The sequence below is a fragment of the Tautonia marina genome (assembly GCF_009177065.1).
GTDB classification, from domain to species: Bacteria; Planctomycetota; Planctomycetia; order Isosphaerales; family Isosphaeraceae; genus Tautonia; species Tautonia marina.
Genome location: NZ_WEZF01000002.1, coordinates 1 through 57,671, shown reverse-complemented (window position 1 = coordinate 57,671; position 57,671 = coordinate 1). Strand labels below are relative to the sequence as shown.

The 57,671-nt window shown below is 62.1% G+C and carries 34 protein-coding genes and 1 pseudogene (1 of these 35 running past the window's edge); 11 read left to right on the top strand and 24 right to left on the bottom strand.

Annotation, left to right across the window (positions count from 1 at the left end; genetic code table 11):
- The 4 genes from GA615_RS02765 to GA615_RS02750 all read right to left on the bottom strand — a co-directional run.
- Positions 1-2,033, bottom strand: the 5' portion of a protein-coding gene (locus tag GA615_RS02765; RefSeq protein ID WP_152049744.1) for a hypothetical protein. It extends 1,663 nt beyond the left edge of the window; the window shows 2,033 of its 3,696 coding nt (coding positions 1-2,033); the start codon lies at positions 2,031-2,033; its stop codon lies off the left edge, out of view.
- A gap of 336 nt (positions 2,034-2,369) precedes the next feature.
- Positions 2,370-5,297, bottom strand: coding sequence for an FAD-binding and (Fe-S)-binding domain-containing protein (locus tag GA615_RS02760; protein WP_152049743.1), 2,928 nt, complete (start codon positions 5,295-5,297; stop codon positions 2,370-2,372).
- 215 nt (positions 5,298-5,512) lie between these two features.
- Positions 5,513-6,145 (bottom strand): GTP cyclohydrolase I FolE, encoded by a 633-nt coding sequence (folE, locus tag GA615_RS02755; protein WP_152049742.1) that lies wholly within the window; start codon positions 6,143-6,145, stop codon positions 5,513-5,515.
- Between the two features lie 135 nt (positions 6,146-6,280).
- The gene (locus GA615_RS02750; RefSeq protein WP_152049741.1) at positions 6,281-6,970 is read right to left on the bottom strand and encodes an LON peptidase substrate-binding domain-containing protein; all 690 of its coding nucleotides are present in this window, start codon (positions 6,968-6,970) and stop codon (positions 6,281-6,283) included.
- Positions 6,971-7,863: 893 nt separating this feature from the next.
- Here GA615_RS02750 and GA615_RS02745 point away from each other — a divergent pair.
- Positions 7,864-8,970 (top strand): serine hydrolase domain-containing protein, encoded by a 1,107-nt coding sequence (locus GA615_RS02745; RefSeq protein ID WP_201750092.1) that lies wholly within the window; start codon positions 7,864-7,866, stop codon positions 8,968-8,970.
- Between the two features lie 74 nt (positions 8,971-9,044).
- Positions 9,045-10,091: a CobW family GTP-binding protein gene (locus tag GA615_RS02740; protein ID WP_152049740.1), complete on the top strand. Its 1,047-nt coding sequence runs from the start codon at positions 9,045-9,047 to the stop codon at positions 10,089-10,091.
- Positions 10,092-10,286: 195 nt separating this feature from the next.
- Here the strand turns inward: GA615_RS02740 and GA615_RS02735 are convergent, their stop codons facing one another.
- A complete protein-coding gene (locus GA615_RS02735) occupies positions 10,287-11,174 on the bottom strand; it encodes a sulfurtransferase (RefSeq protein WP_152049739.1) in 888 nt (295 codons plus the stop codon).
- A gap of 125 nt (positions 11,175-11,299) precedes the next feature.
- Between GA615_RS02735 and GA615_RS02730 the strand changes: the two genes are divergently transcribed.
- The 4 genes from GA615_RS02730 (at position 11,300) to GA615_RS02715 (ending at position 18,364) form a co-directional block, all read left to right on the top strand.
- Positions 11,300-11,662, top strand: a complete 363-nt coding sequence (locus GA615_RS02730) for a PadR family transcriptional regulator (RefSeq protein ID WP_201750091.1) — start codon at positions 11,300-11,302, stop codon at positions 11,660-11,662.
- A gap of 88 nt (positions 11,663-11,750) precedes the next feature.
- Positions 11,751-15,086 carry an efflux RND transporter permease subunit gene (locus GA615_RS02725; protein ID WP_201750090.1) on the top strand — a complete coding sequence of 1,112 codons (3,336 nt, stop codon included), beginning with the start codon at positions 11,751-11,753 and terminating at the stop codon, positions 15,084-15,086.
- Positions 15,083-16,426: an efflux RND transporter periplasmic adaptor subunit gene (locus tag GA615_RS02720; protein WP_152049737.1), complete on the top strand. Its 1,344-nt coding sequence runs from the start codon at positions 15,083-15,085 to the stop codon at positions 16,424-16,426. Before GA615_RS02725 ends, GA615_RS02720 begins: the two co-directional genes overlap by 4 nt.
- Positions 16,427-16,645: 219 nt before the next feature.
- On the top strand, positions 16,646-18,364 hold the full coding sequence (locus GA615_RS02715; RefSeq protein ID WP_161602129.1) for a TolC family protein: 1,719 nt from the start codon (positions 16,646-16,648) through the stop codon (positions 18,362-18,364).
- A 96-nt stretch (positions 18,365-18,460) separates the two neighbouring features.
- On the opposite strand, the gene GA615_RS02710 is transcribed toward GA615_RS02715, so the two are convergent.
- The 8 genes from GA615_RS02710 to GA615_RS02675 form a co-directional block, all read right to left on the bottom strand.
- A complete protein-coding gene (locus tag GA615_RS02710) occupies positions 18,461-19,693 on the bottom strand; it encodes a carbon-nitrogen hydrolase family protein (RefSeq protein ID WP_152049735.1) in 1,233 nt (410 codons plus the stop codon).
- A 125-nt stretch (positions 19,694-19,818) separates the two neighbouring features.
- On the bottom strand, positions 19,819-21,273 hold the full coding sequence (locus GA615_RS02705; RefSeq protein ID WP_152049734.1) for a Gfo/Idh/MocA family protein: 1,455 nt from the start codon (positions 21,271-21,273) through the stop codon (positions 19,819-19,821).
- Positions 21,274-21,346: 73 nt separating this feature from the next.
- The gene (locus tag GA615_RS02700; protein ID WP_152049733.1) at positions 21,347-22,234 is read right to left on the bottom strand and encodes a PIG-L deacetylase family protein; all 888 of its coding nucleotides are present in this window, start codon (positions 22,232-22,234) and stop codon (positions 21,347-21,349) included.
- Positions 22,235-22,336: 102 nt separating this feature from the next.
- A complete protein-coding gene (locus tag GA615_RS27995) occupies positions 22,337-23,197 on the bottom strand; it encodes a glycerophosphodiester phosphodiesterase (RefSeq protein WP_235905075.1) in 861 nt (286 codons plus the stop codon).
- A gap of 38 nt (positions 23,198-23,235) precedes the next feature.
- Complete coding sequence (locus GA615_RS02690; RefSeq protein WP_201750089.1) at positions 23,236-25,674, bottom strand: penicillin acylase family protein; 2,439 nt, start codon at positions 25,672-25,674, stop codon at positions 23,236-23,238.
- 131 nt (positions 25,675-25,805) lie between these two features.
- The gene (locus GA615_RS27745) at positions 25,806-28,013 is read right to left on the bottom strand and encodes an SGNH/GDSL hydrolase family protein (protein ID WP_201750088.1); all 2,208 of its coding nucleotides are present in this window, start codon (positions 28,011-28,013) and stop codon (positions 25,806-25,808) included.
- Between the two features lie 225 nt (positions 28,014-28,238).
- Positions 28,239-31,934, bottom strand: coding sequence for a serine/threonine-protein kinase (locus tag GA615_RS02680; RefSeq protein WP_152049730.1), 3,696 nt, complete (start codon positions 31,932-31,934; stop codon positions 28,239-28,241).
- Complete coding sequence (locus tag GA615_RS02675) at positions 31,931-32,521, bottom strand: ECF-type sigma factor (RefSeq protein ID WP_235905023.1); 591 nt, start codon at positions 32,519-32,521, stop codon at positions 31,931-31,933. Before GA615_RS02675 ends, GA615_RS02680 begins: the two co-directional genes overlap by 4 nt.
- 216 nt (positions 32,522-32,737) lie before the next feature.
- Between GA615_RS02675 and GA615_RS02670 the strand changes: the two genes are divergently transcribed.
- A complete protein-coding gene (locus GA615_RS02670; protein WP_152049729.1) occupies positions 32,738-34,993 on the top strand; it encodes a hypothetical protein in 2,256 nt (751 codons plus the stop codon).
- Positions 34,994-35,322: 329 nt separating this feature from the next.
- Positions 35,323-37,020, top strand: a complete 1,698-nt coding sequence (locus GA615_RS02665; protein ID WP_235905021.1) for a ThuA domain-containing protein — start codon at positions 35,323-35,325, stop codon at positions 37,018-37,020.
- Between the two features lie 112 nt (positions 37,021-37,132).
- On the opposite strand, the gene GA615_RS02660 is transcribed toward GA615_RS02665, so the two are convergent.
- From GA615_RS02660 to GA615_RS02650, 3 genes are all read right to left on the bottom strand, one after another.
- Positions 37,133-39,478, bottom strand: coding sequence for a PQQ-dependent sugar dehydrogenase (locus tag GA615_RS02660; RefSeq protein ID WP_152049728.1), 2,346 nt, complete (start codon positions 39,476-39,478; stop codon positions 37,133-37,135).
- Between the two features lie 185 nt (positions 39,479-39,663).
- Positions 39,664-40,035 carry a hypothetical protein gene (locus GA615_RS02655; protein WP_152049727.1) on the bottom strand — a complete coding sequence of 124 codons (372 nt, stop codon included), beginning with the start codon at positions 40,033-40,035 and terminating at the stop codon, positions 39,664-39,666.
- A gap of 410 nt (positions 40,036-40,445) precedes the next feature.
- A complete protein-coding gene (locus GA615_RS02650; RefSeq protein WP_235905020.1) occupies positions 40,446-42,311 on the bottom strand; it encodes an alkaline phosphatase family protein in 1,866 nt (621 codons plus the stop codon).
- A gap of 610 nt (positions 42,312-42,921) precedes the next feature.
- Here GA615_RS02650 and GA615_RS02645 point away from each other — a divergent pair.
- Positions 42,922-44,832, top strand: coding sequence for a sulfatase (locus GA615_RS02645; RefSeq protein WP_161602128.1), 1,911 nt, complete (start codon positions 42,922-42,924; stop codon positions 44,830-44,832).
- A gap of 242 nt (positions 44,833-45,074) precedes the next feature.
- Here the strand turns inward: GA615_RS02645 and GA615_RS02640 are convergent, their stop codons facing one another.
- From GA615_RS02640 to GA615_RS02615, 6 genes are all read right to left on the bottom strand, one after another.
- Positions 45,075-46,616, bottom strand: a complete 1,542-nt coding sequence (locus GA615_RS02640) for a permease (protein ID WP_152049725.1) — start codon at positions 46,614-46,616, stop codon at positions 45,075-45,077.
- Positions 46,617-46,655: 39 nt separating this feature from the next.
- Entirely contained in the window at positions 46,656-47,219 is a 564-nt protein-coding gene (locus GA615_RS02635; protein ID WP_152049724.1) for a hypothetical protein, read from the bottom strand.
- Between the two features lie 20 nt (positions 47,220-47,239).
- Entirely contained in the window at positions 47,240-48,211 is a 972-nt protein-coding gene (locus GA615_RS02630) for an AAA family ATPase (RefSeq protein ID WP_152049723.1), read from the bottom strand.
- Positions 48,208-50,529, bottom strand: coding sequence for a transglutaminase-like domain-containing protein (locus GA615_RS02625; RefSeq protein ID WP_152049722.1), 2,322 nt, complete (start codon positions 50,527-50,529; stop codon positions 48,208-48,210). Before GA615_RS02625 ends, GA615_RS02630 begins: the two co-directional genes overlap by 4 nt.
- Entirely contained in the window at positions 50,519-51,808 is a 1,290-nt protein-coding gene (locus GA615_RS02620) for a DUF58 domain-containing protein (protein WP_161602127.1), read from the bottom strand. The genes GA615_RS02625 and GA615_RS02620 overlap by 11 nt, the downstream gene beginning before the upstream one ends.
- Positions 51,809-52,019: 211 nt before the next feature.
- Positions 52,020-52,367, bottom strand: coding sequence for a DUF2946 family protein (locus tag GA615_RS02615; RefSeq protein ID WP_152049720.1), 348 nt, complete (start codon positions 52,365-52,367; stop codon positions 52,020-52,022).
- A gap of 244 nt (positions 52,368-52,611) precedes the next feature.
- Between GA615_RS02615 and GA615_RS02610 the strand changes: the two genes are divergently transcribed.
- On the top strand, positions 52,612-52,833 hold the full coding sequence (locus tag GA615_RS02610) for a hypothetical protein (RefSeq protein ID WP_152049719.1): 222 nt from the start codon (positions 52,612-52,614) through the stop codon (positions 52,831-52,833).
- 125 nt (positions 52,834-52,958) lie between these two features.
- Here the strand turns inward: GA615_RS02610 and GA615_RS02600 are convergent.
- Both GA615_RS02600 and GA615_RS02595 read right to left on the bottom strand, forming a co-directional pair.
- Positions 52,959-53,819, bottom strand: a pseudogene (locus GA615_RS02600) (IS3 family transposase); the annotation flags it as partial.
- A gap of 263 nt (positions 53,820-54,082) precedes the next feature.
- Positions 54,083-56,275, bottom strand: coding sequence for a sulfatase-like hydrolase/transferase (locus GA615_RS02595; protein WP_161602125.1), 2,193 nt, complete (start codon positions 56,273-56,275; stop codon positions 54,083-54,085).
- 536 nt (positions 56,276-56,811) lie between these two features.
- Here GA615_RS02595 and GA615_RS02590 point away from each other — a divergent pair.
- Complete coding sequence (locus GA615_RS02590; protein ID WP_152049716.1) at positions 56,812-57,342, top strand: hypothetical protein; 531 nt, start codon at positions 56,812-56,814, stop codon at positions 57,340-57,342.
- Positions 57,343-57,671: the final 329 nt, after the last annotated feature.

The following is a 57,671-nucleotide window of genomic DNA, read 5'->3' as shown; positions in this document are numbered from 1 at the left end:
ACAATCGCTGGACCACCGCCCAGGTTATCGATTCCCCGGTCGTAAATGCCCCAGAGGTCGAGGTAGCCGAAATAGTTGGTATCGATATTTGGGAACAGATCGGTCCCGAACAGTTCCGTGGAGAAATCATCGCCGAAATAGCCGAACTCACTCCCGAGCGCGGGTCCTCGGTCGCTCAAGTAGTCGATGTCGAGGTTCCAGTTATCCACCCACTTGGGTTGCCGGAGCCCGAGCAATCGAAAGCCGTCCCAATCGGTCAGGATCATCTGCCCGAACAGGTTGTTGGCCCGGAAGGAGATCTGTTGGAGAGGGGGGTTGATGTCCTCAGTCGTTGTGAGGAATCGTGGCCAGTAAAAAAACGGCACGGGGCCGAGGAAAAACGTGTTATTCCGTGCGTCAATCAAGAACAGGTCGGAATCCGTCGGTGGGTCAACCGGATTGAGTAATCGTCTGCGCAAGGGCCCCCGCCGATCGTTGGGGGCGAGCTTGAACATGTCGACGACACTGCTTGTGAATCGGTATCCGGGATTGGCAAACGGGCTGCCAGTGGTCACGGCGTTTCGAGCCTGAATCGTCGGAAGCCCGAGTACAGGTTGACCATCAGGTCCTGTCCCCACCTCACGATACTGGGCGATCGAGTCGGCCATTGTTCGTAAAGGGGTGAGAAAGCCTGGCGCATATTGTTCAAGCTCAGCATCGAGGGCAAGGAATCGCTCGGTCTTCAAGTCGGCATAAAATCGCTTGGCCTGGTATCGGACCTGATCATCCTCACCCGCGAATTCTTGCTCGTCTCGCCGAAGATCGACATCGCCTTCGAGGTACACTTCCAGAGGGTCGTCGATCGCCTGGGTTGAGGTTCCGAGTTCAAGCCCACCTCCCATGCTGCTGCGAGTCCAGATCACGGCTTCCCTGGCTGTGATGTCGACAAGTCCCATTTTCGGGTCATCGACGACAATCTGGATGCCGCCAGTCGCGATGTATGTCTCCGTTCCGTCGCTCGTACGAGCCAGCCGACGGAACTTCGTGAGGGTCGGATTTAACGGATAGATGTTCACAACTCGCTGCGATCCCGGGTCCAGTGGCATGACGGAGATTCCATCGCCATTGCGTCCACCGGCGGGAGCCTCATCCTCCCATTCTTCCTCGGGTAGTGGGAGAATTTCGGGAATTTCAGCCGAGCCCCCCATGTCGATCTCGATCTCGGGCAAGAGCGGAATTTCGGGAAGCGTTGCTTCAGGAAAATCCGATTCCGGACTCTCCCCCCGACGGAACTGCGTCGCCGAGGGATCACGGAATGGAGAATCGTCCGCGGGTCCTGGGGGCGGAGGAGGGATTTCGATGACCGAGGGAGTCCGACGGGGAGCCGGTGCCGGATCCTCCTGATCGAGCTCGGGACGAATCTGGAAGAGGGTGACGGCCTGGAGCTGTGCGTCCGGTTCAGAAGGGGAGGGCGGCACGGGCGGCGTATCGATCACCGGAACGTCCAGATCGTCAAATCGGGTCGCGAGGACGTTCGGCTGACCCTGACCCGGATTCGGGGTCAGTTCGGATTGGGCGCGAAGGAAGAAGGTGTCGCCGGGTGGGATCTGCGCGAGCGACAGGATCGGTTCCCCGGTGAACGGCTCTCGAATCTGGACCGTGTTCGTCTCCAGTACCGACCGACGTGGAGACGGGAGAGACGATGAAGCCGAGAAGTTCGGATCGGGGATTCCCTGCGCGTACACCTGGACACGATAGGATGCACCGTTCGGATCGGGTAGCGACTCGATTCGGACCACGGCGTCCTTCGACCGCTGTCCGCTGGCTCCCTGGAAGATCGCGGCTCGACCAATGAGGCGGACCCATCGCGTCGATCCCTCGTTCCAGGTCGCGATCCGATCCGCAGCCAGCATGACCGGTTCACGATTGGCAGGCGAAACAGCACTCGGGTCTTCCTGAGCCCCGACTCGATCGCAAGCCAGTACGGCGAGGGGCACAATCAGGGCCCAAACGCCGATCCGGCGCCGATCGCAGCTCTGGTGGCGACCCTGCACGGCTACACTCCTCTCTCGACCCGAGAACCGAGCCCAGTCAGGACTCTCCGAGTGGACCCTTCGCCAATCCCTCGGCGGAGAATCGAAACACTCGGACAGAACCTCTGGGCCGGCATTGGTCGCCTCGATCCTTCGAAGATCGCTCAACCCGGCATATCGAAGAGGAGTGGTATCGAAGGGGCTCAGAACCGGACGAGCAGACCGCGAGAGGATGCGAGACGTGAAGATCGGCCGGACAATATCGGCCCTTGCCTCTTGCGTCAAGGTGAAGGCCTGGGGAACTGAGACCATGCGGACGCGACACGACCGAAATGGCGGAGCGCTGTCCGATCCCAGTTATCCCAGAGCAAAGCGGCGATCGCGAGGCTCGCGGAGTGTCCGCATCTGACCGGGAAGTAAGCCGTAACTCATGGCCAGCAGGGTCATCGGGTGAAAGGATCGTTTCCGGTTGCCCTGTTCCATTTGCATCCGACAGGTGGAACATTCGGCGCTGGCGAGTTCCAGGTCAGGATCTCGAAGTCGGTGCCGAAGTCCTCGACCCGATCGCAGGGAGGCTCGAAAATGGGTGCGGGCCATCCCGTAAGTCCCGGCCATTCCCGAGCATCCCCGGTCGAGATGCTCGACCTCCAGTTCAGGAATCTGACGGATCAAGTCAAACGAGGGCATCCCGATGTTCAGGGCCCGAAGATGGCATGGCAGATGATAACCGACCTTGGCATGAATCGGCACATGGGGCCTTGGCAAGAGACCGCGTGACCGAAGGCCGATCAAGTAGTGACCCACGTCCATGGTGTTGGCCGCAACAAGCTTGGCGTCGAGGTCATCGGTGAGTTTGAGATATTCTCGGCGGAGCATCAGGGTTGCTGTCGGCTCGGAACACACGACGGTGTGTCCTTCCCGAACAGCGCTTCCCAGAACCCTCAGATTTGCCAGTGCCGCTTCGCGGGCAGCGTCGAGATCTCCGGCCACCATCGCTGGCATGCCACAGCCCCGTTGCCGCTTCGGGACGTAGACCTGAACGCCGCAATGGCGAAGGACTGCGATCACTCCTTCGGCAATGGTGTGATCGTAGTAATTCGCCACGATGTCGAGGAAGTAAACGACCCGAGGACCGGAACGATTCCCCGCCGGTTCGCCGAGCCCCACTTTCTCGGCTTTTCTGACGAATGAAATGCGGTTGGCTTTCGGAAGGCAACGATCCTTCGAGAGACCGACCATCCGATCGAGGACCCATCGGGCCGATCGTGTCCCGATCATCCGGTTATAGAGCTCCGGAACCTGGCTGGCGAGGCGAGACCAGAGCTCGATCCGAGAGAGGAACCATTCCGAGGGATTCAGGCCGTGAATCTCGGCATAGGCCGCCTTGACTTCGAGCATCATCGACGACACGTCGATCCCCGAGGGGCATTCTTGCTCACAGAGTCGGCAATGAACGCAATGCTCTGCGGCTTTTCGGGCGGCTTCGCTTCCCCAGATTGATCGATCAAGCTGACCGGACGCGACATCGCGGATGAGGCCGACCATGGCGCGAGGGCTTTCCGCCTCGCGTCGAGAGGCTCGGAAGCTGGGGCAAATGCGAAGCATAGGGTCGAACGAGCGGCACCCACCACATCCATTACAATCCATGGCATGTTCAAGGGGGCCGCGATCGTCCCACTGGAGCCGGGGTTCGATGATCGGCAGATTGGTGGATGGGGGCGTTGCGGACGATCGGATCGGACGTACCTCGTTTCGCCGGGTTTCATCCTCCAAGAGGCCGGGGTTGAAACAGTCGATCGGATCGAGCAACGATTTCAACGATCGGTATCCAGCTGCTCCCCGGTCAGCCCTGCTTGTTCTTCGGGGAGAGGCGATGCCCCAACCGCCGGGCCGGGCGACCCGACCACCAACGCTCTCGGCGACATCAATGATCGCGTCAGCCAATGGCCGCATCCGATCTCGGCAATACGGATCGCTGAGATCCAAAAACGGGCGGACTCGGAGTTCTCCGGAACCCACACAACCGTGAATCGTCCAGTTGAAATCGAGTGATCGAAAGACGATCTGAAGTTGCTGAACCAGGTCGCGCCAGGATTCGGGGGGGACGTTCAGGGCCGGAACGAGCGCCGTGGGACGTGCCCGGCCTTTCATTGTCATCAATCGGGGTTCGACGGTCTGTCGGAGGTTCAGGGCCCGCTCGCAATCGGACCCCCTGGCCATTTCGATGACCGGGTTCAGACGGGAAGGGTCGCGTGCCAGTCGGTGAACCAGAGCGCGAGCCTGGCTGGCGGGGACGGAGGGGTCGTCTGCGAGAAACTCGACAATCAAGGCGGCTTCAGCCGTTGCCGGGACCGCTCCTTCCCAGAACGGATCGTGCTCCCGAGCCAGTCGGAGCGTACGCCAGTCGAAAAGCTCGCACCGCGAGGGACCTTCCCGAAGGCAGTCAGGAATTGCTGCGGCGGCATCAGAGAGTCGTGAGAAGGGCAGGATCAGGACCCGTTGGCCGTTCGGGATCGAACTGGTTTGCAGCGTCAATTCTGTCATCAAGCCCAGCGCTCCGAAGGAGCCATCCAGGACTCGCTGGAGATGCAATCGTTCCTGACCTCGAAGTGCCTGGAACGGATCGTCTGCGGCATCAATGTTCCGCGACGCGGTTGACGCCTGCCAGTTGAGGAGGGTGGACATACGGCGGCGAAGCGTCCGATCAAACGGCTCGTCCAGCACGCCCGAATCCGTGTCAAGAATGGGTTCGGAGGCAAGCTCACCCGATTCGCCGTTGGAAAAGACGACTCGAGCCCGAACGAGTGCCCTCGAGAGTGATCCGAACCGAAGTGAACGGGGGCCTTTGCCGCCGAGGGCGATCAGTCCGCCAAGGGTTCGGCTCCAGGCCCCCGAAGGATCGGGCCACAGCCGTCGTCCGAGTGGAGTCAGCTGCGCATTGATCTCATCAAGGATGACGCCGGGCTGGACGGTGACACTCGATTCGCCGATCGCCACGATCCGGCGCAGCTCAGAGCTAAAATCCACTACCAGCCCCGGACCGATCGCGGCTCCGAATGGGTTCGTCCCGGCGCCTCGGGCATGAATTGGTATTCCCTCCGAGGCGGCATATCGGACCACCGCCACGACGTCATCGTGCGAACGGGGAGCAACCACGCCAAGGGGATCAACCTCGAACAGGCTCCCGTCTCTCCGGTAGGGGGATCGGGACACCGGATCGAAGGAGAGCGATCCCGAGACGAGCCCCCGAAGATCGTCGTAAACCCGAGCCCTGATTTCATCCACAAGCGTGTCGACTCTCCAGGCGAAGGAGAAAGGAAGGCACTCGATCGTGAGGGTTCAGGAGGGGCAAATCGCCTTCCCATTCCGCGAGGTCAGTTGGAACGCGAGCGATTACACGTGGAAGAGGCATTGATCACGAGATTGCCACGCGCACCATCACAATGCGATCCATGATACCGAACGACCTCTCAAAACGCAGTGCTTGTGTCGGCGCCGGCTTACACCCCTCGGCTCCCACCGTGGATTAAGGAGAGGACTTCCATGCGCGTTGCGACATTGTCTCGAAAAGCTCCGCGCATCGCACTGGTAATGTAGGTACTGCCGGGCTTCTGCACGCCTCGAACGGTCATGCAACTGTGAGTTCCTTCCATCACGACCGCCACGCCAAGAACGTCGAGTTCTTCCATAAGGATGTCAGCGATTTGTTCGGTCAGCTTTTCCTGAACCTGAGGACGTCTCGAAAGCACGTCGACGATTCTCGGGATCTTGGAGAGACCAACCACCTTTCCCGAGGGTAAATACGCGACGTGAGCCTTCCCCGAAAAGGGGAGCAAATGGTGCTCGCAGAAGCTGGAATAGGAAATGTCGCGTACGGTGACCATCTCGTCATACTTCTGAGTAAACCGTTTGGCGAGGTGGATGCGAGGGTCCTGATGAAGACCGCGGAAGACCTCAGCGTACATGCGAGCAACTCGATCGGGAGTTTCAAGCAGTCCTTCGCGATCCGGATCCTCGCCCACCGCGATCAGGATTTCACGGACGGCCTTGCGAATCCGCTCAAGGTCTACCTGGAAGGTCTCGGAGGGAATCGGCTCCCGATCGTCGGAGCGATCGGTAGGGAACTCGTTCATAACGTCGTCTCAAGAACTCGAACCGAGTGAGCCGGCTTTGCCCACGCTCAACCCGGAAGATGACCCTGGTAAGAAAGAAGACGGGCCGAGCCTCGTTCCCCGATGGATTGGGCTGACAGGAACGAGAATTCTCGATCAGTTGAGGCTAAACGGGGGAGGGAAACCTGAGTCGCTCCCATCTCGAGGATCGTCTGCGTTGCTCAGGTGAACTTGCAAGATGTCAATCAGCGACTTCACTCGCTCCTCCACGTGCGTTTCGTTCAGAAACGCTTGCTTCACCGCGCCGGGAAGCCCCAAATAATGCCCGAGGAGGTCGACAAGCACTCCCAGCGGGATGGGCTTGTCGAGAAGACGGGCGATCTCGGGTTCGACCCGCCCTTCCCGGGCACAGAGTTTCCGAAACTGATCAACCAGTTCGTCTCGGAGCGAATCGACCGGGTCGTCAGGATACTCGTCGTCGAGAAGCTCGGCTCGGGCGCGGCGAAACAGTTCGTCCTTCGGAAGTTCGTGAAGCAAACGCACACGTTTCATGCCGACGAGTAACAGATTGTAGCGTCCATCGGCAAGCCGTCGATGATCGAAAATCTTTCCGAGACAGGCGACGGATTCGATAGGAGGGTCTTCCTCGACATTCCAATCAGCCCCGTCTTTGAGCTTGACCATGGCAATCAACCGATCGCCGGCCAGAGCGTCCTCGGTCATCTGACGGTATCGTGGCTCAAAAATGTGCAAGGGAAGGACGCAATGCGGGAATAAGACGACTTCCGGCAACGGAAAGAGCCGGCAAACGCCCTCAAACCCCCTCAATTCCTGATCCGGGTCCATGGACTCCCTCCTCGCCGGACAACGAACCCTTGGTTCGCTGAAAACTCAATCATCATGCGTCCCGCTTGGGTCAGAGGGCCGGATGGGGTGAAATCCAGTCGCTCAAGATGCACCGGGCTCGAAACACTAATCTTGCTCAAAACCATGTTCTTGGAAGGAGTTCCGATCATGCTGGCGATTGTATTCTGACGGCGTGGTCCGACAAGGGAGCCTTACGGGTTTCTCTGCCGTTCACGGAATCGACCTCGCCAGAGACGTTGATAGAGGCGACCCATGTGAGAAGAGTGCCTCACGAAACCCCGGCCTCACGTGCTTGAAATCCAAGTGCCGAGAGAATGTTATGACCCTGGGACTCACCACGTTGCTCAAGAAATCCTCCCATCAGGGATCGCACTGGTCTTCGAATTTCCCGAATCCGGGAATCAGGGTTTCCCCTCCTGACAGGATATAGCGTGATGCGAGTCCCCCGCACGTTCGCTGACCCACGGTCGTCGAGCGTGAGTGATTCTCAGGATGCAGTTTGCAGCAGCGAATCAAGCGTGGGTGGAGCCATGGGTTTGATCACGTCCGGACTTGCGTTGACGCCATCCTTCCGAGGATAAGCACTCACGACAGATCACCCCGAGAGTGTGAAATTGCCACATTCTTCCCGCCATCGTACCACATCCAACATTGAGCCTTCTCAGATTGACAACGAGACAACTGCCCCGACGGCCGTGTCAGGGTTATGCTCAAAGCCGATCCTTGAACGGCATCCTGTTTCGAGAAATGGCTCCTGACGCGATCACCTGATGGAGGGGGCCAGCCCAGGCTCGACCCGAAGTGCCCTCGTTTTGCCACAGGCGACCCGGTCTCGAACTTGATCTCCGGTTGGTTCTTTGAAAGGTATTCTCATGATGACGCGTCGATCGTTTCTCAAGGCTGGAAGTCTGACTGCTTGCGCCCTTCCAGGCCTCGCCTATGGCCTCGACAACACCGACCCACGCGAAGCGGTTGCGGACGTGCTTACCCAGGCAACGACCACCGGCCAGGTGAGCGCGGCGAGCCTCTGCATCCGGCAGGGTAACGATGAGTACGTCCGTCACTTTGGGGCGGCTCGGTCGATCAACGATCTGTTCCTGCTGGGATCGATCTCGAAGCCCATGTCAGTTGCGGCAGTGATGACCTTGTTCGATCAGGACGCCTTCGCGCTCGACGACCCGGCGCATCGATTTCTTCCGGAATTCTTGGGCGAAGACCGCAAGAAGATCACGATCCGACATCTGATGACCCATGTTTCGGGCTTGCCCGATCAGCTTCCTGAGAATGATCTCCTCCGCGCCCGACACGCCCCGCTCTCGGAGTTTGTCGATCACGCCCTCCGGACTCCGCTCGTCTTCGAGCCGGGCACCCGCTACGGGTATTCAAGCATGGCGATCTTGTTGGCCTCGGAAATTGCGCGGCGAATCAGCGGAATCGAGATTCCGGAATTCGTGGATCAGACCATCTTCCGGCCCCTGGGCATGGAGCATTCCGCTCTGGGGCTCGGTCGTTTTCCAATGGAAGCCGTAACCCCTTGCCAGACCGAACGTGCCGCTCCAGAGTCTGGAGCAGGTGATCCCGACGCCCGGTCCTGGGACTGGAACAGCCCTTACTGGCGAGGGCTGGGGGCTCCCTGGGGAGGCGCTCACGCGTCGGCGCCAGACGTGGCCCGGTTCCTTGCCGAATTCCTCCATCAGGAGGGCAAGGTGGTTCGTCCCGAAACGGCTCGCGCGATGATCCGGAATCAACGCTCGGATGCCAATCCTCCTCGGGGCCTTGGCTTTGCGCTCGGGGCGAGTCTGGGCGGTCCTGGTTGCTCCGATCAAACCTTCGGACATACCGGATCGACGGGAACGCTTGCCTGGGCCGACCCAAGATCAAAAACGATCTGCGTCATTTTGACAACCTTACCCGGTCGAGCCGTCGAACCCCATCCTCGTGCGATCGCCTCGGAGAGGCTTGCTGGCTCTTTGCGCTGATCGTCGATAACGGCCGACCGGGTCATCGTGCCCGCGACTCTTGCACCCGCCAACGAACCGGAATTTGCCCCACGATGTCTGCTTTGAATCGGATTCGAACCAACCTGATCACGGGCTTTCTCGGGACCGGGAAGACCACCACGATCAACGCCTTGATTCGCCAGCGTCCCGAGGCGGAACGATGGGCCGTGTTTGTTAACGAATACGGCTTGGTGCCCGTCGATCAGGTACTTTACGAGGGGCAAGATTCCGAGGTGGAGGTTGCCGAACTGGGGGGCGGTTGCATGTGCTGCTCGACGGCATTCTTGATGCCACCGCTCCTGGCCCGGTTGATCCGAACGGTCAAACCCCATCGACTCCTGATCGAGCCGACCGGAGTCGGACATCCCGCGTCGCTGATCGATCAACTCCGTGGCGAGCACTTTGGTCATCTGCTGGATCTCGGCCCGACCCTCTGCGTGGTCGATCCGAAGGACTTTGCCAATCCTCGACTCCAATCGAGCCCCATGTTCTTTGACCAGATCCAGATGGCTGACATCGTCGTCATCAACTGGACCGACATGCGCGACCCTTCACTCGTTCGAGCGTGTCGTGACTGGATCGAGCAGTTTGACCCGCCGAAGCTGTGTGTTCAAGAAACGAATCAAGGGCAGGTTTCGCTCAACTGGCTTGACCTTGAGGGGGCAAGAATTCGTCTCCCCCAGTTCCCCAACGCCCACGACCAGACGCGAAACGCGTTCGAACCACCGGGAGACCAGTCGGAGCATGAGGTGGGCACCGTCGTGCTCGATGATCCCCCTGCGCCGGGGCATCCCAGACGCTTCGAAAACACCGATGGACTCCAGAGCGCCTGCGGATGGATTCTTCACCCGGACGAAATGTTCGATCGTGTCGCCCTCTTCGCGTTTCTCTCCCAGGTTGACCCAATTCTTCGACTCAAGGGGGTGTTCCGCTGCGAGGACGATTGGTGGTCGATCAATCGCGTGAAAGACGAGACAAGCACTCAACAAACCACCTATCGGCGCGATAGCCGCCTTGAGGTGATCTGCGATGGTGAGTCTCTGACCTGGCCCGAGTTCGAGGCAAGGCTGCTCTCCTATCGAATCGACGCAGCCCAGTGAGGTCGTCTCCGAGGGGCTGCGGCGAGAGCCGACTCCGTGCCTCATCTCAACTCGTCAGAGTTCGAATGTCTAATTGCTCCACGATCGGTCACGCATCCCATCCAACCGATCCTCGCACGCTGGGACAGGGGAGCCTTGCGCCGAACAAGGCGGGCTCAGGATCATCCGATCGAGAGCGAGCGGAGCAGGGGGGAGTCAAGGTTGAGGATTGGTGGCAACCGGGGTTTCTTCAGCATTTCCCCAGTCGGACCAACCGAGATAGTAGTTCCGGCTCGGAAAGCCGAGACGTTGAAGCACAAACGCATCAACCGAAGCGCGACCTCCCCCCTGGCAGTGGGTGATCACCGGCTTTCCTGGTTCCAGGCCGATGGCGTTCAATCGAGGTCGAACGGTCTCTTCGGGAAGGAAACGCCCCTCATCATCCACAAGCGTGCTCCACTCGATGTGACAGGCGGTTGGCACATGTCCCCCTCGATTCGAGCGGGCAACCTGGCCGAGAAATTCGGCATCGCTTCGGGCATCAATGACCTGCGCCGATCCGGTTCGGATCGCGTCGAGGACCGTGTCCCGATCCGCATGACGATCCACTCGGAGGGTGACCGGGAAGTCTCGAGGTTCGACACGTACGGATTCGGTCGAAACGGGACGCCCTTCCGACTCCCAGAGCGGAAAGCCTCCGTTGATCAGGCCCACCTCATCGACCCCCAGGTAGCCGACGAGCCACCAGAACCGGGCGGCATCTTTCTGACGGTTCGCATCGTAGATGTAAACAGCCGAATCGGGGGTCAGACCAAGCCGTTTGATCCAGGTCTTCCATCGATCAGGGTCCTGCAACCCTCCCGGCTCACCCGCCAGTCGCTCAACCTCCTTGGTATCAATCCAGACCGCCCCGGGAAGGTGACCCGCGTCGTAATCCTCGCGAGGTCGGACATCGAGCAGGACGAAATCCGGATCGTCGAGCCGAGCTTCAACCTCATCGAAGCTGAGCAGCCGAGCAACCTGTCCCTGATCTCCATCGTTCAGGGGGTTGATCGGCGTGAGCGGTCCAAGCAGGATCAGAACGAAGAGCGGGGCGTTCATCATCGGTTTGCCTCCCTGGATGGTATGGGCGGATTCTGCCGGGCTGATTCCGTTCCGACCGGGCAGTACCCTTGCGGCCCGCATTCTCGGAGCGATAGGATCGGGTGTCAATATCGAGGTTCGATGCCATGAGCGAATTGCTCACCAAACTCTTCTTTGGCGGTTTTGTGCGGATGCACGTGCTGTACCACGCCGTCAAGGAACCGATCTTCGGCGCCGAGATGATTGAGGAGTTGAACCGGCATGGTTATCAGGTCGGGCCTGGAACACTCTATCCGATGCTCCACCAAATGCTGGAATCGGGATTCCTGACTGTTTCCGTCGAAACGGTCAATGGGAAGCAACGCAAGTATTACAGAGCGACTTCCGAGGGAGCCCTGGCCCTTGAGGAAGCCAAATCCAAGCTCCGTGAATTGGTTTCCGAGGTGTTGCACGATCAGGTTCCTGAAGACTGGACGCGACGGGCCGATGCTCCCGATCGAGACGGTTAACGGGGGTGAACTCTCCAAGCCTCCGTCGTCGCATCTCGCCACCTTTGACCCCACGGGCCACCGATCCATGACTCCGATCGCCTTCTCGATGCAACGTCCGTTCACGGTGATGGTGGCGGTCGTTGCCGTGGCTCTGGGAAGTTTGCTCGCGGCATCCCGGATGCCAATCGACATCTTTCCGAATCTGAATCTGCCCGTCGTCTATGTTTGCCAGCCCTATGGCGGCATGGACCCAGCCCAGATGGAGGGATTGCTCACAAATTATTATGAGTATCACTTCCTGTACATCAACGGAATTCACCACGTGGAATCCAAGAATGTGCAGGGAATGGCGATCATGAAGCTCTTTTTCCACCCCGGAACGAACATGGCGCAGGCGATGGCGGAAACCATCGGCTACGTCACGCGATCGAGAGCCTTTATGCCCCCTGGCACCGTCTCCCCGTTCATCACCCGCTTTGACGCGGGAAGTGTTCCGGTGGGCTACCTCGTGCTATCGAGTGAGACTCGGACGGTTGGAGACATCCAGGATCAGGCGTTATTTCGGGTTCGGCCCATGTTCGCGGCGCTGCCGGGCGTGTCAGCTCCCCCGCCGTTCGGAGGAAGTCAGAGGAGCGTGGTCATTCGGCTCGACCCAGAACGGCTGCGGGCGTACTCGATGTCGCCGAATGAAGTGATCAGCGCGCTCACCTCCGGAAATGTAATCAGTCCTTCGGGAAACATCCGGATCGACGATGAGATGCCCATTGTTCCGGTGAACTCACTCGTCAAAAACATCGACGAATTACTTGCTATTCCCATCCGGCCCGGGGTCGATCCAACGGTCTACCTCCGTGATGTAGGGACGGTCGCCGATTCAAGTGACCTTACGGTGGGATATGCGCTTGTGGATGGAAGGCGAGCGGTATACATCCTTGTGACGAAGCGGGCCGAGGCATCCACGCTCTCCGTTGTTCGGAATGTGAAGAATGCTCTGCCGGAGATGCAGGCAGTCCTCCCGGACGACATCCGCGTGAGCTTCGAGTTCGATCAGTCACCGACCGTGACCAACGCGATCGAGTCGGTGGGGGTTGAGGGGTTGCTCGGGGCCGGGCTGATCGGGGTGATGGTCCTGGTCTTTCTGAGAGACTGGAGGAGCGCGGTCGTCATTGTTCTGAACATTCCCATCGCCATCGCGGCCGCGCTGTTCGCACTCTGGTTGACCGGCCAGACGATGAACTTGATGACACTCGGTGGCCTGGCCCTGGCCATTGGCGTTCTGGTCGATGAGTCGACAGTCGCAATCGAAAATATTCATGTGCGGATGAGAAAGGATTCCTCCCTTGCAACCGCCGTGAAACGAGGGACCTCGGAAACGGCAGCGCCACGGTTCCTGGCGATGCTCTGCATTTTGGCTGTCTTCATCCCGTCGTTTTTTATGGAAGGATCTGCCAGGGCACTTTTCGTGCCGATGTCGCTGGCTGTCGGCTTCGCAATGATTGCGTCCTACATTCTCTCCAGCACGTTTGTTCCCGTGATGACGACGTGGATCGTTCGACAGAAGCACACAGGAGCGAGTGATGCTCAGTCGAGGCGCCCTACCGCCTTCGACCACTTTGCCGGCGGCTACGCAGGCTTGGTTCGGGGGCTGACGCGCATCGCCCCAGTGGTCGTGATGGTTTATCTCGTCGGCGCCGGGGTGGTCGCCTATGGCGTTGGTCGTCACCTTGGCCTGGAGATCTTCCCAAGTGTCGATGCTGGCAGATTCCAACTGAGATTGAAAGCGCCGCCCGGAACTCGAGTGGAGAAGACCGAACAGATCATCCGAGACGTGCTCGCGACCATTGAAGACGAGGTGGGCCGAGACGCAATCGAAATCTCGGTCGGATATGCTGGTCTGATTCCCTCAAGCTATCCAATTAATGCAATCTATCAATGGACAGGAGGTCCAGAAGAGGCGATGCTCCGAGTTGCCCTGAACCAGGGAACCGGCATCCAAATTGAGGAGTTGAAACGCACGCTCCGCGAACGCCTGAAGACCGAGATGCCCTCGGTCGCCTTCTCGTTTGAACCGGCCGATATCGTCAGTGATGTCATGAGCTTCGGCTCTCCCACGCCGGTCGAGGTTGCCGTCAGCGGCCCTGACTTCGCCGACGTGCGACAGCATGCCGAACAGATCCGGGCCGAGCTGAGCACAACACCAGGCTTAAGCGACGTGCGTTACGGCCAAACACTCGATTATCCTTCTGTTCAGGTGACGATCGATCGTGAGAAAGCGGGTTTGAGTGGAATCACCCCCGAAGAAATCGCCCGGTCGTTGGTCACGGCGACCTGGTCCAGCCGCTTCGTCGTGCCGAACTACTGGCCCGACCCAAAGTCGGGGATCGGTTATCAGGTCCAGATCGAGATCCCGTATCAGGAAATGACTTCGCTTGAGGATATCAGGACCCTTCCAATCCGTCAGGCTCAGGGAGATGGAGTTCCACTCCTTCTCCGCGATGTGGCCAGCGTCGAGCGCTCCACCGTGCCCGGACAGTTCGATCGCTACAATATGAAACGGACCCTGACCCTGACGGCCAATCTAGCTGGAATGGATCTCGGCCGCGCATCCGGGGCAGTCGATCGCGCGATTGAACAAGCCGGTGAACCACCGAAAGGTGTGACGGTGGCGGTGCGGGGCCAACTTGTCCCACTTCGCGAGATTCTGAGCGGCCTTTCGATTGGCCTGGGCATGTCCATCGTGGTCATCGTCTTGGTGCTGACTGCGAATTTTCAGTCGGTTCGTCTGGCCCTGGTCGCGGTCGCTGCCGGGCCGGCGGTCATCGCTGGAGTGGTCGTGGGATTGTGGGTGACCGACACCACGGTGAACATTCAGTCATTCCTGGGAACGATCATGGTCTTCGGCGTGGCGGTCTCCAACGCGATCCTCCTGGTGACCTTCGCCGAGCAAAGCCGGGTCGTCGAGGGGCTCTCTGCCCGGGATGCCGCCGTGGCCGGTGCTCAGGCTCGACTTCGGGCAATCCTGATGACTAGTGGCACGATGATTGTCGGAATGTTGCCGATGGCATTGGGACTCGGGGAGGGAGGGGATCAGACAGCTCCGCTGGGACGCGCCGTGATCGGTGGACTCTCCTTCGCCACTCTCTCGACCCTGTTCGTTCTCCCCAGCGTTTTCACGCTCATCCAGGGCCGGATGGGGCGCGACTCCTCGTCGCTCGATCCGGATGATCCGGACAGTCCGCACTACGTCGGAGTTCCTGCGCCTCACCTCGGCTCTGCTCCCCTGAGTGGCGGAACGAGCCTCGAAACCGAGAGGGTGATCTCGCATTCAACCCCGCCTCCTGCCGCTCCGCCACTCGGTCAGGCGTCTACCGAACCGACTTCTCAACCGCCTCATCCTTCTCCCCCAAGCGGGACCAACGGCGACACGGGAGCCACGTCATGATGCGTTTGCGATTCCACCCGAGACGAGGGCTGAGCATTGCGATGGTGGTTCCTGGACTTGCAACACTCACGGGTTGCGGATCCGCCGGTGATGCCGTCCCGCTTCAAGCCCAGACCACCTCTGAGGCTCCAACGCCACGGGTCTCCACCGTCTTACCCGAACGGGGAACAATTCGCCGAGTCACGAGCGAACCTGGCCAGATCGAGGCATTCGAAACCACTGACCTCCTGGCGAAAGTTGCCGGCTATGTTCGGAGCCTGGCCGTAGACATTGGAGACCCGGTTGAGGCCGGTCAAGTCCTTGCCGAACTCGACGCTCCGGAACTGGAAGCGGAGCTTGACCGCAAACAGGCACACCTGGAACAGGACGCCGCCGACCTCGACCGGGCCCGGGCGATGGTCGAGGTTGCTCAAGCGGCTGTTGCCACCGCTCAGGCCGGGATTCAGGAGGCCAGGGCCGCCACGCGACGCTCCGAAGCTGAGATTGACCGCTGGCAGGCGGAATATGATCGGATCGACCGCCTCGTCAGCGAGCGAGCCGTCACGGAGGGACTCCGCGACGAAACGCTCAGTAAACTCGAAGCAGCACGCGCCTCCCGAGACGAGGTCGAAGCCCAGATTCAACTCGCGGAAGCGGTTCTCCTTCAAGCCGAGGCTGAGCGCGCGCGAGCGCTGGCCGATGTTCGTGTCGGCGAGGCCCACGTTCGGGTTGCCGAGGCAGACGTCCGGCACGCCGAAGCCATGAAATCTTTCACCCGAATCGTGGCACCCTTCAACGGGATTGTTACGAAGCGCTTCGTCGACACTGGTCACCTGACGGATCCCGGTGGTTCCCGCGATCCGTTACTCTCGATCGCACGAACCGACATCGTTCGAGTGGTCGTCGGCGTGCCTGAGGTCGATGCTCCCTTGGTCGATGTGGGAGACCGGGCCGAGATCCGGGTTCAGGCGCTCGGCGGCCGAACATTCGAGGGAACGGTGACCCGCGCGTCCTGGGCACTCGATCGTGCCACCCGGACCCTCCGAGCCGAGATCGACCTGGAAAACTCCGATCGCACGCTTCAGGCCGGACTCTACGTCTACGTTTCCATTGTTGCGGAACAACGCGACGAGGTCCTAACGCTTCCACTATCCGCGGTACTGACCGATGACGAGGGCCAGTCCTCCAGCGTGGTGATCGTCGATGGTCGAATCCAGCGGCGAGCGCTCGAACTCGGACTGAGTGATGGGACTCGGGTTGAGGTTCGAGCCGGCCTCAAGGAAGGAGAGCCGGTTGTCACCTCCGACCCCTCCGCGTTCGACGACGGTCAGGCTGTCGAGGTCATCGAGGCGTCGTTCTGATCGTTGGATTGAGCCCTTCGTACTCTCACAATGAGAACACGCAGCACGTGATTGAAGCAACGTTGCCAATCGCACCATTGGGAACGATTGTCTGGTCCGTCTCATGCCATTCAATATCGAAGACCGATAACAGGAGAACAAGGAAGGCAGATCGTCCTGAAGGTCGCGATTCCAGGGACGATGAGGGCGAAGCGGCATCGTTCAGGGAGGCCGGCACGCATGGAATCCGTTCGACGGAACGCAACCCGAGCGGCTCAAAAACGAACGATGCTCGGCCTGCTCATGCTGTGTGTCCTCCCCGAAGGATCGGCTGACCCGTCCCATGCCGCTCAGGAGCCCTTTGACCCGCCGAGAATCGAATTGAGAGAGGGGATGCCCTCTGCACTCAGCAGGGTGCGCGCGGATGCCCCGTCGTTGGAAATTCGGAACGACCTCCCTCCCTTACCGCCGGTTGGCACCAGCCGTTCGACGGACATTCGTTTACGAGACGATCCGGGATCGCCACTGGTCCCTGACCAGCCCGTCTTGCCGATCGATCTTGCCAATGCCTTGCGGTTGGCCGGGGCCCGCGACATCGAAATTCAGATTGCCAGGCAACGGGTTGCCGAGGCGCTGGGAGAGCTTCAGCTGGCCCGCTCCGCCTGGCTTCCGAGCATCTTCTACGGTCCTCAATGGATGCGTCACGACGGTCAGGCGCAAATCGTTGAAGGACCGGTTCAGACCATTAGCAAAAGCAGCCTCTTTGTCGGCGGGATGGCGGCGTTGGGTGACGGAATTTCCGGCCCGGTTCCGGCAGGCGGACCGCCGAACGTGGGAGGGTTCTCAACCATCCTGAGACTCTCCGACGCGATCTTCCTTCCCATGGCCGCCCGTCGGGTGGTTGATGCGGAACGGGCCGGTGTCTCGGTCGCGGTCAACAATGCGATTCTCGGGGTGGCCGAAGCATACTTTGATCTTCAGGCCGCCGCGGGAAGGCTCTCTATCGCATCGGAGGCTGCCAGGAATGCCGAGGTCCTGGTCGAACTGACCAGTTCGTTCGCCGAGTCGGGACTTGGCCTCGAAGCGGATTATCGTCGGAGCCTAGTCGAGCGGGATCTCCAACGCAGGGAAGTCGCCGAGGCCGTTGGAATGCTCGAAATAGCTTCCGCCGAGCTGATCCGCCGGACCCGGCTCGACCCGAGCATCCTTGTCGCACCCGTTGAACCTCCTGAGTCGATCCTCCGCCTGATTCCTGACGACACTCCACCAGATGCGTTAATCACCACTGCCCTGTTGAACCGTCCTGAACTGGCCGAGCAACGCAAATTCGTCGAGGCGACCCTCATTCGTTTGAAGCAGGCCCGCTTACGTCCCTTTGTGCCTAGCCTCTCGACCAGGGTTTCCGGAGGCGGTTACGGCGGCGGTCGAAATGACTTTTTCGGCAATTTTGACGGACGCTTCGATACCGACGTGAATGTCTTCTGGGAACTCCGGGGACTTGGGGTCGGTGACGCGGCTTACATGAAGATGGCCAATGCCCGCAATCAGGAGGCAAAGCTTCGCGTTCTCCAGATCCAGGACCGAGTGGCCGCCGAGGTGATTCAGGCGGAGAAGATGCGGCTTGCAGCCGCCCGACAGATCACTGAGGCCGAACGGGCGGTGCCCGACGCCATTCGCTCACTCGAATTGAATTTGGCCAATATTCGCCGAGGAGCGGGCCTTCCCGAAGCGACCCGCCCCATTGAGGTCCTCCAGCCGATTCAGGCCCTCGCCCGAGCCAGACAGGAATATCTCGATTCAGTGCTCGACTACAATCGAAGCCAATTCCGCCTCTACGCTGCGATGGGAAGGCCCGAAACCTTGCCATCTGCCGCGACTCCAACCGAGTGGATCCTTCCCCCCGCGGTGGATGTCGCTGACCCGATCGGCCCCCCAATCCTCCCGGAAACCTCCCGTTGATTCCTGAAAACCAACGGAGCACGCGGCAAAATGGAAACGTGCTTCCGTGAAGGCTTGACAAGCATTGGATGCTTTTTCAACGGGGGGAGCCCGCGATCAGGGACGGGATGAGGATTCCTGTCTGCGAAGCTCCTTGAGGTACCTCTGGGCGGCGCGGTCGATCCAGGAGGTCCGGCACTCGCTGCAAAGCTGTTCAAACAATCGGATCGCCTCTTCAGTGCGGCCTGATCGTGCGAGGGCAACAGCCTCGTTAAATCGCGACTCTCCCGTCGTCAACACGGTTGCCATGATACGAATCGCCTCCTCGGGCGTGATGTTCGACCGAACCTTTTCCAGGATCGGAGGTTCGGGATCGGTCAGGAGCTTGTAAGCGTCTGGAACCCGTTCTCGGAACAACCGCCCGCGCATATCCGCCTGAAGGTTCATGGCATCACCGCCTTCACGGCCGCCTAAAGGATCGATGTCGGCGATCGCCAGTGCATCCGGACCCTCCGCGGTCGCGAGAATCTTGCCCGTGGGAGCGAGAATCATGCTTCCCTGACCGCGATTGGCCACGACCAGATACATGAAGTTTTCCACTGCACGCGTGCGAAACGCTGCCAGGCTGATCTCCTCGTCACCGATGGCCGCTCCACCGAGCGTCGGATGGAAGACAAGATCGGCTCCCTGCAAGGCAAGACACCGCGCCGCCTCGGGGAATACCATGTCATAACAGATCAGCATCCCAACCGTTCCCAGGTCCGGTGTCGGGAACACCGGGAAATCATTTCCTCGACGGCGCGATTGCTCGGCCATTGGCAGGTTCACTTTGCGATATCGGCCGATCTCCTGACCGTCTCGGCCAATCAAAAATGCCATGTTATACAAATAGCCGTCTTTGTCGATCGCGTCATTGCAGAGGACCAAATACATCCGGTGCTCGGACGCCGCCTTGCCGAGCCGCGAGAGCATCCGAGCCACGGCAACGGGAAGGACTTCCTCCAGCAATTCCGAATTGGCCGCTTCCCAGTTGAGAAGTCCAAGGGTGTCTTCCGGAAACGCCAGGACATCGCAGCCCCTCGCACCAGCCGTATGAACGATTTGTTCCAGTTCTTCAAGCGAGCCGTCAACGCGATCGAGAACCTCCGAAGGGGTCAACCGGAAATCGATCGTTCGATTCTTTGGCTGGGCCGCGGCCACTCTCATGATCGAGGATGGTTTCGACTCACGTTCCTCGGTCGTCTCCGAGGCCGAAACCGTTGAGGCCGAACCGGTCAACAACACGAACGCTGCGACCCAGCTGAACGCGGTTCCTGGTCGTGGTTGTTGATCCCGAATCAGGGTGTTCATGGAGAGCCTTTGGAAAAAGAGGAATCGGTTCTGTTGCGTTGATCTTGGACTGTCGAATTGGAGAATCAGTGATTCCGCAACCCACGCGAGTGAATGTCAGGGAGAGCGGTTTCCTGCGCCGAGGCTCACACGTTCTGGATTCCCGGCACAACAAAGGGTGAACGACCCTCTCGAGTGAGCAAGGAATTGGCCTCGGAAGAATCTGTAAATCGTTCCTGATCCGAGTCGATGGACAGTAATGGTCCAGCTGTCAGCGGGGTTTGCTCCAGGTTGACTTCGTTGTCGCGAAGGTGATCCACCATCCGCTCGAAGGTTCGGAGGACCTCGTCGTGGAGCGCGTACGTTTCGAGCTTGCTGGCAATCTCCTGCGGGGGAAGTTTCTTCCCAAGGCGGTACGAGAAGTTGCCGACATGGCAGAGCGCACTCGAAAGATGCCCCTCCAGAATGTCGGCCTTCAGTTCGTCTCGCCGACCGCTTCGAACCGCCTGGATGAAGTTGGCAAAGTGATTGACCGACGGGCCTTCAAACGTCTGGACGAGATTCCCATCCAGGTCGAACAGCGACGATCCCGCGATGAACCCCTCGCTCCCGTGGACAATGGAGCCGGCCTGGAACTTGGTGCTGAAGGGATCGGTCTTGAGCCCACGCACTTCCTGAATAATGGTGCTCGAGGGGAAAGAGTGAACGACCATCTGCGTATTCGGCGTCTCTCCCGCATCCTCATAACCGAGTCGGCCGCCAAGACTGAGCACCGAGTTTCCCAGGCCGGTCAGATCCATTAGCCATCGGCAAATGTCCACATAATGAATGTTGTTGTTGCCAAGCTCGCCGTTGCCTGTGTTCCAGTCCCAGTGCCAATCATAGTGCAATCTTGGACGGGTCAGCGGCTCATATGCGGCCGGCCCCAGGAACAGGTTGTAATCGACATGGGCGGGCAACTCGTACGTCCCTCGTGGCCCGATACTCCCTCGCTGGCCGTAGATAATGGTTCGTGCGAAGGTCACATCACCGAGCTTGCCATCCCGGATATATTCTGCGGCGGCGGCCAGGGCGCCACTGGAGCGATTCTGGGTCCCCGCCTGGCAGATCCGGCCGGTTTCCTCGGCAACCTGAACCATTCGGCGCCCTTCGCTGACGGTGTGGCTGACCGGCTTTTCCACGTAGACATCTTTTCCGGCTTGCATGGCCCAGATCGCAGCCAGAGCATGCCAGTGGTTCGGTGTCGCGATCGAGACCGTATCTACCGAGGGGTCGTCGTTGACGACTCGTAGGTCCTGAACTGCCTTCGGCCGGCGCCCCTGGTCCTTCTCAACCGTGTCGGCAAGTTCTTCGGCAAGCGTCCGATCGGGATCGCACACGTAAGCGATTTCGACTCCCTCTTGCCGTCCGAACTGCGCGGCATGAACACGGCCGCGAATGCGGCAGCCCAGCACCGCATGTCTGATCCTGTCGTTGGGAGCGTCCGCTTTTGCGTCCTGGGCCAGGAGCCGCTGAGGCCGAGAAGCCGTCGCAACGCCCGCCGCCGCTGCCGCAGCAATCATCGATTCTTCAAAGAATCGCCGACGCGTGGATTTTGACATGATGATTCCTTGGTTTTGATTGAAATGAGCGATGGGCGTAACCCAATGACGGTTCGACGACTCGGACGCCGGTTCAAGATCCTTCCGGGAGATCGACCCATCGTCTCCGTTCCACGGGGCCGACCACTTCAGAACTTCGGGGTAGAAAGGGAAACAGTGTTGCTCGTGCCTCAGAATCAAGGGGAGCGCCGAATTCCGATACTTCGAACGCCTCGATGTACCGAATTCGGAATCCCTCATCCTCACCATAGATCTGGACGACCAGATCACGATACCGGTCCGCAAGCGGTGTGATTCGCTCTTGAAAGCGATCAGCCAGCCATGCTTTCCGAAGCGAATCGCCTTGCGGAACTTCCTCGGGGTGACCAGCGTTGAACGGAAGCCATTCGTAAAACTGCGATTGATGGCAGTGCAACATGGCTACCAGTCGATCAAATTCCTCTTCGATGTTCACAACTACTTGCGGCTCGAATCGGCACGGGCGTGTGAAGGCATCCGAGAACGAGAGAATGACGGGTGATCGGGGCAGATGTGGCACGTCTGGACAGATCGCGGGCACGGTGAGCAGGTAGGATGCATCTTGGACGAGCAAGCCGGTAAAGCGATGGTCGGGATGATAGTCGGTAGTGCGATGCGTGATGATCAGGTCGGGCCGGAATTCCCTGATCATCCGGATCACCTGATGTCGAATCTCCACGCGGTCATCAAGTTCTCCGTCGGGGTAATCAAGCACGACATACGAGGCCCCGATGACCGCGGCCGCCGCCTGAGCTTCTGCCTTTCGGCGCTGGATGAGTTCCGACCCTGTCATCTCATGATGACCCGCCCGGCCGTCTGTCATACTGACCATGCGGACCACGAATCCCAGATCAGCCCATTTGGCCGCTGTGCCACCGGCTTTGAGGTCGGCGTCATCGGGATGGGCACCAATGAGGAGAATCCGAGGGGGATGATCGGTCATCAACGGCCTCCTTCAGGCCGGAACGAGTGGTTGCGTCGATTCGGCCCAATTCTTCCGAACCGAAGTCTGGATCTGTGTTCGGGAGAGGAGTCTCTCATCGAATCAAGGGGCTCCTTCCTGATGTGAACGAGTCTGTGCCGAATCTCTCGATCGTTTATCCCCACGGAAGGTTCTCCGAAACTCAAGCGGATGGTCGGTCAACACCGCGTCCACTCCTGATTGAGCCGCTTCCCGCCAGTTGATCGGTTCGACACCGGCGACCTTCGGTCCGGCGATGAACACCTGTTTGCCGATCGCATGGGCACGCTCCACTTCGCCGGGCGAGGGAATAGTACGGACGTAGATCCAGTCCGCATGAGGGTCCGACATCGCGGCTTCGAATTGCTCCGGCGATTCGGCAAGATGGGCCACATGAGTCTCCGGATCAGCTTCCCGGAGCCGACGACGCAGGTCGGAATTCCCGATTGCGAGTCCGATCATCACAAGACGATCAAGGACCCCGAGCCTCCTGGCCATTCCGACCACGTCGTCAGCCAGAGACGCGTCGTCGACTTTGAGGTCGATTGCAACCAGGATGCGGTCCCCTCGACCGTCTTTGAGAAGCGTGAGCACATCTTCGAGCGTTGGAACTGGCTCGCCAGAGAAGACGGAATCGAACCAAGAACCTGCATCAAGCAATTCGATCTGTTCGAGTGTGCGTTGGTGAATTGACCCGTGTCCATCGGTCGTCCGATCGACCGTCTCGTCGTGAAGACAGACCAGGGTGCCGTCGCCGGCGCGCCTTACGTCGAGTTCAAATCCAATCTGCAAGTCAATACATGCCCTGAATCCTGCCAGGGTGTTTTCTGGAGCATGGGACAACAGGCCACGGTGACCAACTGGGAAAGGCGATCTTCCTGTTTCATCGTCAGTCGGAACCAGCCCAACGATCAAGGGAACCAGACCGATTAGTAAGTTCGTCATCGAAGGTTCTCCTGCTATCGATCGAGCGGACGTGGAAATCACCTGGTTCCGTCCGGCGGTTGAGCCTGATCCGTCTGCGTGTCGCCTGTGACTGGAAGGAGATGCAAGATCGTCTCCGTCACTTTCTCCACGCCAGATCGAGATGAAATCACCGGAAATGTGCGTCCCTGCGACCACGGACCCAGGAGATCATCGTAGTGGGGGCTGCTCGGGTCACCCGACTGCCCGGGAGCATTTGTTCCCAGCGATCGATCCCAGTCACCGACGACGGCGATCAAGCGAAACGAGGCACCTGACGCCTGGTTGTCGGCATCGGAAGTGTTATTGACCGTGCTCCCGTTGCCTCCTCTGGGACGAGGCTCCGGATCGAGTCGCGCCCGGGTCGCATCATCCACTGCTTCGCTCAGTGCGTGGAATAAGTGAATGTGTTTGAGCTGGGATTGACCATAATTCCAATGACTCATGTCCTCCCCCAACCGTTGCGTCAGCTCAACCTGGGCCTGCTGAAGGGCGTCGATCAGCAAGGCGTCGCGTTCGGCAACCGGGTCAGGGCCGAGCCTCCCATCAGGGGATGTGAGCCACTGGATGACCTTTTGCGTGGAGATTGATCGCGGAGGAAGCACCGATCGGGCCTCTTCATGCATAAACCTTTGGCCTACGGCATCCTTCAGGTGTTTCTCCCAGGTCACATAGATTGCCGCCGCGATCGAGTCGCGGTCGAGCACGAAGTCCCAGGATGTGAGCCGATCGAGCCCTTGCCGAGTCCGATCGTCCTTTGGTTCAAGCCCCCGAAGCAGCGGGATGAGGAGGCGAGCGGGGATTGACAGTTCGTCCTGCTGCAACTGAACCATGTCTCCCAGCGCCAGGAGGCGGCCCGAGTTCAGGACCTCCGCCACTCTGGCGAATCGAAACGGGTCGGCCCAGACGAAGCCGATTGCGTGAGGGTATCCCGGTGGCAGGTTGTCCTGATTGGCCGACCCGAGCCAGCCCTCGGGTGGGTCGATCCGATGCGGAAGTTCCTCGGCGGGCAGGTATCCCTCCCACTCATAACGGCCGTCACCCGGCACAGGGAGCAGGCCATCCCAGCCGCGTCGAATCGGTGCCAGCCCGACCGCCTGCCAGCCAATATGACCATCCACGTCGGCCCAGATCATGTTCTCCGAAGGGGTGAATGAGTACCGGCAGGCCTCGCGGAATTCCTCCCAGGTCGCGGCCTGGTTCATTCGCAAACTGGCCAGGTACGGGGCCGTGCCGACCTCAAGCCAGGCGGCCCGCAAAGCGTACGCCCGGTGATGCTCCGGGTCTTCGTACAGGACCGGACCATGACGGGTGAATTTCAGATCAACGGTCGTTTCACCCTCGCCCTTGACGGTGAAGATTTCTGGCACCACGCGCATCGACTCCCAACCGTCGCCATAACGGTACTGGAGCGGGTTGTTTGGGTTCGTCTCGTAGACATAGAGATCTTCCTGGTCAATCGGGAAGATCGTCAGTCCCCAGGCTCCTCGCCGGTTGTGGCCGATGGAAACCCCTGGCAAAGCCGGCTCTCCACCACCGATCACATCCCATCCCGGCCCAACCAGATGCACCCAGTAGCGGAGCGAGGGAATTTGCATGGAGCGGTGTGGATCGTTCGCCAGCAAGGGCCGCCCGGAGAGGGTGCGATTTCCGGCAATCGCCCAGTTGTTACTGCCGAGCAGGCCGGGGTCATTCTCAAGTTCTGGAAGGAATGAGGATGTTGCCGACAGTTCCTCCTCGTCAGGCAGATCGTCCCGCCGGAATTCCGGTGTCACATCCTTGGGTGCAAACTGCACCCCGGCTCGCGAGGCAGCATAGCGTTCCAGGATGTCTCGGGAGATCAAGGCCGTGTCGACGGCCTTGTCCGGAATCAAGTCCGGCTGTCCTGGATGAAGGTTCAACAACGCTCGGGTCCGATCTGAGCCGAGGAGGTGAACAAGTTGGGCGAATTGCACTTCCTGGGTCGCATTCCGGAACAGACCGTTGTGCCGGGAGACGACCACCTCGGGCGTCCAGTGTCCGGGAGTGATTCCCAGGATCAGGAAGGGGAGCGGGAGGCGCTCCGGTTCTCGAATGGTGAGATCGATGTAAGCGTTGATCCCCTCGACAAAGGCCGTGATAATCCCCGCCCCGCGCGGATGATAATGCGCCAGTTCCTTGGTCATCTCACCTCGGAATTTCAGGAGACGTGCCCCGACGTCTCCCTGGAGCGCTTCCGGCCCTCGAAGCTCGGCCATTGTTCCAGTCGCCTGGCGTCTCCATAGTTCGAGCTGAAACAGCCGATCTCGTGCCGCATTGAAGCCCTGAGCGAAGAACAGGTCGTGTTCCGTCCGAGCGTAAATGTGAGCGATTCCCCACGAGTCCCGGAGGATTTCCACCGGCTGATCAAGTCCTTGAGTGAGGAGTTGTTCCTCGGCCCCTCGGGAGATGTTGGAGACGGCGGCGAGGAGAAACACCACCAAACCGAACCTTGTTGGCCGAATCCTGGTGACCTGGCTTCGAACTCGATCCTGCGTGTGCACGATAGACCTCATTGCTCGGGCCTGGCTGAACGCGGTCGTGAGCCGCGTGCCTGGAGATGAGCTTCGAATCAGGGCTTCAGAACGTAGTCCAGAAATTGAAAGATCTGTTCGTTTGATTCTTCCGTCGGACGGTGTCCCGGCCGATTGGTCATGGCCACTCGGTGTTCGGAACCGAGTATCCTGTTCACCGCGATCGAGTGATTCAAGGCTCGCCAGCGTTCGGGAGGATCTTCCGATCCCCCGGAGACAAGAAACGGTCGAGGGGCCATCAACGCATGAAGTTCATGCAGGTCGCGGCCTTCCTCGATGAGTTGCTTGTATGATCCCGTTCGAGGACTCTCTGGTGAGATCACCCCCCTGGGGCGAGTGCGATCAGGTTCCCAGCCCAGGTACCAGGGTTCCCAGTAATTGACATTCGGGCGCGACTCGTCGAAAACGATCCCAGGGTCCGACCAGACACCGCAGGCAAACGGCTCGTGCAGGCAAGAGGCGAACAAGGCCCACTTGCCGCCGTACGAGTGCCCCATCACTCCAATCCGCTTCGGGTCGATTTCCGGCATCCTTACCATCGCGTTTGAAGTATTGGCCGCCATGAATGCAAGGTAAGAGAGCGGCTGAACTCCGAGCCGCCCGGCTTCCGGAGTCACCGCGCTCGGGTCGATCCCGAGCGACAGGGCGACGAAACCACGTTTCGCGAGCTGGCGCGCAAAGTCGAGTACAGGATTTCCCTCACCGATCGCTGTTCCCGGCTCATAAAACACCACCAGCATGGCTGGAAAGGGCCCCTCACCTTCAGGAACAAGCAGATAGCCGTCCAGTGTCCGATCCTCGGGGGCGACCTCGATTCGCACCGTGCGTTGCTCGAAGCCATCCAGCAGTTCCGTCCCCAGGGTTTCGGTTGTCGGTGCCTCGATCAAAGGAGGCCAGGCCCCCATGATGCCGTGCCAGGTCTCGAGAATCTCCTGTCGCCGTTCCCGCCAGTCCGAGACACTCCGCACACGACGACCGTCAGAAAAAATCAGCGGTGAGGAATGCGTCTCTTCGTCCCCTTCGAATGCGGTCGGGGGTCGGAAGGCGTCCTGGAGCGAGTCGGGAACCTTGATGGCTCCCGTTGCAGGGTTCTCGCGAGCATCGGAGTGCTCGGGAGCCGTCAGGAGCGGTCGAAGGGCTGGCTCGAAAGCGTTGGCCATGCGGAGAAAGCCCAGATCGGTCGGATGGGAGCCGTCGACCGTCGCTTCACCGTCGTCCCCAAGCTGGGGGTCACCGGGCAAGTAGGTCAGCCCCTTGACCCCTGAGGCAACCAGGCGATCAAACGCCGCTCGCAGGGCCGCGCGAGAGGTTTGGTTTCGCTCTCGTTGAGCCGCGATCAGGCGAGCGTTGGTATAGGTGCGATCCTCGGCCAGCACAATGGGTGTCTCGGGTCTCGCAGCTCGAAGAATCCGAACAAACGGCTCAACGCGGGCCTCGACCTCCTCAGCATTCATGTTTGGCAAACAATCGATCACGTAAACAGCTGGATCGATTTCTGCGAGCAGTTCGGCCAGTTCCGCTTCCATCCTCCCGTTGCCCGAGAATCCCAGGTTGATCACCGGACGGTTGAACCGGCGGCCGAGAATCGCCGTGTGCACCATCCCCGGTCGAGAGGCACAGCCCCCCTGAGTGATCGAGGTTCCGTAGACGACAATGGGTTGTTCCTGCCCCTCGGGCCTTGCGGGTGCCTTGGCAAGGGACGTTCCTTCGGGAAGCCCGATCTCGACCGACTCCACGCCGTTGTAGAGCGGCAGATAGAGCAAGTACTCGCGAGCCTCTGGTGGAAGTCCCGACGCCAACGTCACGGTGTTGGTCACCGCATTGGGAAAACCGACGCCGACCCAATACCACTGGTCGTCGACCCTGGCATAGAGGTCGAGTCCACTGACCCCCGTGGCAGGCATATGAGGCATGTCCAGTCGATCGGAGATCAGGGTCCAGTGGGCCCGGATCGTCGGGGCGTCGGTCACGAACCGAACACAGAGTCCGGCCGAATGGCGGCTCAGGCTCCAGACCGGATCGCGGACGACTCCCTCTGCTCGGGCCGGGAGTCGGTCGAAGGGTGCCTTCGTATCCGTCCAGCCCTGTCCCTCAAGGCCCAGCAGCCGGACATCGTACCAGCGCGTGGGATCATCCGGTCGAACGGTCGCTTGACCGGGGTCGATACGATCCGAGGCAACCACGAACTGCCCCGAAAACAGGAGCCCGGCCAGCGCAACCAGGGCACAACCAATGCGGTGGTTCATCTGAGTGATTCTCCGACGATGTGACGACGACCGAGCCTCTCGCACCATGCCACTCACGCGAGCTGGTCACGGTCAACGTCTCCGAACATCGTCCCTCATGATCACGCGGTCGACCTCGCCATGCAAGGATCAGGACGGCCAGTCGGACCGATAATGGACACTTTCAAATTTTTTGATAAAAAAACATGAAAAAATGGAATGATTCATCCAGCAGCGAGGAAGTCGTCAATCCGCTGTTGCAATGCGGAGCAGGGAATCGACTTCTTCCCAGAGTTCCCGACACGCCGTCTGAATGTCGGGAGAGAGAGAGACCAGTGCCTCCTCGCCTCGAATTGAGGCAAGATCCGAGTCTGATTTCCAGTGGGTGAGCATGGACCGGAGGCGACTCCGGTACGCATCGGGATTGTCTTTGAGCCCGCCCGACCATGCCGCAAGATCGGCCCGTAACCAATCGATTGCCCATTGACGAAGCTCCGCTTGATCTTTCTCGTTGGGAGGAGGGTCATCGGCCCCCTGACCGCTCGCAGCCAGCAGAGCACTGCACGATGCGTTATAACGGTGATTCAGCAACACATCCTCGGCTAGGCTTGGCGTCTGGGCGAAGGCGTTGCGATAACTCCGGGCCGAGGCGCCATGCAGGCCCTTCCGCGAACACAGCCTGGCAACGTCGAGCCAGGAACCGTTCGGCTCGCGATCGCCGCCAAGGATGGCGGGCAGGTCCTCGTCAAGCTGAAGAAACCGCCGACATTCCTCGACCCACCGAGCCGAATCAATCCGCCATCCCGGCTTGACCGAACCCAGACGATGGCCGGTCTCCAGGAAACCGAGAGCGTCTGCAAATCGATTCTGATCGCGAAGAAGAATACCCATGTTCCAGTGGGCTTCGGCCAGATCGGGGGTGATTTCCAGGGCCCGCCGATAGATGGCAAGCGCCTCCTCGATTCGTCCGAGTTGAGACAGACTTCGGCCGAGGCCGATCAGTGAGTGGGTCAACTCGGGATCGATCGACAACGCGATTTCGTAGGTCTTTCTCGCCTCCTCAAAACGTTTCATGGCAAACAGCGTATTGCCCAGATTGAAGTGGATCAAGGCGTTATTCGGTTCAATTGTGATTGCGGTTTGATACGATTTCAGCGCCTCCTCATACCTTCTCAACGTCTTGAATGCATTTCCCAAATTGACATGCGCGGGCATCAGGTCAGGATGGAGCTTCAGGGCGTTCCGATACGCGTTGACCGCCGCTTCGGAACGCCCGAGTTCCTCGAACGCCATGCCAAGGTGGTTCCACGCTTTTGCGTTGTCCGGATCGATTGCCAATGACCGATGAAGGGCCTCGATTGCCTCCGCGTGCCGGCCCAATGCCCCCAGCGCTCGACCGAGGTTGTACGAGGCCGCGGAGTGCCTCGGGTTCAGCGACATTGCGGCGTGAAACTCGGCGAGGGCTTCGTTCGGATTCCCAGCGTCGTGCAGGGCAAGCCCGAGGTTGTTGTGAAGGTTTGCGTCGTTCGGAGATTCCTGAAGAGCATTCCGATAGGCTGAGATCGCCCGATCGAGGGTTTCATCAGACTCCTTGGTCCTGCCCTCCCGCTTGAACACCCTTCCGAGGCAGCCCAGGTGCCTGGGCTCCTCGGGGCGAAGTCGGATCAGGTCCTGGAACAGCGCAATTGCCTCGGCCGCTTGCCCCCGATCCGCGAGCAGGTCCGCCAGGTTGTGTGCCGAGTCCGGCCGTAACGCTCGGGCGACTGAATAGTAACGAATCGCCTCGTCCCAGCGCCTCGGATGATGATGTTGAAGGTTCTGTGCCAGATCGAAATTTGCCCACAGGTCTGATGGATTTCGTTCGACAGTTCTTCGCAACAGGGCCGCGGCCTCGTCATGCGCATCGACCCCGACCAATGCTTCGGCCAGCAACAATGCACTCGGCACTGGCAAGTCTTCCCCTCCCACGTTGTCGGCCAGAAGTCGCAGGACGGTCAGCCGATCCTCCTTGGGTGTTACCTTCAACGCATCGCGGATCCGATTTCGATCGGGGTCCGGGTCGATCACTCGTGTCAGCTTCAGCAACCGCTCTTGCCGATCGGGAGCCGAGTCGAGCCGAAGACAGATGGTGGTCCAGTCGTCGAGGAAGCTCGAAATCTCAAGAAGGATCTCGGGGGGATGGTTCTTCAACCGGTTGGCAATGTCCTCCCACGGCATCGTGTCGATGTCCGCCCCGAACCGCTGAAGTGCCCTGGCATAGAGGTCGTTGGTTTCGGAAAGCCCTTCGGCTTCTCGAGCGAGTCGGACGTCGGCCAGCGTGTTGAGAAGGTGTTGAACCCGCTCTGCTTCAAGGGCGTCCGACTCGATCCGGTCAGCAAGGTTGCGGATTTGACGGACACGATCCGAGTCGGGCAAGTCACTCACATCGCTCCGTGCGCGCCGCGCGACGGCCAGCGCCGTCTGCCAGCCGGTCATCTCGGTCGGGAAGGCTCGGGCCCGATCAAACAGGACCCGAATTCCCAGCAAGGATCGATCTAGCCTCATCCGTTGCGTGGCCGCTTGCCGAGCCTGCCAGAGGCCGACTCCGGCTCCCATCACCACCACGACCAGCGCGATTCCGGCGGCGGTGGTCACGATCGTTCGATGCCGTCGCACCCATCGACGAGCCCGAAGCCCGATCGGTTCCCGATAGGCAGACACGGGCGCTCCGGCCAGCCATCGTTTCAGATCCTCCGCCAGTGCATCGGCTGAGGGGTAACGGTCCTCGACCTTCAAGGCCATCGCCTTGCGGCAGATCGCGTCGAGAGCCTTCGGGACGGTCGGGTCCACCGAGTGAGGACCGGCGATTGCTCCCTTCCCAATCTGCTCGATGGCGTCTCGCGGAGACGCAGCCTCGACCGGCACACGCCCCGTGAGGAGACTGTAGAGGGTCGCCCCCAGGCCGTAGATGTCGGTCGCGGGCTCAATCTGATCCGGTTGCCCAGACGCCTGCTCGGGGCTCATGTAAGCGGGAGTCCCGAGAATCTCCCCGGTTTCGGTTTCGTCGAACGCATGATCGATCGGGGGCATCTCCGACGTGGCGTCCTCGGCCGTCAGATCCTCGGTGGCGTTCATCAGCTTCGCCAGGCCCCAATCGACGACGAGCGTCTCTCCGAACGGACCCAGCATGATATTTGCGGGTTTAAGATCCCGATGAATCACGCCTCGGCTGTGAGCGTAGGCAATCGCATCGCAGGCCGCAAGAAATCGGCCGAGCAGTTCTCGGAGACGAAGCAGGCGAGCGGAAGGATCGTCGTTGCCTCCGGCCGTGGCGTACTCGTCGGCCAGGGCCTCTTTCAGGCTTTTGCCCTCGATGAAGCGCATGGCGTAGAAGGGGCGCCCCAGCTCGTCTCGGCCGAGACTGTAGACCGGAACGATTCCAGGATGCTGCAACATCCCGGTGATCCGTGCCTCTCGCTCGAACCGCTTGCGGCTTGCGTCCCGGTCGGCGAAATGATCGCGGATTTGCTTCAGCGCGACGTCTCGGTCCAGCTCGCGGTCGTGCGCGCGATACACCACGCCCAGGCCGCCGCGATGATGCCAACGGAGGTTCGCGTAACGAGGCTCCGACGCAGAGACCCAGTCTTCGACGTCCGGTGCCAGGTCAGAGCCGTTTTGGTTTCGAAACAGGTCGAGCAGGGTATCACTGTCCCCGTCGAGAAAGCGGCTCAGGTAGTCTTCCGAGGTGGGGGATTCCCCGAATCGACGTCGATAGGCCAGTTCGACGGCCAGCAACTCACGGATCAGGCCCGATCGATCCGACTCGGGAACGTCGGTCAGATAGTCTTCGATCCTGGGTCGATCACCCCGCATCCAGGCGGCCTCGAAGCGGTCGCAACGCTCGTCGATCAGGTCGTCCCCCAGGGGAGATCTCCCGTCGATCCCGGTCCATTCCTCGCTCACGGCTGTACCTCCGCGGCCCAGGCTTTCCGGATGCGTTTCAACTTCCGTTCGATCGTTTCCTCGACCACTCCGAGCTTGCCTGCGATCTCCCGGTTCGTGTAGCCCTCCATCTTCAACAACGCGACCGATCGCAAGGAACTGTCTCGCAACAGGTCGAGCAGCCTTCGGCACTCGTCGGCGACCTGAGCGGCCAGTTCCGGGGTCGGCTCCGACCCGAGCACGCCGGCCACGGCGTTTTCATCGAGATCGGCCAGCCCTGAGATCCGACCCACGTGATCGGGCCGTCGGACCTCCCGACGCGCATGGTCAATCGCCTTGCGAACGGTGACGACGAACAGCAACGACCAGAGGTTCCCTCGGTCGTCGAGCCGTTCGTATTGCCCAAGCTCTGCGCGCCGATACACGCTGTCGAAGGCACTCAGCGCGACATCTTCCGCGGCGTCGTGCCCATCCGGAAATCCCCTGAGCCGGTCGCGAGCCAATCCGACCAGGCGACGAAAATAACGATCCCAGAGGACGCGGGCCGCATCGCGATCCCCCTCCCTGAGCCTCTGGAGATAGACGGTGATGGACCCCTCCGATTGCATCGTCGTGCCCTCTGAAGCGTCCGCCGCGTCGAGACCGATCAAACCTGGCTCATCAATCGCCATCCGTGCGTAATGCCGAGGAATCACCGGCAGGATCGAAAGGAAAATTTTTTTTGGGGCAGCGCGCGGGGCTGGACCCGGCTTCCAACGATCTCCCTTTCAGACGGGGACATGATCCTCGTGATGGAACTGTAACCAAGCCGGGAGAATCAAGCAATGATGACGCTTCGACGTTGGTCCTCGTCACGAGGGAAAGATCGTCAGGTCGCAAAGTCCACTCGTCGCTTCCGGGGATCGCGTCCACTCCTGGAATCGCTCGAAGGTCGGACCCTGATGGCGGTCTTCACCGTCACCAATACCGATCCCAATGGCGTCGGCTCGCTCCCGTGGGCCGTTTCGGAAGCGAACCTGACCTTCGGAGCCGATGTCATCGATTTCGATCCGGGAGTCACCGGCACCATCAAGCTCGCTGGATCGGCCATGAAGATTACGGAAGATGTGCAAATTCTCGGCCCAGGCGCGAACCTGCTGACCATAGACGCCCTCGGTCAGAGCCGCGTCTTCCACATCGACGGCGCAACCAACGTCACCATCGCTTCCCTGGGCATCTCCGGAGGTTTTTCGAAGGATCTCGGTGGCGGCATTCTCAGCGACAATGCCCAACTCACCCTGGAGAACGTCTCTCTGACTCGGAACAGGGTCGAGAGCCCCAACGGAGTGGCTCGCGGCGGTGGCGTGGCAAGCATTGGAGGCCCCGACTCCATTCTCCACGTGATTGACAGCATGGTCACCTTCAATACGGCCGAGGGGGGCAAGGGCGATCGAGCGTCCAGAGGCTACGGTCGGGATGCCAAGGGTGGCGGCATTTACATCGCGGATCTTGGTCAGCTTCACGTGATCAACTCTCATGTTTCCTCCAATCGCGCCGAGGGAGGCAACAGCATCGGTCAAAATCCGAATGAACGGGGCGGATATGCGTCCGGTGGTGGCGTTTTCCTCGAACCCCTGACACAGGCCACCTCGACCGGTTCAACCTACGCCTCGAACCGAGCCCTCGGGGGTGACGGGGCGATGAACCTCTGGGGAGGTCGAGGAGGCCCCGCCCAGGGTGGGGCAATCTATTCGGCCGGAACGCTCGACCTTTTCGACGATGCGTTCGAGGACAACCTGGCAAGCGGTGGCCGAGGATTCCTCTTCGATTTCGTCGGCCCTCATCGTGGTGGGCTTGCCCTGGGCGGTGCCATTCGCAGCGGATCGAGTTTTATGTCCGAATCGGTCTCCTTCGTGGGAAACCGGGCGTTCGGGGGAGACTCTCAGGAAGGCAACGGCGGAGACGCCAGCGGCGGTGCGCTTCATGTCTCAACGGTCCTCGGATCGCCTGCCATGATCGTCTCCAGCACGTTCTTGATGAACGAAGCTCAGGGAGGCAAGGGTGGGTCTCAGCCCGGTTCCCAGGGCGGGAAGGCTCGCGGCGGTGGCATGATCACCGAGTCAGATACGTTCGTCTCCAACTCGACCTTCACCGGCAACCTCGTCACGGGTGGTCATGCCACCGCAATGAACACGACTGCTGGTCATGGGTTCGGCGGCGGAATCTACGCCTCCGGAGAGAACCTGATCCTGACGGGAAACTCCGTCCTTCGAGAGAACGTCGCGCAAGGTGGCACGGCTCAAGTTCCCAACTCGGTCTCCGGAAATGGCAAGGGCGGCGGTCTGTATGCGTCCGGGGTGGTGCAACTGATCTCCGACACCACCTCGTATCGAGACAACCAGGCAATTGGCGGTGAGGGCGATCACGGCGGCACGGCTCAGGGTGGTGGCGTCTTCCTGACCGAGACCTCGGCATCGTTCGAAGCATCAGACCTGTTGCGGAACGAGGCCATCGGCGGGGCAAACGGCGGAACGGCCTACGGCGGTGGGGTCTACAGTGTCACGTCGCATCTGGCGATCGCTCATGGTTTGATCGAGGGGAACGTCGCCCTCGGAGGTCATTCCCAGTTTGGTGGAGGCGGCACGGCAGATGGCGGAGCCCTGAAGGTTGCGAACAATCTCTCCTTCCATCTCGACCATGTGGACCTGATCGAGAACAAGGCGCTCGGCGGCAACAACGGAGCATTCGGGAATGGTGGGTTGGCGATCGGAGGCGGGCTCAGCATCAGCTCCACCGTCGCCCTGGTGACAATCAACGAGGTCCTCTTTGAAGCCAACGAGGCTCGCGGAGGCAATGGCGGAGTTGCAGGAGGCACCGGAATGGCCGGGGCCCTCAGCATTGCCACCTCGAACCTCATGCTCTCCCACGTTGACTTCGAATCCAACCACGCCTTCGGCGGCCTTGGAGCCGTGGTCGGCACAGGCTATGGCGGGGCCATCGCCTACTTCAATCTGGCCTGGGTGGCCATGTTCGACACCCATTTTCATTCGAACCAGGCCACGACCGACGGCGACGACGAACACGGCCCGAATCTCTGGTGATCCCTCGGTGACGGAATCGGCGGTTCTTTCCGTGGCTTGCCCTCACCCCGAGCACTTCCGCCAACTCCACTCACTGCAACGATTCGAACCGCTGATGGCTCGCCGCCAATTTAACAGGACCTCCTCCTGATCCCTTTCCTCCCACAATCACAGTGAGGAAGGGATCAAGAGGAGGTTTTTTCCATGTCAACATCCTGGCCGCCTTCCCATCGGCTCGCTATCCTGCGCTTCAGACGGACGTCGGCCGCCTGCACTCTGCGCGCTCGGTGTCCGCGAGACGGCGACCGAGCACTCGCCCTCAAGACACCCCCAGCTGGAGAAGTCCGCCCATGCGAGGCATTTCGGAAACCGAGGTCGGGATGGCGAGAGCGATTGCCCTGACCACACTGCTAGTGACGCTCACCCTTGCCGTTCCGGTCCATTCAGACGCTCGGGGAGACCAAGAAACGGGACCGATGGACCTCACCCTCCGCTCCCGCGAGGAACTGCCAGGGGCCGAGGGTGTCTATCGGGCAGTCGAGCGTGAAGAAACCTGGCAGCCCGAGGCCACGGCCGTCATTGTCTGCGACATGTGGGACCTCCACCATTGCCTGAACGCCACCCGCCGAGGCGCCGAACTGGCCCCCCGGATGGATCAGGTCCTCCGTGATGCCCGCCGACGAGGAGCGACCATCATCCACGCCCCCAGCAGTTGCATGGCCGCCTACGAGGGGCACCCGTCCCGCGATCGGGCGATTCAGACACCACGATCCGGGACGCTCCCTCCCGACATCGGCCAGTGGTGCGACCAGATTCCCGCCGAGGAGGGGGGCCAGTACCCCATCGACCAGTCTGACGGCGGCGAGGATGACGACCCCGCCGAGCATGCGGCCTGGGCCGAGAAGCTCTCCTCAATGGGTCGGAACCCCCGCTCCCCCTGGAAATCGCAAACCGATCGGCTTCACATTGACCCCGAACGCGACTACATCAGCGACGACGGGGAGGAGATCTGGAGCATCCTGGAGGATCGTTCGATCGACAACGTCATCCTTCTGGGCGTTCATACCAATATGTGCGTACTCGGCCGCCCGTTCGGCCTCCGCCAGATGGCGAAGAATGGCAAGAATGTCGTCCTGATGCGCGACATGACCGACACCATGTACAACCCGGCCCGGCCCCCCTTCGTGAGCCACTACACGGGGACGGATCGGATCGTCGAACACATCGAGAAATTTGTTTGCCCCACCATCACCAGCGATCAGCTCATTGGAGGCAAGCCCTTCCGCTTCCAGGACGACCGCCGACCGCATGTCGTCTTCCTCATCGCTGAAGATGAGTACGAAACGGAACAAACCCTACCTCCTTTTGCAGAAGAATCCCTCGGCCGCGATTACCGGGTCAGCTTCGTCTTCGGCTCCGACGACGACCAGCACGCCCTGGACAGTCTCGGTGTCCTGGAGGATGCCGATCTCATGTTCGTCAGCATGCGAAGACGTCCCCTCCGAGCCGATCAACTGGCGAGGATCCGCGACCACGTGGCTCGTGGGAAGCCGGTCATCGGCATCCGAACGGCCAGTCACGGCTTTAGCCTGCGAGGGAATTCCGAGTTGCCCGAAGGGGTCGCGTCCTGGCCCGAGTTCGATGCCCAGGTCCTCGGCGGCAGCTACACCAACCACCATCCCAACGGAATCGAGTCGGCCATCTCGGTCGCGGATTCCTGTAAGGGGCACCCGATTCTGGAGGGGGTTGACGCCTCGACCCTGATTGGGAAGGGCTCCCTCTACAAGGTCCGACCGCTCGCCTCGTCCACGACACCTCTCCTCATCGGCGCAATTCCTGACCAGGAGCCCGAGCCTGTGGCCTGGACCCACCTAGGCCCGACCGGTTCCCGCGTCTTCTACACCTCGCTCGGTCATCGGGGAGACTTCGAGCAACCCTCCTTCCGCCGGTTACTTCGCAATGCGATCGACTGGTCCCTCGAACCGCTCTCCTTTCCCCAGTCACCCCCTCAACCGGCTCAAAGTTCCGAAGTGGCCGCGGAACGATAATCCGTGTGAGGAAGGGAATCCCACCCGGAGGTTCTGCTCCGTTGATTCGTTCCCCCGCTCTCCAGCCAGTGGAGAGCGGGGGACGTGTCCTGACCTGCCAAACACTGCCAACCTATTCACCCGAGGAAGGCAGCGATCGAATCCACTCCGCGATCAGATCCACCGCCTCTCGATCAATTTCGGTCGACATCAACGGTGGCATCTGACCCGTTAATCGCCGATTCACGCGCTGATACAGGATCGATCGCTCGGGCTCTCCAGGGACGACAAGCCGAGCGTCAGGGATCTCGAACTGGGTGTGCTGGGGAACCTCGTTGATCAGATGCATCCGATCGATTGGAGTCCTCAGCCCGAGTTCCATGAGTGAGTTCCCGCCTCCCTCCTTCACGTGGCAGGTCGAGCAGTTGACGTGGAGGTACGATCGAACTCGGGCCTCGATCGGGGCTGAGTCGTCGTAAGGGTTTACCAGTCGGGGACGATCGTGCTCCCTGGTTGGGAGGTCACCTTCGAATACTCCGAGATGTTCAAGTGTCCGAAGCTGGTTGTCAACCACGTCTCCGTAGTCGCGATCCCGATCAAGCTGAAGCGGAGAGAATCCCAGCACGAACCCGGCCGCTCGGGAATGGCAAACCATGCATTCCGACCGCGCCGGAAAGCGCCAAACTTGCTCCTTCGTCGCTCCTGGATCGCTGTGATCCGGCACCTCAAGCAAGGCGACGTCACCCGAGGAGCCGACCAGTTCGGCATCCGTCTGCTCGTCGTTCCAACGATAGGAGTAACCAGTCCACTCCCCGAGTTGTCGATTCAGCAAGCGCGTCTCGATCCGTTTTCGAACGACCTCGCCGTCCTCATCGACAACATCAAGGCTCAACGTCTGCACGAGCACCGATCCGTTGGGCAATGTCCAGGAGCCCCCTGCATTGAGCTGGGGCTTCTGCACAATGCGATCCAGCCCTGGCAGGGCGGCGAAGCGTTCCATGGTTGCCCCGTCGGCCCACTGGGGAGCGGCCACGTCGAACGGCAAGGCCGCCGGGTGGGGCTCATGCTCAGACACCGACGCGAACACTCCGGCTTCACTCAAACGGGTCGGAAACGGATGCGGGGGCAGATCCGCCTCGGTCGTTGGTTCGAGGCGATAGAAGCCTGTAATCTGATCGATCACATAGATCTCTCCGTCATGATCGGTGCCGAATCCCGTGATGTTGAACGGCGTATCAACCAGTTCTTCGTTCCAGGTCACGCGGTTCCCGTCGTGCTTGATGCCCCAAACCTTCCCGGTTGACCAGTCTCCATAAAGGTAAGCACCTTCAAGCTCGGGCAGTCGCGTGCCTCGATAAACCTGGCCTCCCGTCAGCGATCGCGCCTCGCTGTGGTGGTGATCGGCGGCGGGAGGGGAAATGGGGTCGGGGCCTTGCTCCCGCTGAGCATGGAAGATTTGCATGCCCTCGGTGATGCTCCAGCCGTAATTGGCCCCCTTCTCGATCAGGTAAACCTGTTCCCAGAGGTCCTGACCGTTGTTGCCCGCCCAGAGCTGACCGGATTGCCGGTCATACGTCAGCCGCCAGGGATTCCGAAGGCCGTAGGCCCAAAGCTCGGGCCGGGCGTTCGGTCGGTCGAGGAACGGGTTATCGGCAGGAATGGAGTAATGCCGACCGGGGTCGGGGTGATCGACGTCGATCCGCAAGATCGCTCCCAGCAAGTCATCGATGCGCTGGCCGGTCAAATACGCATCCGAATCACTCGATCCATCCCCCGAGGAGATGAACAGCATCCCATCATTGCCGAATGCAAGATCCCCCCCGTTGTGTCCATTCGAGGCCCATTCAATGATCAGCGTTTTTGAGGCCGGGTCGATCTGGTGCGTCCTTCGATCCACCGTGTAACGGACCACCTGCGTTGTCTTCTCTCGGCTTCGCTCCGGCCCATTCAGGCCAATAAACACGTATCCATTGCGCTCATAGTCGGGGTGGAAGGCCAGACCAACCGCCAGGCCATCGAGGTCAAGCAGCGGTTCCGCCTCGCTTGCATTCTGGTCATCCTGAATCGCCACCAGGCGACCCGGCCCCGACCGAGGGGTCAGGTGCAACAGGATGAACAGCCGGTTGGTGCCCGGCTCGGGAGTCAGGCTAAGCGGATACGGGTCGTAAAGTTTCGGGAAGGCTCGCACGGTCTTGTACGGTCGCGGGGGCTCTGGCGACCCCACCACGCGCGAGTCATTCCAGGGAAGACGTTTCTCCAGGCCGAACGGAGCCTCCGCGTCGGGACGCTCGTCGCCGCGCGCCGCCGTCGCTGGAAGCATCAAGACGAACAGCGCAATGACACACCTCTGCTGCATGGTCGGGACCTCTGAGAAGAATGGAAACCGTGGCAATTTCGGCAGTTCCGCAATGCAGCGTTCGATCGAGTGGTCAGCCTCGGCTCGGTCGTCCCGAAGCGCAGCCTGACCGTGTCGCGTCATTGTGAAACCTCTCCGCTCGCCCTCTCAGGAATCCCGTTCATGAATCGTGGGATGACTGATGAGAATCATGGGCGATCCGCGGAATGCTCAGACCTGGCGGTCGATCCGTTCGATCGACGTCGATCAAGTTGACCGCCGCGTCCCCCCGAGATCAAGACCGTTCTTGTCTCGAATGGTGATCGGACTCACCCCAGATAACCGAGTCCTCGGAGCCGTTCCAGAACGGCCTGCTCATCTTCATCGCATCGCGGAGACATCAGGTCCAGTTCGAGAGGAGTGCCCGGCAGGGATACCGGAATCGGCTTCCCCGCCAACTTCAGGAGCGTCGGCGCAAGGTCAATCAGCCGAGCCCCCTCGATCCGCCCCGCCGGCAGTCCCCGGGACGAGGACATGACAAAGGCTCTGGTCGAGAACTTGCCCTCCGTATCCACGGCATCGTCCCCGAGCGGCCGGCCCAGAACCACGAGCAGGATCGTGACCTCGCCGTTGCTCCCGAGCAGGTAATCGAGGGTCCGACCGAGTTCGATGTCGAAGTTCACCAACCAAGGGTCACTCACCTGGTCCTCAGCGGCATTCGTCGCGAGACCTGAGAATCCAAGGCAGAGCCCTGCATGACTCCAGGGCTCGCTTCCCATTCTCCGCCGGAGTTCCTCGAAGTGGGAACGGACCCTCGAACCCGAATGGGATTCATCGCGAGGCCGATCAACCCGAGTGGTTCGCTCTTCAATCCAGAGCCCGTCATCGTCTCCGTTCTGGAGGGGCTCACCATCAGCTCCCACCAGGGACGGTGTCGGGCTTCGTTCTTGCTTCGGTGAGAACACCGACCAGAACGTCGAGAGCCCTTCATGTCGTTCCGCCAGCAACCGTCCAGAAATTCCTTCTCCAACGAGCATTTGCACATGAATAAGACGAGGGTCATTCAGGATCTGGTCGGCATTGATTCCTTCGACTCCGATGACAACACGTCTCATCGCAGCAAGGCACTCCCTTCCAATTCCGGGTCCACAGGCAACCCGAGAGCGTCGAGCACCGTCGGCGCGAGATCCAACAGCGACGCTTGATCCGATCGAAACGGCCGATTCATCATCACGACCCCGGGGACGAGCACCGGATCAACAATGTGATCTCCTGCCCAGAGCCTCGTATTGTCCTCAAAGACCGTCTCTCCGACGTGCCCCATCGCCGACCCCCAGGAGGCCCGGTACCCCTTTCCGAACCGAACAAGAAGGTCCGGCGCCTCCTCAACAAAAGGGCCCGAGTAGACCTGCTCCCGAGCGCTCACCGACCGAATCGCGACGTCCCCGGTCGCCGGATCGACCAAGCCTCCCAATGTGTCCGCGATGGCTACCTTGAGCGGTTCGGCCTCCTCGGGAGCGACCACACCGGCACCCTCCCGCCCTCGAAGATTGAGAAAGATGCCCCCCAGCCCGATTGCGTACGCCTTCGTCTTCGACCAGTCGATCTGCCCTAGCGGTGGCCCGTTCGGGTCACCCGAACGCTCGCCGTGCAAGACAGCCAGTAATCCCTGGTCGAGAAGCCAGGTATTGAGATTCACCCCGCGACGGAACGAACCGAAACCATGATCGCTCAGCGCGACAATGAGTGTCCGATCGTCCGCCCCCCTCAGCGCCCGGCCCACCTGGGCGTCACTGCGTCGATACGCCTCGGCAATGGCGTTCTGGTGATCGGAAACGAGGGGCCGTCCGCGGTTCGCCGGATGTCCCGGATCTCTGTAGCGCCAGAACAGGTGTTGAATGCGATCAGGAATCCCAAACAGGCAGTAGAGCACGCCGGATTGAAACCTGGAGAGTTCATGCTCGAACATCGCCTCGCGTTCCCGCCACAGGTCGTCGCACTGATCGAGAAACGCCGATTCACTGATCCGTCCGTTGCTCAGTGTCGTATGGTCTTCGGCCAGGCCGGTGGTGTGATACAGGCCGATCGCCCGGCTGAGTTCGTCGGCAAATCCCTCAGGGTGGCTGATGGGGAAGGGGGGAGCTTGAGGATCAAACTGGATGGGCGAGGCATAAAGCTCAACTCGGTCTGGTCCCTGTTCCACCAGGAAAAACCGCACCAGACCGGAGGTCGATTGCAACAGTCCCATACGGAAGGAGACTCTCAGCCAATCGCTCCATCGCCCCTGCCTCAAGACGAGGATTTGGGGTTCACCCGAGGATCGCAGTGTCATGGTCCCCGAGTCAGACCCCGGTTCCAGGACGATCGGAACCCGGATTTCCTCCCGAGTCCGAGGGTGTATCGGTCCGAGAATCACCGTCTCGATCAGCTCCGGCCCCGCTCCGTCAAGCCGGACGACCCGCTCTGACTCGCCGGCCGTGACACCCTCCTCGGTCGAATAGAACGTGCCGGTGCCGAAACCGCCTCGCAGGTCGGGCACTCCCATCCCCGAGAGCATCCGCCCCTCAACTTGATCCGGCGGGTACGTACAGGGACACCGAAGCACTGACGACGGAATTCCCTGTTCGGAAAGTCGCTGCCAAAACGGGATCCCGCGCCGGAGGTTCACCACCCGAGGGGGTTGAAAGACTCCGGACTGCTCGTATCGGTTCAAGGCGAGCTGGACCCGATACGACTGCGGGTCCCGCCCGACGAAGTCGAAAATGCCGTGCGCTCCAGGGTTTGTTCCCGTGGCGAAGCTCGACCAGGCAACCGGCGTCTGCGCCGGGAGTGTCGTCCCAATCCGGCCATAGCCGCCCAGGTCTCGCAGCGCGGCGAAGTTCGGCAATTCACCGGCCGCAAGCATTTCTTCAAGGATCGTCGGTTCGAGTCCGTCGAGCCCAACAATGATTACCCGCTCGATCCCGAGCTTTCCCACTCCCTCGGACCTCCAGGAGATCGACAAATCGCAACTCAACACGCACCGGTCAACAGGAGGCCGGCCGTCTGAGTTGACCGAGACGTGTCTGATTCGTCGCCGAGCGGATCAACCCGATCCCGGGGGTCTCCGGAAGATCCGTCCAACGCCTCGTAACACGTTGCGCCCGAACATCATGACCACTCCCACCGCTCCAGCCACCACGGACGTCAAGGGGAGCATCGTTTCGGGCCCAATATAGGCAATGCACGGTTCGAACATGGACACCTCAACCGATCGAAAGTTACCGATGAGCGACAACGAACGGAATCGCCCCGGAATCGGGGCGATCTCCTTCGAATTCAGGGAAGCTTTCCCGTAAGAGAGAATAATGCGTTCACGCAGTGAGTCGTACGCATCCTCACGGCACGATGAACCGTGAGATGGATACGGCCCAATGCCGTCTCCTTGACGCTCTCTGAACTCTGTAGGCGTCAATGCTTGATCGAATGGCTCACCTTTTTCGAGAGGTGTCGATTCGAATCGAGCAGGCGTCGGGTTCGACCCGCGACTCGATCCGAGGAACATGATGCGCCGAACGATGCACAGAACTCTAGGTAAGCGCTCAACGATGCAGGATGGTTCCCCGACAGCGCAGGTTGTTGGCCCGGGGCCGATCGGACTCCTGATCCTCGCGGCCTGGCTGGGCCTTCTGGCGGGCGCTGGGGAACTTGCCGCCTTCCTGTTCGTCAGGGCAAGGTCCGGCGAGGTCTGGCCCTACCTTGGAAAGATCCGTGCCTATCCCTGGACAATCCCGACGGTCAATGCCGCCCTCTTGCTGGTCATTGCGGTGCCGATCGCAGTGCTCACCGTCCGCTCTCCTCGCCTCGGGAATCGAATCGGACCCCACCTCCTGGTGGCCTTTGCCTTCTTGCCGACGCTGCTTGTTCTGGGACCGGGCCTCTACCTTGGGGCCTTGCTGATCCTTGCGCTGGGGGGAGCCTCGATTGTGGTCCCGATCGCCCGACGTCATCCTCAAACCATCGCGCGAATGGTCCGGTCAACCGTTCCGGTGTTGCTTCTCGGCCTTGTTGGACTCGCGTTCTGGAGACATGCGTCCCCTCAGCCTGTGACCGAGCCTTCCGATCGGGTTCGGGCCCCGAGTGTCCTGCTCATCGTCCTGGACACCGTTCGGGCCGATCATCTGAGCCTCCCCGGCTCCGGAGCCGCTCGGCAAACTTCGCCGGAACTCGAAACGCTCGCTGCTCGCGGAGTCACCTTCACCGGCGCCCGAGCCACCGCCCCCTGGACCCTGCCTTCCCATGCCAGCCTTATGACGGGCCGATGGTCCTTCGACGTCTGCCTCGGACGCTTCGGCGCGATGTCCGACGACGGCCCGACCCTGGCGGGGAGCCTGGCCTCGATTGGTTACGATACCGTCGGGATCGTCGCAAACACCTACTACACCACCTACGCGACGGGCCTCTCACGGGGGTTTGCTCATTACGAAGATCTTCCCATGAACCTCGCCACGATTCTCGCGAGCACCGAGGTCGGTGGACGCCTGATCGACCTGATCGGACGTTTGTCAACGTCCCTGAGACCGAACGAACCTCCCCCGCTGGTCCGGTTCGATCGGATCGACGCCGGCTCCATCAATCGCCGCTTCCTCCACTGGCTCGACCACGATCGAGCCGAAGATCGACCGTTCTTCGCCTTCCTCAATTACTTCGATGCCCACGACCCGTACCTCGTTCCTCCCGGGACCGATCACCGGTTCGGTGAGGCTCCGACCAACCCGGCCGATCGCGCCTTCCTGAAAGACTGGTGGCTCCGGTCCAACAAGTCCGAGATCACTCCCGAACAGGAGGCTCTGCTGATCGACGGCTACGATTCCTGTATCGCCTCGCTTGACCAACACCTCGGCAGGCTTTTCCGAGAGCTCGACCGCCGCGCACTCCTCGACGAGCTGATCGTCGTCGTCACCTCCGACCACGGCGAGGCGTTCGGCGAGCACGACCTCTTTGGTCACGGGGTCAGCCTCTACGAGGACCAATTGCACGTCCCGTTGCTCATGGTCGCCCCCGGCCTTGCGCCAAAAGGCCAGGTAATTGACCGGGTCGTAAGTCTTCGAGACGTCCCTGCCACCCTTCTCGACCTCGTTGGCCACCCCGACGCTCCCCTCCCTGGGATCTCGCTGGCCTCCCTCTGGGAGCCGGCGGAGGACCGAACGCCAGGAGAGGGATCATTCCTCAACGCCGAAGTTCCGTCCCCAGCGGTTGCGTCCGTTCCAGGCCCGGACATGTTCCTCCCGAACGAGGGGAAATCCCCCGTGTTCGGGGGGCCGATGATCTCGATCATGGATGACCGACACCTGAAATACATTCGGACCGAACGGTCCCCCGTCGCCGTCGAAGAACTCTACGCGGTGGGCAGCGACCCGAACGAAACCTTCAATCTCGTTTCGCCCTCCAGCATGCCGCTTCTGGACCAGCTTCGGTCGACCCTGATGGATCGTGTTCAATCCGATCGCTCAGAATGACTTCAGAGTTCGATTTGCCCCCCGGCTCCTCCAGTCTCCCACCAGACGGGTGATCACGCGATCGCCAGACTTCTCAGCGCTCTCGAACTCAAGCCGGATGATCAACCGTGGTCGCAAGCCTGGGCAGCGAATACTCAACCAACGAAAAAGGGGCTGCGTCTCTCGACGCAACCCATACTCTACTGAGTGCCGCAGACAGGAGTTGAACCTGCACCCAAGATGAAGCGGACTAGGGTCCAAATTCACTCGACGAAGCACGCCCTCATCCGGCGGTGGGCGTCGGTAACGCCGACGAAGTAGCGGCGGACCTCCTCGGGGTCGTCCTCCTCGATCGCGTGCTTGAGCCGCTCGACCTTGTCGATCAGCACCCGGGCTTTCATCCGGCGGTAGGGGCTGAGCGCGCCCTCGCGGAGGTAGACGCTCACCTGGAGGCGGCGCACCCAGTCCTGGTAGAGCGGGATGAAGTAAGCGGCGTGCTCGGCGTCGCCACTGGTGGCGGCCGAAAGAACCTCAGCCTTGATGATGTTCAGGTCGTCGATGATCTGGTCAGCCGGCGGGTAGTAGGTGTAGCAGGCCAGTACGCTGAATGCGACCAGGCCGAGCAGCCCGACACCGCCGAGCACCGGGCCTGGGATCGTGATGTCGTACCGCGAGCGGGGACGTTCGGCCCCGGCCAACTCGGGGGTACGTTCGAGCCAGTCCTCGATCCGCCAATTGCGGTCGACCCGTCGCAGTGCCAGCCCAATCAGACTAACGCCGAACAGCACGCCGAGGGCTTTGATCTCGTGCGGCATGACCTCGTCGGCAAGCTCCCGGGAGACGGCCGCGAGGCTGCCGCTGCCGGGGTGGAACGGGCAGCAGTAGATGTCGAAGGCGTGAGTGTGACCAGCCGGATCGACCCCGCGCGGGGTGAGCGGGGCGTCCATCGCGTAGGCCAGCCCGACCACCACCACGAGCAGTCCGCCGAGCCAGGAGGCCGACCGCTTTGCCCCGTAAGAGCGGGCGACCCATGCGAGCAGGCCAAGGTTCGCCCCGGCGCCGAAGGTCAGCAGCACGAACGCGGCGGCCACGGAGTTGCCGTGCTGGAACATCGATCCAAGCTGGGCCATCGCGACCATCGGCGTCGCGTAGGCGGGCAGCGCAACGGCCGTCATCTCCAGGGCCGCGAAGGGGTTGTCCCGCTCCATTCGGGCCATTAGGCTCCCCGCCGGTAACGCGATGTTGAGTACGACGACCCCAAGGAGGCCGACGAGGATGTAGCCAGAGGTCGGGCCTGCCAACTCTCGGGCCGCCGAGACCAGCAGCGCGATCATCCGCTTCGGACCGTACGCAACCGGCGGCGGCGCCGGCTCGGCCAAGGCATTGTCCCGGAAGATGCGGTCGAAGGCGACCCCGACGGCCGTCACCACCAGCAGCGAGGCCAGGGCAAAGGTGAAGATAACCACAGGCTCCGAGAGCGAGAGGCCGTAAAGCACCGAGAGCGGGTTGAACAGCGGCGCCGTCAGCGCGAAGGCGAGGATCGTTCCGCCGGAGAGCCCATCGCGACGAAGCTCGCGGGCGACCGGGATGACCCCGAGCGAGCAGACCGGCAGCAGCATGCCGATCGCCCAGGCCCTCGGCAGAGCCCAGCGTGTGCCGGATCCGAAGAGCCGGCGGGTCCCCTCCGGTCCGACCAACCGCCGGAAGATGGCGGCGATCACCAGTCCCACCAGGATGGTCGGTGCCGACTCGGTCAGCGCCTCGACGAATCGCTGGACCCCGCCCCAAAAGATTGCGTCCATCATCCTCGATCCCTCCCGATGTTCCCGATGCCTCGGACGTGATCAGTCCCCTGCCTCTTCTCCGGCGACATCTCCCTCGGCTGTGATCCCGGCCATGCCCGTCCCCTCGTCGGTTGCCTCTGCCTCGATCACCTGCCGAGGCCTTGGAAACCATGCCGGATCGGCCTCGTCGCGGACGCGCCGGAGATCGTGCAAGTCGGGCTCGACCGAGGCGAGACGGTCGCCGCCCACAGCGATGCCGTCGTCAAGGTCGGAGAGGGCCGACTCGTAGGCAGCAAGCAGCCGGGCCGCGAGGGCGTCGACGCGGTTCCAGGGTTCCTCGGGCATGTCGCTGTCGGCGGCGACCTCGGGGAGCCACTTTGCCAGATCGCGCTGAATCGGAAGTAGCTTGTCGTGGGCCTCGTCGACCCGGCCAGCCGAGAGGGCCGCTCGGCTCGCTTCGTGGCCGGCGATCATGCGATCGACGGCGTCGGGGAAGTCGGCCGGCCGGTGAGACGGGTCGAGGTGGGCGGCGTGGTCGTGGTCGTGATCATGATCGTGGTCGTGGTCGTCTGCGCATCCGGCCAGGGCGGCGAGCAAAGCGAGGGATCGGGCAATTGGCTTCATCAGGTCGCTCGGGGTAGGGGTCAGGCGCGTCGGGCCTTGGGGTAGACGGGCACAGGGACCGAGTCGAGGACTTCGGAGACGACGCGGGCAGCGGCCTCGGGCTCGACGCCGAGCCGCACGTCGAGCACGGGTCGGGCGACGGCCTGCACATCGTCGGGCGTGACGAAGGGGCGGCCGTCGAGGAAGGCATGGGCCTGGGCCAGGCGCTGCCATGTCAAGAGGCCGCGCGGGCTGAGTCCCAGCGTCACCTGGCGGTGCCCCCGCGTTGCGTTGGCGAGGTCGACAAGGTACTCGGACACCATCGGCCCGACGGCGACCCCGGCCACATGCTCCTGCAAACTCCGAAGCCGGCCGTGCCCGATCGGCTCGATGGGCGTCGTCTCACGGTCTTCGCCGGCCCCGACGGCGGCGGCCAGCATCGCCAGTTCGTCGAGCCGGCCGGGGTAGCCGATCCGAAGCTTCATGGCGAAGCGATCAAGCTGGGCCTCGGGCAAGGGATACGTGCCATGCTGCTCCACGGGGTTCTGCGTGGCGATGACGAAGAAGGTCCCCGAGAGGACATGCCGGACCGAATCGACCGTCACCTGCCGCTCGGCCATCGCCTCTAGCAGGGCGCTCTGGGTGCGGGGGGTGGCCCGGTTGATCTCGTCGGCGAGCAGCACGTCGGCGAAGACGGGACCTGGGAGGAACTCGAACTCGCGGGTCTTCTGGTCGAAGACGCGGAAGCCGGTGATGTCGCCCGGCAGCAGGTCGGGCGTGCATTGAACGCGGGCGAACCGGCCGCCGAGCACGCGGGCCATCGCCTTGGCCAGCGTCGTCTTGCCCAGGCCGGGCAGGTCCTCGATCAGCAGGTGCCCCCGGGCAAGCAGGCAGGCCAGAACGTGCTCGATCACGTCAGCCTTGCCCCGCAATGCAGTGTTGAGAGCGGAGCGGATCGCCTCGACCGCCTCGCGGTCGGCCTCTACGAGTGTCGCCTCGGTGGCTTCGTTCATGATGCCAGTTCCCTTGTGAGATGGTCTGGGGACGCGATCGCCCGGAAGGTGCGGAGCGTCCAGCCCCGCACGACACGGCGGCAGAGGGCCCTGCAGTTGACATCGACCGGGAGCGGAACGGGGGCGTAAGCGCTCCACTGGGCGAGCCGGACGAGGGCCTGGAGGTCGACCCCCAGGTGGTCCGGCGCCGAGGCGACGATGCCGCCGCACCACTGCGACGGCGTCTCGCCGATCGTCCGGGCCCGGCCCGCCAGGGATGCACGACGCTCGACCAGCCGGAGGGTCGCGAGCACCGCCTGCGACGGCGCCCCGGCCTGCGTCGCCAGGCACCAGGCGAGCGTCCAGGCGCGGTCGAGCACCTCGCGGCGTCGCCAGACCAGCAGGCCGATCCCGATCGTCGCCATCGCCAGTCCCGCGACGTTCCTGGCCGCCCAACTCCCGGCCAAGGCGATGCCCGCCAGCACGCGATCGAGCGGCGACCGGACAGGCGGCATCAAATCGAAGCCCGGCGTCGGTTCGACCGCCACCCAGTCGCCGCCGGGGACCTGGACCTCGACCCAGAGATGGGCGTCGCCCGATGCCACAGCGACGTGCCGAGCGACCGGGTCGTACCTCCTCGGATCGACGTAGAGGCCGCCGACGACCCGGGTCGGGTAGCCGAGCGACCGCAGCATCAGGGCCGCCGCCGTGGCGAACAGGTAGTCGGGACCTCTTCGGGTGTTCACCAGGAAGTGGGCCATCACGTCGGGGCAGTCCTCGGGGGGCGTCGCAGCCCGATCGAACGTGCAGTGGCCACGCAGTTGGGAGACGACGGCCTCGACCTGCTGCCAGCCCCTCGGGACACCGGCGGACCACTCCGAGGCAAGCCGGAGCAGGGCCGGTGGGCCCTCGGGAGTTTGCCTGTACCGGAGGAACGCGTCGCCAGGTCGCTCCGGGAAAGTGAGTCGCCGCAGCGACTCCGGGAGAGGCGAGCGCGCCTCGGTGTCGATCACCGTCCCCGGCGGGATCGTCCGGCCTCTCATCCGAAGGACGCCCGGCTGGGCCCACTCGTAGAAGTCGACGCGGTTGACGCTGCCGACCCGGAAGCGCTCCAGGTGGGCCGGGCTCGGGATGCTCGCCGTCTCCAGCAGGCCGACCTTGACCCGATGCCTCACCTGTCCCGAGAGGTACGGGCGGGCCAGCATCTCGACCCGCAGCCAGGGGCTATCCGGCCCCTCCCCCTGGAGCCGAGCATCGCTCGGAGACGGCGGGCCCACAACCCACGATGCGCCATCGAAGGTGTCATAGGCGACGAGTCGCAGGTGGGCCGGCGCGCGGCCCCGGACGTAGAGGAGAGAGTCAGCGTCGGCCCCCGGTGGGTCGCGGGGGCCGGGCGGCTTGCGGTGCGTCGAGAACTCGCGGCCGGCGCGATGATCCTCGGACGGGTGCTCGCGACGCTCCTGAATCTCGGTCGGCCCGAGCGCGATGGCCTTCTCCTGCGTCTTCTTGATGGGTTCGCCGAAGGTCTCGCTAAAGGCGTCGTACAGGCTCGGCTGATCCGTCTCCAGATAGACCTCGCTCTGGGAGAAGCCGACGCTGTCGGCCGAGTCGCGGGCGTCGACCTCGTTTGGGCCGTCGCCGACGCCGGAGCGGGCCTCGGGGTCCGACCAGTCGGTGCCGCCCGAGGAGGGAAAGAGGCCGGCGAGCGCCGTGGCGGCGGTCGTCGGGCCGACGGTCGCGATGGCGAGCATCGCCGCCACGACCCCGAGCGCCACCGCTGCCCCAGCCAAAGGCGGACGGCCCTCCGACACCCTGCCTGTCGGTAGCCCCAGCCAGTACCCAGTCAGAAGCCAGCCGGCCCCGATGACCGCGAAGGCCCCGGCCATCACGGTCATCGCCTGGCTCTCGACCAGCGACGAGCCGACCAACACCCCGAACAACGCAACCACCGCCGCCAGCCGCCCCGCCATCGGCTTGCGAGACAGGGCGGCCAGCCCGAGCCCCAGGTTCCGCAGCCCCTCGAGCAGCATCGTCTCCAGCATCACCCCACCGCCGAGTACCGCGATTCGTGCCGGATGCCAGGCGAGCGGCAGGGCGGCCAGGACGAGCAGGGCGATCGTCTCCCGCCGTGTCGGCAATCGGCCCCGATCGCTCCGACCCCGGCCCAGCAGGGCAAAGGCCGCGAGCATCACGGCGACAAGCCCTCCGGCTCGAAGCAAGGCAAGGGCGGTCGAGTGTGTCATGCCGCAGACGGCCAGTTCCAGGCTCGCCACGCCGATCGCCGCCAGGGCGATGGTCAGGCCAACCGCCTGGCGGTCCCGTTGGTTCTCAGCGAACATCGCCGATCTCCTTTCGCTGGCGCCAGACCTGACGGGGGACGCGCGTCGGGTCGTCAATCACGATCCAGGGTTGGGTGGGCCAGGCCGGGTTGATCGGCGATCCGGCCGCTCCTCCCTCCTCGAATGCCGTCGTCGCAAGCACTGCGAACCGCTCAATGGTGGCTCCTGGACGATCTCTCCCCCCGAGACGTGCTCGGTCGGTGCAGACGACCACTCGCAAGCCCCGTCCGAACCGCAGGCAGGCCGGGCCGTCAAGCGCGTCGGCGAGCGGGCCGCACCCCTCCGAATCAAGCCGTGCAATAGCGTCGAGCATCGCCGCACGCCGAGCAGCGGTCGTCCCGCCCTTCGCCGTCAGCGAGCGGTCGCCGACGACGAGTTCGGCCTCGGCCCCCTGGCCGATCCAGTCGTCGAGCAGGCTGGCAGCCACCCGGATCGCCCATTCCAGCGAGCCGTCGGGCCCTCGGCCGACGTGGGTGATTGGGTCGAGGTCGAGCACGACCTGGACCCTCGGCACGGCTGCGGCCTGCCGCTCGCAGACGATCAACTCTCCGTGCCGAGCCGTCTGCGCCCAGTGGACCCGACGAAGCGGGTCCCCCCGGCGGTAGGGCCGGACGCCAAGCAGGTCGCCCGCGTCGCCGGGGCGGTCGCAGAAGGAAGTCCCCTCCGAGGCCTCGCCGCCGGCCTCCTCGGGAATCGGACCGACGGGGAAGGTCCTCGGCCAGATGAGCACGGGACGCTCAACGGCCAGCGATCGGGCTGACTCTCGCAGGCCGAATGGGAAGCCGGTCGTAAGCCGTGCGCCGCCGACCGGGTGCTCACCCCGACGATCGGGCATGAAGGTCCACTCGACGACCCCCCGCCGCCAGCCGCCGACGTGAGCCACGGCCAGCGGGCTCGGATCGTCGAACGTCCCGCTTCCGAAGCGGATTGCGAGCCCCCAGGCCCCCCACGGCGCCCGGTTTCGGAACTCCAGGCGGGCGGCGACCGGCTGCCCTTCCCGGCCTCGGGACTGCATGAAAGAGACGGCCCCCCGCAGCCCCCGGAGGCTGACCCAGGGCCAGACGACACCCAGGGCCATGACCGTCGCCAGGCCTCCTGCCAGCGCCAGGCCCCTCGGATGCAGTACCAGGCCGCAGAGGACCGCCGCGACCGTCGCCGTGCCGAGCACCGCGAGCGGATGCCGGACGATCGGGTCGAGCCGCCGGGCCCATCGGAGTTCACGCAACCACATGGAGCGGGTCCGCGCGGGCGCGGCCCCCCCTCGGGAAAGAGTCGTCATCGCTGTGTGTGCTCGCCATGCCACCGCACCGGCCGGATGGCCCGGCCGGGCAGCCCTTAGGGTCATTACCAGCGACAATCGTCGCCGGAGCCGGGTTGCAGGGCAGGTCCCCAGGCCGTCTGCCCCGGGAACCTGGCGGAGGGCAATTCTTCCTACGCGGTCATCGCGCAGGCAATCGCGCCTCCCAGGCGGGGAAGTCGGTCGGGGCAGGTCAGGCGAGCGAGATGGGAGGCGCCCGTGGATCGCTTGAGAGGCGATCGGGCGAACGAAGATCGATCGGAATGGTCGGGATGACCGCGCCGATGGCGACCGATTCCGAGGAGATCGGTTCTGGAAGGTCGAGCAGCTGCCCCTGGGCGACGACGTGGCAGATCAGGCAGTCCGAGTGGTCGGATGCCGGAGAGGCGGGGGCGGGGTGATCGCCCTCGGTCGAGCAACTCTTTGCAGCCCCATCATGCGAGCCATCGACCAGCGCGTGCAGACCACCCCCGCAGGCCGAGGTCAGCCCATAGGAGGCGAGCAGCAGTGCCGTGATGATTCGTTGGAATGCGACCGTCATGGGTTGCCCAAGAGTTCAGCCTTCAAGATGCCTAGAGAAGGCCGGAAACCGGGACTGACTTACTGGTGAAGCAAAGTTATCTTGCGCGAAACATCTTCCAGGGTCAACGGGGGCTTCACTTGATTTTTAGACCTGGCTTCTGTGCATCTGAACTCGACTGATGCAGATTTCGCGGGCCCGCCTCGGCGGTCGCATGGGGAGTCGAACCGGCTTCCCTCGTCCACCGACCGAGGACGGACTCGCCATGATCCTACCGCCCGAAGCCCAGCCGCTCCACGATGCGTTGGCCAACGCCTTCACCCGCCCGACCTTCCGATGGTTGCTGATCCTGGCCAGTTCGGCCATCCTGATCCTCGGGCGTCGCACCGTCGGCAACCTGTTGCGAACCGCCGCCCCGCTCGTTGCCGGCCCTCCGACGACCGATCAGCGCATCCTCCCCTCGGCCTCGTGGTCGGCGATTCAGTGAGCCTGTGGCCTCTGTCGGCTCGTCGTCCGGCTGGTCCCCGACGATCAGCCCATCCTGCTGGTCAGCGTCGACACGATGGACGTGGATTTCCCCACGAAGGGCAAGCGCGGGGTTCGCAGTGATCCGGCCCGCTCGATCTCGTTGGGGGACTGATACCCCAGGGAAGAATGTCTCCGGACTCGGTGATCAAACACTTCGATGGATTCGAAAAGACTCGCCTTTGTTTCCGCTCTCGTGGCGTCGTCCTCATGGTGGATCAGCTCCTTTTCCAACGAGGCGAAGACGCTCTCCATCGGGGCATTTTCCCAGCAATTCCTCCGGTGGCTCATGCTGCAGGTGATCTCGTGGTCGGCCAGGATGCGCCGGTAATGCTCGCTGGCGTACTGGCTGCCCTGATCCGAGGGGGCCACCAGGTCGGAGCCGGGGAGTCGTCGCGATCGCCATCTCCAGAGTATCGACGACCAGGCGAATGTCGATCAGTTTCGGCATCGACCAGCCGACGATCCGCCGCGTGTGTAGGTCCTCCACCGCCGCCAGAGACCACCAGCCCTCGCCGGTTGCGACGTACGTGATGTCGGCCGTCCAGCCCCGATTCGGGGCCTGCGGTTCGAACTGACGAGTCAACAGATTCTCAGCCACTTGGTGGTCGTGGTTCGAGTCGGTCGTGACGCAGAACTTTCGCAGCGTCTTGGCGGCGATTCCCTGCTCGCGCATGAGCCGCGCCACGGTATTGACGCAGCAGGGCTGCCCCCGGGTGATCAACTCGGCGTGGATCCGCGGGCTGCCGTCGCGGGCCTTGACCTCGCCATGGATGGCCTCGATCCCGATGCCGAAGGCCTCGCGTCGCTGCGCGCCGGCGCTTGGCGGTCGACGCCGCCTGTCGGAGAAGCCGACGGGGGGACACCCAGCAGCGTGCACATCAGCCGGATCGGCCAACGCTCGCGCCGGGCAAAGGCGATGGACAATGGCCCACTCCGCAGGTCACCGCCGGAACCGGGTCGACTCCTGATCTCGCGGACCCCAGACGTCGGATCAGTCGATCAGTGATCTCTGAGGGGTTGCGCCTGCCCCCAGGTCGAGGCCGATGATCCTATGATCAGTCTCAAATGCGATGGGCCCACTTTCGGGGACCAGTGCATCCGGACCATCGTCCCAATCCCGTTCGATCGTGACGGTACGAATACGCGCTCCGACGAAAATGGCCATGAACGGATGGCCGGCCTCGTGATCCGCGGAGACTTAGGACAGGTCATCGATCCTCGCCTGCGACCGCAGCGGGGCCAGGATAGGGCACCTTCTCTGCGGTGGCCTTGTTGATCGGCATTTGGGCTTCAACCGAGATCAGGTATTCGGCAAGTTCGCCAGCGAGGCGATCACGCACCTCGGGGTGCTGCGCAACCAAATTGTTCTGTTCCCCCAGGTCCTCGGCGAGGTTGAACAGTTCGTATTGTTGCGACTGGTGATCATAGATCAGCTTCCAATCTCCCAGGCGGATCGTGCTGGAAGGACCGATGCCAGGCCCCTCTGGCCCCCAGTGGTTCGGAAAGTGCCACACGAGTGGTCGAGCTTCGCGGGCCTGATCCTGATCGCCCTGCAGTAGCCCCACGAAACTGCGTCCGTCGACCACGCCGCCGATCTGCTCGACCGATGGGACACCCGCCATTTCCAGGAACGTAGGGAAGAAGTCCTCGATGATCACCGGCTGCCGGCAAACCGAACCGGCTTCCGTCACACCTGGCCACGAGACGATCATGGGCACCCGGATGCCACCTTCGTGGGCCGAGCCCTTGCCGCTGGACAACGGCGTGTTGTGGGTGTGAGGCGTTCCGCCCCGACCATGCGCACTCAGTCCGCCGTTGTCGGACATGAACAGCACAATCGTCTCGTTGGACAACCCGTGACGTTCGACGTTGGCGAGGACGTCGCCCAGCGACTTGTCCATCCCCTCGACCATCGCGGCGTACATGGATTCCGTGTGGTCGAGGCCTTCATCGCGATACTTCTGATAGAAGCGCGAATCGACGGCGAAGGGGACATGCACCGCGTAGTGCGACAGGTAGAGGAAGAATGGCTTGTCGGCTGCGACGGCTCGGTCTACCGCCTTGTTGGCTTCCTTGGTGAGAGCTTCCGTCAGGAAAATGTCCTTGCCGTGGTAACACTCCAAGCCGGGCACGTCCCAGACGCGATCGCCTTCGCGCCAGACGGCGCTGAAATTTTGCTGACCCAAGAAGCTGCCGGGACCACCCGCGGCATGGCCAGCGATGTTCACATCGAAGCCGAGGTTCCTTGGATCACTCCCTGGAGTGCCAATCGCTCCGAAGTGTGCCTTGCCGACGTGAATCGTGCGATAACCGGCTTCGCTCAGATACGCAGGCAAGGCTTTGGCATGGATCGTCCGCTCGATCCCCGGCTCCGGACTGAGCCCATTGACATTCCACATGGGAAAGTCGAGTTGCGGGTGCGCCCGATCGTTACTGGCGTTCTTCCGGAGGGTCCAGTTCGTCACCCGATGCCTGGCGGCGTTGAGGCCAGTCATCAAGCTGATTCGTGTCGGTGAACAGACGCTGCACGCATACGCCTGCGTAAACTTCATGCCGGTCCTGGCGAGTTGCTCCATGTGCGGCGTGCGGTAGCGCCGGTTGAACTCGGTGGCTTGTTCATGGAACGGCACCGAGGTGTCTTGCCAGCCCATGTCGTCCACCAGAAACAAGACGATATTGGGCCGCTTCGGTTGCGGACGAAGATGCTCCGCGACGGTTTGGGCGATTGCCAGATATCCACTGGCATTGGGATGCACGCCGTCGCCCGCGCTGAGCAGTTGGGGGCGATCTTGGAGAACCTCGTTCAGTTCGAGCAAGGAGACATTCTGGTCCTCGTGTCTCCTGGTCAGTGCTCGAATCCGCCGACACAACTCCTGCAAGCGCGTCTTTCGCTGCGTGAGATCCGCCAGCCGATCCTCGGAGAGCCCCGGCGTCGTCAGCACCATCGCGGTCGGCGTGCAGACGACGATCCGTGGCCTGGTCGGCAGATCCGCCAACGCGGCAATCAAGGAAGTGTAGTCTTCCTCAAACCGGTCGATCTGCTCCCAGTTCCTGCGGCTGCCTCCAACCGTGTCATTCGTGCCTAACGAAATGACCGCGATGTTCGGTTGGAACTCCTTGACTGCGTCGAGATCACGCCAGATGTTCGGCCGGCCGGTTCTGATCAGTGTGGCCCCACCGATCCCGAAGTTGCGCACCTCAAAGCCGCCTCCGAGGAGCTCCTGCAATCGAGCCGGATAAGACTCGCGTGTCGGATCCACCCGAGCCCCGGCAGTGATGCTGTCTCCCAGGCAGGCGACACGAATCGGTGTGGCATCCTCTGCGAAGGCAGACGCATCTGAGGGTAAGCTGAATACGCACGCGACGAAGAATGAGAGCATCGTTTTTTCAAGACCGATCATAATGAATGCTCGCTGACGTCTCAGCGTTCCCTTGCCCATCGCCTGTCCGAGGGGCAATACCAACTCTCGACGGGAAGGCCTCGGGGATACTTGTCGTCATCGGTCGCCTCGGCAGACGTGCTAACGGCGCCTCAGGTCGAATGCGGTGTCTCAGTCCGATGATGACCCGACATGCCTCGGTCGGGATTTTGCAAGCATACCGCCTGGGGCAACCGACGCAAGGATGCGGCCATGACCGCCCTTCGATCCCATCGGGCGAGGCCGCACCGCCCTTGCATGGAAGGACCTGTGAGTCGGCTCCGGCCTCAGCCTGCGCCACGTTCAAGGGCTGTGCGAGACCATGCGGAGGAGTCATGACGGAGCCATCGGCGACGTCCTCATCCTGCAGGCGAATGACTCCCGCGGCCCGATCCGGGGCAAGCCGCGCTCGAGCGACTGGAGCGACATGACCTACCAGGTGCGCAACTGGTACGACTTCACCTGGCTCTCCGGCGACTTCGACGTCGAGCAGCAGCACGTCCACCTGCTCGTGGGCAATGGGGCACTGCGACCCGGCGAGGACCGTCGACACCGGCGGCCGGAGCCCGCGCACCGGGCCGTATTCCGGGCACATCTACGACCCCTTGGCGATCACCTCCGGGGATGAGGACGGGGCGAAGCGCTTCGCCACCTGCCGGCAGCAGGCGGGCTGCGCCAACGACATCAGCACCCAGGCGGTCGGCATGAGGGGGCGGGCCGCCCTGAACAGCAGTCGCCGGGGGCTCGGCCCTCGGATCGAGGCCGGCGAGACCTGGCACCACGACGGCCCGCCGACGGACGTGCATCAGGCCAAGCATGACGCGCTGTTCGCCAGTATCCGGCGGGGCAAGCCGATCAACAACGGCGGGTCCATGGCCAGGAGCACGCGGCGGGCGATCATGGGTCGGATGGCGACGTCTACGGGCGAGGTGATCACTTGGGAGCAGGCCCTGAGTTGCGAGGAGAAGCGCTCGTCGCCGCGGTACGATTGGGGGCTCTCGCTGCCGGTCCCGCCGGTGGCGATCCCCGGCCTGGCAGAGTTCGCCTGAGGTCGGTCCCGCAGCGCGATCGCGGAGCGACGTGGCCTCTTGCCGGTTGCCCGCTCCCACGCGGTCATCTGTCGTTGAGTCGGAAAAGCATGCCATCTGACGTGTGATCTGCCCTGAGTGACGCAGGGACCGGGTCCTCCAGGGCCCAGGCGAAGCGCGCCCGGCGTGGCACGCTTGCCAACACCATGACCGTTCGCGAGAATCTGCCATGGCGCCGGCGAGGAACCAGCACGAATTGCCCCGACACTGGAGGGACATGCCGAAGGGACGTCAGACTTCGTGGGGCGGGAATGCGGCACCGCTCGGGAGCTCCGGCCGCTCGAGCGGTC

Excerpts from the sequence above, each read along its gene's own strand:
- GA615_RS02740 (WP_152049740.1), top strand. The coding sequence starts at position 9,045 with ATGTCTGCTTTGAATCGGATTCGAACCAACCTGATCACGGGCTTTCTC.
- GA615_RS02615 (WP_152049720.1), bottom strand. The coding sequence starts at position 52,367 with ATGACGGTCGCATTCCAACGAATCATCACGGCACTGCTGCTCGCCTCC.
- GA615_RS02635 (WP_152049724.1), bottom strand. The coding sequence starts at position 47,219 with ATGAAGCCAATTGCCCGATCCCTCGCTTTGCTCGCCGCCCTGGCCGGA.
- GA615_RS27995 (WP_235905075.1), bottom strand. The coding sequence starts at position 23,197 with ATGACGAACTTACTAATCGGTCTGGTTCCCTTGATCGTTGGGCTGGTT.
- GA615_RS02735 (WP_152049739.1), bottom strand. The coding sequence starts at position 11,174 with ATGATGAACGCCCCGCTCTTCGTTCTGATCCTGCTTGGACCGCTCACG.
- GA615_RS02630 (WP_152049723.1), bottom strand. The coding sequence starts at position 48,211 with ATGAACGAAGCCACCGAGGCGACACTCGTAGAGGCCGACCGCGAGGCG.
- GA615_RS02670 (WP_152049729.1), top strand. The coding sequence starts at position 32,738 with ATGATGACGCTTCGACGTTGGTCCTCGTCACGAGGGAAAGATCGTCAG.
- folE (WP_152049742.1), bottom strand. The coding sequence starts at position 6,145 with ATGAACGAGTTCCCTACCGATCGCTCCGACGATCGGGAGCCGATTCCC.
- GA615_RS27745 (WP_201750088.1), bottom strand. The coding sequence starts at position 28,013 with ATGAACCACCGCATTGGTTGTGCCCTGGTTGCGCTGGCCGGGCTCCTG.
- GA615_RS02710 (WP_152049735.1), bottom strand. The coding sequence starts at position 19,693 with ATGAACACCCTGATTCGGGATCAACAACCACGACCAGGAACCGCGTTC.
- GA615_RS02730 (WP_201750091.1), top strand. The coding sequence starts at position 11,300 with ATGAGCGAATTGCTCACCAAACTCTTCTTTGGCGGTTTTGTGCGGATG.
- GA615_RS02675 (WP_235905023.1), bottom strand. The coding sequence starts at position 32,521 with ATGCAATCGGAGGGGTCCATCACCGTCTATCTCCAGAGGCTCAGGGAG.
- GA615_RS02590 (WP_152049716.1), top strand. The coding sequence starts at position 56,812 with ATGGGGCACTGCGACCCGGCGAGGACCGTCGACACCGGCGGCCGGAGC.
- GA615_RS02750 (WP_152049741.1), bottom strand. The coding sequence starts at position 6,970 with ATGGACCCGGATCAGGAATTGAGGGGGTTTGAGGGCGTTTGCCGGCTC.
- GA615_RS02660 (WP_152049728.1), bottom strand. The coding sequence starts at position 39,478 with ATGACGCGACACGGTCAGGCTGCGCTTCGGGACGACCGAGCCGAGGCT.
- GA615_RS02625 (WP_152049722.1), bottom strand. The coding sequence starts at position 50,529 with ATGTTCGCTGAGAACCAACGGGACCGCCAGGCGGTTGGCCTGACCATC.
- GA615_RS02715 (WP_161602129.1), top strand. The coding sequence starts at position 16,646 with ATGGAATCCGTTCGACGGAACGCAACCCGAGCGGCTCAAAAACGAACG.
- GA615_RS02665 (WP_235905021.1), top strand. The coding sequence starts at position 35,323 with ATGCGAGGCATTTCGGAAACCGAGGTCGGGATGGCGAGAGCGATTGCC.
- GA615_RS02595 (WP_161602125.1), bottom strand. The coding sequence starts at position 56,275 with ATGATCGGTCTTGAAAAAACGATGCTCTCATTCTTCGTCGCGTGCGTA.
- GA615_RS02720 (WP_152049737.1), top strand. The coding sequence starts at position 15,083 with ATGATGCGTTTGCGATTCCACCCGAGACGAGGGCTGAGCATTGCGATG.
- GA615_RS02640 (WP_152049725.1), bottom strand. The coding sequence starts at position 46,616 with ATGATGGACGCAATCTTTTGGGGCGGGGTCCAGCGATTCGTCGAGGCG.
- GA615_RS02620 (WP_161602127.1), bottom strand. The coding sequence starts at position 51,808 with ATGACGACTCTTTCCCGAGGGGGGGCCGCGCCCGCGCGGACCCGCTCC.
- GA615_RS02745 (WP_201750092.1), top strand. The coding sequence starts at position 7,864 with ATGATGACGCGTCGATCGTTTCTCAAGGCTGGAAGTCTGACTGCTTGC.
- GA615_RS02700 (WP_152049733.1), bottom strand. The coding sequence starts at position 22,234 with ATGACCGATCATCCCCCTCGGATTCTCCTCATTGGTGCCCATCCCGAT.
- GA615_RS02725 (WP_201750090.1), top strand. The coding sequence starts at position 11,751 with ATGCAACGTCCGTTCACGGTGATGGTGGCGGTCGTTGCCGTGGCTCTG.
- GA615_RS02645 (WP_161602128.1), top strand. The coding sequence starts at position 42,922 with ATGCAGGATGGTTCCCCGACAGCGCAGGTTGTTGGCCCGGGGCCGATC.
- GA615_RS02705 (WP_152049734.1), bottom strand. The coding sequence starts at position 21,273 with ATGTCAAAATCCACGCGTCGGCGATTCTTTGAAGAATCGATGATTGCT.
- GA615_RS02610 (WP_152049719.1), top strand. The coding sequence starts at position 52,612 with ATGATCCTACCGCCCGAAGCCCAGCCGCTCCACGATGCGTTGGCCAAC.